The following is a 57,671-nucleotide window of genomic DNA, read 5'->3' on the forward strand; positions in this document are numbered from 1 at the left end:
GCATCGATCGCAATGCGCGCGGCCCGCAAGTGATCCTGTCACGCACGGCCCCTGAATTCATCATGAAACTGTTCGAACTCGAAGTCCCGGAGATCGAACAGGGCTTGCTGCAGATTAAGTCTGCCGCCCGTGACGCCGGTGTGCGCGCCAAGATTGCGGTCTTCACCAGCGACAAGCGGATCGATCCTATCGGCACCTGCGTCGGCATGCGCGGTTCACGTGTCCAGGCTGTGACCGGCGAACTCGGTGGCGAGCGCGTGGATATAGTGTTGTGGTCGGAAGATCCTGCGCAGTTCGTCATTGGTGCGCTGGCACCGGCGAATGTGTCCTCGATTGTGGTCGACGAAGAAAAGCACGCGATGGACGTGGTCGTCGATGAAGAGAATCTGGCCATAGCAATCGGTCGTGGCGGCCAGAACGTGCGTCTGGCAGCCGAACTGACCAACTGGCAGATCAACATCATGACGGCGGAAGAATCGGCCAGCAAGTCGGCCAATGAAACTGCCGCAGTGCGTGCGCTGTTCATGGAAAAACTCGATGTCGATCAGGAAGTCGCTGACATCCTGGTCGATGAAGGTTTCGCCAGCCTGGAAGAAATCGCTTACGTGCCGATCAGCGAAATGCTGGAAATCGAATCGTTCGACGAAGACACCGTCAATGAATTGCGCACCCGTGCCCGCGATGCGCTGGTCACCGAAGCCATCGCCTCCGAAGAAGGTCTCGAAGGCATGGATGACGGGCTTGCCACGATGGAAGGCATGGATCGGGTTACTGCAGGCAAGCTTGGCCTGGCCGGCATTAAAACCCTGTCCGCTTTTGCGGCGCTGGCGTACGACGAGTTTGGTGCGATTCTGGCTTTGCCGGCGGAACGTGCACGGCATTTGATTGACAATGAATTTAAAGATGTGACCGATGAAGAGATGAAGCTCATCGATGCCAAGTACGATGATCGTGTCAAGGCGCTGCAAGCCAAGGCATGGAACCTCGCGGAAACAAAATGATCCGAGAAGTTCTTATATCATCGACCGCGCCACATAGAAAAGAGGACTGAATGGCGAGTAACAACGTAGCCCAATTTGCGACCGAGCTGAAGATGCCGGCTGATTTGCTGTTGACTCAGCTGCGCGCTGCTGGCGTAGAAAAAAGCACGAGTGACGATGCATTGTCCAAGGATGACAAGGACAAGCTGCTGGATCATCTGCGGCGCGCGCATGGCGTGGCGACCGACAGCGAGAAAAAGAAAATCACGCTGACCCGCAAGGAAACCACCGAGATCAAGCAGGCTGACGCTACTGGCAAGTCACGCACGATCCAGGTCGAAGTTCGCAAGAAACGCACCTTTGTACAGCGCGATGAAACCCCGGTCGCGCCACCTGTCGTGGTTGCGCCCGCTGCGCCCGTCATCGACGAAGCAGAAGTTGCCCGTCGCGCTGAAGAAGTGCGTCGCCAGGCCGAGCTGATTGCGCGCCAGGAAGCCGACCTGCGCGAGAAGCAGGAACATCTCGCCAAACTCGAAGCCGACAAGATCGCCCATGCCAAGGCGGTCCACAAGGCCGAACTCGAAGCGCAAAAAGCCGCGCTGGTCGAAGCGCCGGTGCTCATTTCCAAGCCTGATGAAACCGAAGTCGACGAGAAGAAGCGCGCCGATGCCGAAGAAGGCAAGAAAAAAGCAGCGCAGGCAGCCAAGGATGTAGCCCGGGAAGCAACGGAAAAAGCCGCTGCCACCGAGCGCGCCCGCAAGGTCGTCGCCGACGAAGTCGCCCAGATCAAGGCCATGATGAACGCGCCGCGTCGCGCCATCAAGGCACCTGAGCCGGTTGCCCCTCCAGTCGTTGCCAAGGCGCCGGAAGGCACCCTGCACAAGCCGGCCGACAAAAAGCCTGGCGATAAAAAGGACGAGAAGAAGCCGGTCGTCGCGGTCGACAAGAAATCGATCAAGTCAGCCAACGTCTCATCGACCTGGCAGGACGACGCCAAGAAGCGCGGCGCAGGTATCAAAACCCGCGGCAACACCGGCGGTGCACGCGATGCATGGCGCGGTGGTCCGAAGGGCCGTCGTCCATCGCATGGCGGTGACGAGCGCGAGTCGAACTTCCAGGCCCCGACCGAAGCCGTCATCAAGGATGTGCTGGTGCCGGAAACCATTACTGTCGCCGAATTGGCGCACAAGATGGCAGTCAAGGCGTCCGAGGTCATCAAGCATTTGATGAAGCTGGGCCAGATGGTCACGATCAATCAGGTGCTGGATCAGGAAACCGCCATGATCCTGGTCGAGGAAATGGGCCATACCGCGCATGCGGCCAAGGCTGACGATCCGGAAGCGCTGCTTGAAAACGGCGCCGAGCATGTCGATGCTGAAATGCTGCCGCGTGCCCCGGTCGTGACCGTCATGGGTCACGTCGATCACGGCAAGACCTCGCTGCTGGATTACATCCGTCGCGCCAAAGTGGCGTCGGGTGAAGCCGGCGGAATCACCCAGCATATCGGTGCGTATCACGTCGAAACACCGCGTGGCATGATCACGTTCCTTGATACGCCAGGCCATGAAGCCTTTACCGCAATGCGTGCCCGTGGTGCGAAGGCAACCGACATCGTGATTCTGGTGGTTGCCGCCGACGATGGCGTGATGCCGCAGACCAAGGAAGCGATTGCGCATGCCAAGGCAGCCGGCGTGCCGCTGGTGGTGGCGATCAACAAGATCGACAAACCGGGTGGCAATCTGGATCGCGTCAAGCAGGAACTGGTCGCTGAGCAAGTGGTGCCGGAAGAATACGGCGGCGAATCGCCGTTCATCCCGGTGTCCGCCAAAACCGGCGAAGGTATCGATGCGTTGCTGGAAAACGTGCTGCTGCAGGCCGAAGTGCTGGAACTGATGGCGCCGGTGACTTCCCCGGCCCGTGGTCTGGTGATCGAAGCCCGACTCGACAAGGGACGCGGTCCGGTCGCGACCATCCTGGTGCAATCAGGTACCTTGCGCCGCGGCGACGTGGTGCTGGCTGGTTCGGCATACGGACGTGTGCGTGCCATGCTCGACGAGAATGGCAAGGCCATCAGTGAAGCCGGTCCATCGATTCCGGTCGAAATTCAGGGTCTGACGGAAGTGCCGGTCGCCGGTGAAGAAGTCATGGTCATGATCGACGAGCGCAAGGCCCGCGAGATTGGTTTGTTCCGTCAAGGTAAATTCCGCGACGTCAAACTGGCCAAGCAACAGGCTGCCAAGCTGGAGAACATGTTCGACCAGCTGGCCGATGGCGAAGTCAAGAACCTGCCAATGATCATCAAGACCGATGTGCAGGGTTCGCAAGAAGCGCTGGTGCATTCGATGCAGAAGCTGTCGACTTCCGAAGTGCGGGTGCAGGTGGTCCATGCGGGTGTCGGTGGCATTACCGAATCCGACGTCAATCTGGCCGTCGCCTCGAAAGCCGTCATCATCGGCTTCAACACCCGCGCCGATGCACAGGCACGCAAGCTGGCCGAAGCCAATGGCGTTGACATTCGTTACTACAACATCATTTACGATGCCGTGGACGAAATCAAGGCGGCGATGTCGGGCATGCTGGCGCCGGAAAAGCGCGAGCAGTCACTGGGTCTGGTCGAAATTCGCCAGGTCCTGCTGGTCAGCAAAGTCGGTGCGATTGCCGGTTGCTATGTGCTCGAAGGCCTGGTGCGTCGCGGCGCGTCGGCGCGACTGTTGCGCGACAACGTGATTCTGTGGACCGGCGAAATCGATTCGCTCAAGCGCTTCAAGGACGACGTCAAGGAAGTCAAGTTTGGCTTCGAATGCGGCCTGACCCTGAAGAACTTCAACGACATCAAGGAAGGTGACCAACTGGAAATCTTCGAAGTCACGGAAATCGCCCGTACCCTGTAATCACGCGCTGTCAGCACGTGCAAGTAACGCAGGCCTCGTTGGCTGCATGATGTCAAGACGCGAAGGCGTAACATCATGTGGTGATCGAGGCCTGATTCATTTTCAGAGCAGCATCTCGACGGGCAATTGAACCGGCCACCGGCCTGTTATCCCGGCGAATTTTCAGAGTTACCCATCATGGCAAAGCACAGCAAAACCATCCCAGTTCGCGGTATCCGCGTGGCCGACCAGATCCAGCGTGACCTGGCCGAGATTCTCGCCTACGAACTGAAAGATCCGCGCGTCGGCATGATCACCGTGACCGAAGTGCAATTGACGCCTGACTACGCGCACGCGAAAGTCTTCTTCACGATGCTCAGCGATGACAAGGAGGCGATTCAGAACACCGTCGCCGGGCTCAAGCAGGCGTCCGGATATATCCGCGGCCAGCTCGGTCGGCGCCTGACGGTGCATACCTTGCCTGAGCTGCATTTCGTGCACGACACCTCGACGTCGCGCGGCATCGAATTGTCGCGTCTGATCGACGAGGCCAATGCGACCCGTTCCAAAGACGACGGGCAGGCCTGATCGTCGCAATGGCCAGCTTTCCCCCGAAAAGAAGACGCGTGCCGGTGCACGGCGTGCTGTTGCTGGATAAATCCGCCGGCCATTCCAGCAACGACGTGCTGATCAAGGCCAAGCGCCTGCTCAACGCCGAAAAGGCCGGACATACCGGCACGCTCGATCCGTTTGCAACCGGTTTGCTGCCCTTGTGCTTTGGTGAAGCAACCAAGTTCGCGCAGGATTTGCTCGATGCCGACAAGACCTACGAAACGGTCGTCCATCTGGGCCAGCGCAGCGACACCGGCGACACCGAGGGTGAGATCGTCGAGACGCTGCCGGTCGACGTCTCACGCGAGCAGATCGAGCGCGTTCTGGCGCAATTTCGCGGTCCGATCAATCAGGTGCCGCCGATGTACTCGGCCCTGAAGCGCGACGGCAAGCCGCTGTATGAATACGCGCGCGCCGGCATTACGCTGGAGCGGGAAGCACGGCCGGTCATCATCCACCTGCTGGAGCTCCTTGATTTCCAGACGCCTTTCCTGACCCTGCGCGTGCGTTGCAGCAAAGGCACCTATATTCGCGTGCTGGGCGAAGAGATCGGTGCGGCGCTCGGCTGCGGCGGGCATTTGCAGGCGCTGCGCCGCACCCAGGTCGGCGCACTGTTGCTGCACAACGCAGTGACGCTGGAGCAATTGGCCGATAGCGCAGAAGACCAGCGTACTGCCTTGCTTGCGCCGGTCGATGCACTGCTGGCGAGTTTTCCGATCCTGTCCTTGCCGGATGAACTGGCGCGTCGTTTTCTGCACGGCCAGCGCATTTCGCTCGGCAAGGAAGAGATCGCGTTGCCGGCAACCGACGGACGCGTGCGCGTCTATCGCACCAGCGACAATGGTTTGCTGGGCACCGGTCAGATGCAGGAGTTCGGCGTGCTCGCCCCGGAACGCCTGATTTCAACCGCGCTGTAATGGCCCGCAGTCACACTCAGCGAAAAGTCACACGCCAGACTTAATTCGTGCACCGCAGCATGTTACAATGCGCGGTTTTCCGAATTAAGCACTGATTCAGTATTTACCTCCGCAAGAATTAAGCCCACAAAGATCATGTCAAATACAAAACGCGCCATCCGTAACATCGCCATCATCGCTCACGTTGACCATGGCAAAACCACTCTCGTTGACAAGTTGCTGCGTCAGTCGGGCACCTTCCGTGACAACCAGCAAGTCGATGCCCGCGTGATGGACTCGAATGATCTGGAAAAAGAACGCGGCATCACGATTCTCTCCAAAAACTGTGCCGTCGAATACGAAGGCACCCACATCAATATCGTTGACACCCCAGGCCATGCCGACTTCGGTGGTGAAGTCGAGCGCGTGCTGTCGATGGTCGACAGTGTGCTGCTGCTGGTCGATGCGCAGGAAGGCCCGATGCCACAGACCCGTTTCGTCACGCGCAAGGCGCTGGCACTCGGTTTGAAGCCAATCGTCGTGGTCAACAAGATCGATCGCCCGGGCGCCCGTCCGGAGTGGGCCATCAACGCCACCTTCGAACTGTTTGACAAACTCGGCGCGACCGAAGAACAACTGGATTTCCCGGTCGTGTTCGCCTCGGCGCTGAACGGCTATTCGAGTCTCGATTCGTCGGTTCGCGAAGGCGACATGAAGCCGCTGTTCGACGCAATTCTGCGCCACGTTCCAGCGCGCGAAGACGACCAGGACGGTCCGTTGCAATTGCAGATTTCGTCGCTCGACTATTCGTCGTATGTCGGCAAAATCGGTATCGGCCGCATCACCCGTGGTCGCGTGCGCGGCCTGCAGGACGTGATCATCATGAACGGCCCTGACTCCACCCCGATCAAGGCGCGTGTCAATCAGGTGCTGAATTTCAAGGGTCTCGATCGCGTGCTGGTCGATGAAGCCGTTGCCGGTGACATCGTCCTGATCAACGGTATCGAGGAACTCGGCATCGGCACCACTGTGTGCTCGCCAGAGCTGCCAGATGCGTTGCCAATGCTGATCGTTGACGAACCAACCCTGACCATGAACTTCATGGTCAACAATTCCCCATTGGCCGGTCGCGAAGGCAAGTTCGTTACCAGCCGTCAGTTGCGCGAGCGTCTTGATCGCGAACTGAAAGCCAACGTCGCGTTGCGCGTTGCGCCGACCGACGACGATACGATTTTCGAAGTCTCGGGTCGCGGTGAGTTGCATCTGACGATTCTGATTGAAAACATGCGTCGCGAAGGCTTCGAGCTGGCCGTATCGCGTCCGCGCGTGGTGTTCAAGATGGTCGATGGCGTGCGTCACGAGCCGTTCGAACTGCTGTCGGTTGACGTCGAAGAAGTCAACCAGGGCGGCGTGATGGAAGAACTGGGTCGTCGTCGTGGTGACCTGCAGAACATGGAATCCGACGGCAAGGGACGCGTGCGTCTTGAGTACCGCATTCCAGCCCGTGGCCTGATCGGTTTCCAGGGCGAGTTCATGACCCTGACCCGCGGCACCGGTTTGATGAGCCACATTTTTGACGAATACGCACCAGTCGACAACAGCAAGGGCGAGATGGCTGCCCGTCGCAACGGCGTGCTGATTTCGCAGGACGATGGCGCAGCAGTGGCCTACGCAATCTGGAAACTGCAGGATCGCGGCCGCATGTTCGTCGTGCATAACGATCCGGTCTACGAAGGCATGATCATCGGCATTCACTCACGTGACAACGATCTGGTGGTCAACCCGATCAAGGGCAAGCAGCTGACCAACGTGCGTTCGTCCGGTACCGATGAAGCGGTGCGCCTGGTGCCGCCGATTCAGATGTCGCTCGAATACGCAGTGGAATTCATTGCCGATGACGAGCTGGTCGAAATCACGCCAAAAAGCATCCGTCTGCGCAAGCGCTATCTGAAAGAGAATGAGCGCAAGAAGGCCACCCGCGACGCGTAATTGTCGATGGTGCGTCGGTGTGTCCTGCCGACGCTTTCAAAAGCCCGCTGCCGGTCGATTTGTTCGATCTCCAGCGGGCTTTTCATTTCAGGTGACGCCCATGTCTTTGCTAGCTTCCTCTTCGTTCTCGCACAACCGTGCCGTGCTGGTCATGATCTGCGCCGCGACGCTGTGGAGTATCGCCGGTGTGCTCACGCGTCATCTTGAGGTCGCCCGGGGCTTTGAAGTCACGTTCTGGCGCAGTCTCTTTGCCGCCGTGTTTGTCGTCGGCGCCTTGCTGTGGCAAAAGCGCGGGCGCGCCGTCGCCAATGTGCTGGCGCTTGGTCCGGTCGGGTTGCTGTCGGGGCTGATGTGGGCGGTGATGTTTTGCTGCTTCATGATTGCCCTGACCATGACAACCGTGGCCAACACGCTGGTGGTCATGAGCATTTCGCCATTGCTGACGGCGCTGCTGGCGTGGGCCTTGCTGCGACAGAAAATTGCGGCACGCACCTGGCTGGCGATTGCGGTTGCCTTTGTCGGGATGGTGTGGATGTTCGTACGCGGGATGGCGCATGTCAGTGCCGGGCAGTTGCTGGGCATGGGCATCGCACTGGGTGTGCCGCTGGCATCCTCGATCAATGTGATCGTGCTGAAGAAGGCGGGCGCGCGCGTCGATCTGATTCCGGCGGTGCTGGTGGGTGGCCTGGTATCGGCATTGCTGATGTTGCCGTTGAGCCTGCCGATGCAGGCGTCGGCCCATGACATCGGCATCCTTGCCATCCTGGGCTTCTTTCAGCTGGGCTTTCCGTGCATGCTGATGGTGGCCGCTTCGCGCTCGCTGGCCGCGCCGGAGATCGCATTGCTGGCCCTCATTGAAGTCCTGCTCGGTCCGATCTGGGCCTGGCTCGGCGCCGGTGAAGTCCCGGCCAACGAAACGCTGGCCGGCGGCGCGCTGGTGGTTGCCGCGCTCGTGTTCAACGAACTGGTTGCGCTGCGCCGTCCTGCCAATCAGGCCAGTGCGGTCTGAGGCGCTGGCACGGCTTGTTGTGCCTTGAGGAGCTCGGCCAGTGCGCCAAACAATTGGTCGATCTGCGCCTTCTCGATAATCAGCGGCGGTGACAGCGCAATGATGTCGCCGGTGGTGCGGATCAGGACGCCTTTTTCCCAGAACGCTTTCAGGAACACGTCAAACGCCCGCGCGCCCGGTTTGCCCGGAACGCCGTCGAGCTCGATGCCGCAGACCAGTCCCAGATTGCGGATGTCCTTGACGTAGGGCAGGCCGCGCAGACTGTGGGCCGCCTGCTCGAAGTAGGGCGCCATCGCGTTGGCCCGCTCGAACAGTTGCTCGTCCTTGTAGACCCCGATGGTGGCCACGGCGGCTGCCGCCGCCAACGGGTGGGCGCTGTAGGTGTAGCCGTGGAAGAATTCGATGCTGTTGTCGGGCGCCGCACTCATGAATGCATCATGAATATCCTGCCGCACAATGACTGCGCCCATTGGCACGGTGCCATTCGTCAAGCCCTTGGCGCAGACGATCATGTCCGGCACAACGCCAAAATAATCGCTGCCGAACGGCGCGCCAAGTCGTCCAAAACCGGTAATGACTTCATCAAAAATCAGCAGGATGCCGTACTTGTCGCAGATGGCGCGCAGCTTCTGCAGGTAGCCCTGCGGCGGTACGATGACGCCGGTCGAGCCCTGCACCGGTTCGACGATGAGGGCTGCCACGGTGGCCGGGTCGTGCAAGGCCAGCAGGCGCTGTTCAAATTCATCGGCAATGTCGCCGCCATGTTCCGGCAAGCCCTTTGAAAAGGCATTCTTGCTGATATTGAGCGGATGGCGCAGATGGTCCACCGCCGGCAGCGACGGGCCGAAATGTTTCCGATTGCCGGCAATGCCGCCGACGGCGATGCCGCCAAAGCCCACGCCGTGGTAACCGCGTTCGCGTCCGATCAGGCGATGCCGCATCCCGTCACCGCGCACGCGGTGATACGCCAGCGCAATCTTGAGCGCGGTGTCGACGCCCTCCGATCCATCATTGCAAAAAAACACCCGGTTCAATCCCTCCGGCGCAATCGATACCAGGGCACTGGCGGCTTCGAATGCCACTGGATGACCCATCTGGAACACCGGCGCAAAATCCATCTTGCCGGCCTGCGTGCGAATGGCCTCGACGATCTTTGGATTCGCGTGGCCGGCGTTGCAACACCAAAGACCGGCTGTGCCGTCCAGAATCTGTCGTCCGTCGTCGGTCGTGTAGTGCATCCCGGTGGCGGCCACCAGCATGCGCGGCGCGGCCTTGAATTGACGGTTTGCCGTAAATGGCATCCAGAAATGATCGGTATTGAGCATGGGCGGCAATGTAAGAGGGGAATGAAGCCATGCTAAACCGATTGACCGGTCAGCGCCATGATTTCGGACAGGCATTCCATCCAATGGACTTGCCAAAACGCGATAGCACGACAGGCAAGCCCAAACTGCCGCATAATCCCAACCTCGGAAAAAACATTGAAACAATAATGGAATCAAACGCTTATCGTGGCCGTCGGGTCAGCGTGGCCCCGATGATGGATTGGACAGACCGGCACTGCCGCGTCTTCCATCGTCAGATTTCGCGCCATACCTGGCTGTACACTGAAATGGTCACCACGGGCGCGCTGGTGCATGGCGACGTGGCGCGCCACCTCGATTTCAATGACGAGGAGCATCCAGTCGCGCTGCAGCTTGGTGGCAGCGATCCGGCCGACCTGGCCCACAGCGCCCGGCTTGGCGAGCAATGGGGATATGACGAGATCAACCTGAATTGCGGCTGTCCGTCCGAGCGCGTCCAGAAAGGCGCCTTTGGCGCCTGCCTGATGGCCGAGCCGACGCTGGTCGCGGATTGCGTCAAGGCGATGCGCGACGCGGTGTCGATCGACGTCACCGTCAAGCACCGCATCGGGATCGACAACAATGAATCCTATGGTTTCATGCGCGACTTCGTCGGCGCCGTGGCCGATGCCGGTTGCCGAACCTTTATCGTGCATGCCCGCAATGCGATCCTCAAGGGTCTCAGCCCGAAAGAAAACCGTGAGATTCCGCCGCTGCGCCATGACGCGGTGTACCAGCTCAAACGCGAATTTCCCGACCTTGAAATCATCCTGAATGGCGGCGTCAAAACCCAGTCCGAGATCGATTTGCACTTGCTGCATGTCGACGGCGTCATGCTCGGCCGCGAGGCCTATCACAACCCGTATTCGATGGCCGGGTTCGATGCGAAGTATTACGGTGATGCGCGGCAACCCCGGTCTCGCGCCGAGGTCATCGCGGCAATGCTGCCGTATATCCGCCAGCAGTTGCAGGGTGGTGCGGTCAAGGGCGGCCCGCGCCTGAACAGCATTACGCGCCACATGCTCGGCTTGATGACCGGCCTGCCAGGTGCGCGCAGTTTTCGGCAGACATTGTCGGACTCGAAGCGCCTCGCCAGCGGCGACCCGGCCTTGCTGCTGGCCGCGCTGGAGCGCATGGATCCAACCTTGATGGCGGCATGAGCCGGTACTAGACTGATTGTGACCGATGCCTGAACACGGTCGCGCGATGCGGCTGGGCGGTTTGCCATTGGAAATACAAGTCGCATCGCTTCTTGTGCAGGATCAAAGCTGGCAAACCGACCCGACGGTAACCTGATTGAATCGCTGGCTCCATTCGAAAAGGAATACACATGACGACGGCTTTGCTTACTCGCCCATACGCCTCGGTACTCGCACTGGCTTGCCTTTCCATTCTCATGCTGGGCGGTTGTGATCGCCGTCCGGTCACCGACCAGTCCGGCGCACCGTCTTCCGACGCGTCGAAAAGCAGCGGCGACTCCGCCAGTGCCCCAATGGCAAAAGCGCCCGAGACAGCACCAACCCCCGCAGCGGCGACCCCGGCTCCCGTTGCGTCCGCCGGGGCAGTGATTGACGACAGCATCATTACGACCAAAATCAAAACGGCGCTATTGACCGATCCTGTCGTCAAGGGCAGTGAGGTCAGCGTGGAGACCGACAAGGGCGTCGTCGTGCTCAGCGGCACCGCCGCCACCGCCGATCAGATTGAACAGGCAAAGAAAATTGCCGGTGCGGTCGACGGTGTGAAGTCGGTCGACAACAAGATTGCACTGAAAAAATAGCGCGTGATCTTGCCAATGCCAGCGCTGGACGCAGCGGTCGGGTGGACGGTGCCCTGAGCTGCGGAAGTGCGCGGCTTTTCGAGAGGCTTGACCATCATGGTGCACGCACTGATTGTCGATGACGACGTCAATACACGCGAGGCGCTTTTTCAAATCGTCAGCGCCGAGGGCTTCGTGACAAGTCTGGCTGGCAGCATTCGTGATGCGCAGATTCAGATCGGACGGCAACGTCCCGATCTTGTGCTGATCGATTTGAGACTGCCGGACGGCAATGGCATCGATCTGTTCAACGATATCAAGCTGCGCGACAGCACCGAGATTGTGCTCATCACGGGCTATGCCAGCGTCGAAACGGCAATCGATGCGTTGCGCCTGGGGGCGACCGACTATCTGACCAAGCCGATCAATTTTCGACGTCTCAAGGGGCTGCTGTCGCGGGTTCCGCGCGCGATGGATTTTTGTGACGATGGCGGCGCAGCGGTGAATCCGCTGGCCGACCGACACAGCCCCGGGCCCATGAGCGGCAATTCCTCTGCGATGCAACAGTTGCAAGACCAGATCGCACGGGTGGCGCGAACGGATGTACCGGTTCTTCTGCTCGGCGAAAGCGGCACCGGCAAGGAATTGGCTGCGCACGCCATTCACGACCAGAGCCGGCGTCGCAATCACCCGTGCATGCCGGTGAACTGCGGTGCGATCTCGCCGCAGCTGATCGAGAGTGAAATCTTCGGACATGAGAAGGGCAGTTTTACCGGAGCCGATCGCCAGCACAAAGGCTATTTCGAACGGGCCAGCGGTGGCACCCTGTTTCTCGACGAAATCACGGAAATGTCACCCGATCTGCAAGTCAAGTTGCTGCGGGTGCTGGAAAACGGCAGCTTCATGCGCATTGGCAGCACGCAGGAAATCGAGACCGATGTGCGTCTCGTTGCCGCGACCAATCGTGAGCCCGAAGAAGCCATCGCGGCAGGAAAATTGCGACTCGATCTGTACCACCGCCTGAACGTCTTTCCGTTGAGGCTGCCGCCATTGCGGGCGCGTGATGACGATGTGATCCTGCTGGCCCAGGAATTTCTCGGTGACTTGAATGACCTGCACGGCACCAACCGGATTTTTTCCCGGGACGCGCTTGCCGGCCTGAAGAAATACCATTGGCCCGGCAACGTACGCGAATTGCGCAACTGCGTGCAACGTGCGTTCATTTTGTCGGACGAGCGCATTGACACCGTGGCGCCGTCAGACAGCCTCGCCGCGAATCCACTCACCGGACCAACGCTGGCAGTATCGGTCGGCATGTCGTTGGCCGAAGTGGATCGGCAGTACATTTTTGCGACGCTGGCACTGTGTGGCGGCGTGAAGAAACATGCTGCCGAAATGCTCGGAATCAGTTTGAAGACGCTGTACAACCGGCTCGAAGGGTATGGTCATGAGGAGCGCATCGGAGCGGCGCCGCCGCCGAGTCGCCCCATCGTGTTGCGGCCCTGACGACGCGCGATACGCGCCTGCCACGACGCATCTACTGTGCGTCGCTATCGACCTTGTGCGGAGTCCGCAGGAACGAATCGAACTGCATGTCGATTTTCTGCAATGCCTTCTGCGCATTTTGCATCTGCTTGCGAAACTCTGGTCCGCGCCGCAAGGCCAGACCAACTGCAAGAATGTCGATCACCACCAGATGTGCCAGTCGCGCCGAAATCGGCGTGTAGGGGTCGGTATGAAAATGCAGATCGATCGGCACCAGCACGGTAGCCAGTTCTGCCAGTGGCGTGCCGCTCGGCGATAACGCAATCACGTCCGCGCCAACCTTGCGTGCCAGTTGCACGCTGCGTAGCAAGGCCACGCTGTTGCCGCGCTGCGAGATGGCAACCACCACGTCACCTTTCTTCAGCAGTGCGGCCGAGATGCTGTGAATGTGCGGATCGGAATACGCAACTGCCGGCACGCCGGAGCGGAAGAACTTATGCTGCGCATCGATGGCGACCACGCCGGACGATCCCTGGCCGTAAAACTCGATCTTCTGTGCGCGCGCCAGCAGGATCAATGCGCGTTCGATGGCGTCTGGATTGAGTGTGTTGCGCAGGTCCAGCAGCGCATTGATCGAGCGACTGCAGATCTTGGTGACAAGATCGGAGGCCAGATCGCTTTGCGTGAGGTTTTCGTCGGCGCCGGGCAGCGCTACGGCCATGGCCTGCGCCAGCTTGAGCTTGAATTCCTGCCAGCCATCAAAGCCGACGGCGCGGCAAAATCGCACCACGGTCGGCTCGGACACCAGCGCACTCTTGGCCAGGGCGGTGATGTTGCCGGAGATCGCCTGGGTCGGGTCGCGCAGCACGGCCAGTCCCACCTTGCGTTCCGATTTGGACAAGGAGTCAAGTTGGGTTCGAATCGAGTCAAGCAGCATACCAGCGACAATCCTTATCGGTTGCACGACATCCCGTGCGGTCATTTCGTCCGGAGCGGGTCGGCAGCTTACATCTCGGGCAGCGCTTCTTCGCGCCACTGCAAACCGTCGCGGCCGATCAGCGCGCTGGCGGCAGCCGGACCCCAGGTGCCGGCGGTGTACGGAATCGGTTCGTTCTCCTCCTGCTCCCATTGCTCCAGAATCGGCTCGACCCATTCCCATGCCGCCTCGAGTTCATCGCTGCGCATGAACAGCGTGAGCTGGCCGCGCAGGACGTCCAGCAGCAAGCGCTCGTAGGCATCCATGCGCGGGGTCTTGAAGGTCTCGCGGAAATCCAGTTCCAGATCCACCGGCTTCAGACGCATGCTGTCACCCGGCGTCTTGGCCATCAGATTCAGATGCAGGCCTTCATCCGGTTGCAGCCGGATGACCAGGCTGTTGGGCTGGAAGCTGCCGGTGGATTGCGCAAAGATCGAGTGCGGAATCGCCTTGAAGCGCACCACGATCTCGGCCAGCTGATCGGCCATGCGTTTCCCGGTGCGCAAATAAAACGGCACGCCGGCCCAGCGCCAGGTATCGATCTCGGCCCGCACCGCGACAAAGGTCTCGGTCTGCGAATCAGGATTGGCGCCGGGTTCCTTGCGGTAGCCGGGCACCGCCACGCCATTCACGTGGCCGGCGCGGTACTGGCCGCGCACCACGTTCTGTGACAGGGTGGCGGGCGTGAATTTTTTCAGCGAGCGCAACACCTTGAGTTTCTCATCCCGGACCGCGTCCGGCGTGATCAAGGTTGGCGGTTCCATCGCGACGATGCACAGCAACTGCAGCAGATGGTTTTGCAGCATGTCGCGCAGTGCGCCCGAGGTATCGTAGTAGCCGGTGCGACTGCCGACGCCGATTTCCTCGGCGATCGTGATCTGCACATCGGAAATCCATTCGCGGCGCCAGAGCGGCTCGAACAGCACATTGCCAAAGCGCAGCGCCAGCAGGTTCTGCACCGCTTCCTTGCCCAGGTAATGATCAATCCGGAAAATCTGCTCCTCCGAGAAGACGCTGCCAACGTCGGCGTTAATCTGCTTGGCGCTTTTCAGATCGCGTCCCAGCGGTTTCTCGAGCACCACGCGCGAGTTTGGCGTGGCCATGCCGCAGGCTGCCAGATTCAGGCAAATGGTGGCGAACAGTGTCGGCGGGGTGGCCAGATAAAACACCCGGGTCAGGCTGGCATCGTCACGCACCGCGGCGACCAGCGCGGCGTAACCGTCGGGACTGCTGGCATCCAGCGCGACATAGGTAATGCGCTGGCAAAAGCGCTGCCAGATCGTCGCATCCATCACCGCGGTGACATGCGGCTTGGCGTTGGCCTCGACGGCGTCGAGAAATTCGGCGGTGCTCCAGTCATGCCGTCCGACGCAGATGATGCGCGCGCCGGCGGGCAAATCCCGGGCACGGTCGCGTGCATACATCGCGGGCAGCAACTTGCGCATGGCCAGGTCGCCACCGCCGCCAAACAGAACGAGATCGAAATCGGTAAGTGCCATAGTGGAGAGTCGTCAGTGGATATGGTTACGGAAGGCGCGCTGCTTTGGCCAGCGCGATCAGGGCATTGGTGGAGCTGTCATGGGTGGCGGGCGTGCTGTCGCCCACCAGTTCGCGGTGAATGTGCGTGGCCAGCACCTTGCCCAATTCGACGCCCCATTGATCGAAACTGTTAACGTCCCAGATGACCCCTTGCACGAACACCTTGTGTTCATACAACGCGATCAGCGCGCCGAGCGCGGCCGGTGTCAGTCGCTCCATCAGGATGGTATTGCTCGGCCGATTGCCGGCGAACACCTTGTGCGGGACCAGGGCTTCCAGCGCATCACCCGCCAGGCCTTGCGCCTGCAAATCAGCGCGTACTTCATCGGCGGTCTTGCCGCGCATGAAGGCTTCGGATTGGGCGAAACAGTTGGCCAGCAACACGGCGTGATGGCCAGGCAGGCTGTGGTCGGCCTGCAGCGCGGCGATGAAGTCGATCGGAATCAGATGGGTGCCCTGATGCAGCAACTGGAAATACGCATGCTGGCCGTTGGTGCCGGTATCGCCCCAGATCACCGGACCCGTCTCGACACTGACCGCCTCACCGGCGGTGGTCACGCTCTTGCCGTTGCTCTCCATGTCGAGTTGCTGCAGGTAGCCGGCAAACAGGCTCAGATCCTGATGGTAGGGCGCAATCGAGACCGAGCTGCTGTCGAAGAAATTGCGGTACCAGACGCCGATCATCGCCAGCAGCACCGGCATGTTCTGTTCCAGCGGCGCGGTCTGGAAGTGCACGTCCATCTGATGCGCGCCATCCAGAAACTCGGTAAAGCCGTCAAAGCCGATGGCCACGGCGACCGACAAGCCGATCGCCGACCAGATCGAATAGCGTCCGCCGACCCAGTCCCAGAACGGGAACATGTTGTCCGGATCGATGCCGAACTCGCGCACCGCCGCGTCGTTGGTGGACACCGCAACGAAATGTTTGGCCAGCTCCGCCTCGCTGCCGGTCTGCAGGAACCAGCTGCGCGCCGAATGCGCATTCATCATCGTTTCGATCGTGGTGAAGGTCTTGGAGGCGACGATGAACAGCGTCGTGGCCGGGTCGAGCCGACCCAGCACGGCAGCCAGATCATGGCCGTCGACGTTCGAGACGAAATGGCTGGTCAGGCGCGGGTGCGCATGGGTGCGCAGTGCCTGGCAGACCATCTTCGGACCAAGGTAGGAGCCGCCGATGCCGATGTTGACGATATCGGTGATGGCGCGACCGTCGCGCCCGAGCCAGCTGCCGCTGCGCACGCGTTCGCAAAAGCCCTGCATCTGCGCCAGCACGGCATGGACATCGGCGCTGATGTCCTGCCCGTCGAGCTGCATATGGGCCGAGCGCGGCGCCCGCAATGCGGTATGCAGCACGGCGCGCTGCTCGGTGCGATTGATTTTTTCACCGGCGAACATCGCATTGCGGTGCGTCTCGACGTGGCGTTCACGCGCCAGTGCGAGCAGCAGGTCTAGCGTGGTCTGGTCCAGCCGGTTCTTGGAGAAATCCAGCAGCAGGCCGGCCGCGCGTGTGGAAAATTGCGCGAAACGGTCGGGCGCAGCGGCGAACAGGTCGCGCAGTCGGGCCTGTCCCATCGTGGCGTGATGCGCCTGGAGCAGACGGAAGGCCGGGCTGGCGGTCAAGAGATTGTCAGTCATGGTTGAGCAGGGTTGGCGGTGGATGATGCACTTTACACTACTTCGCGGGAAAGTAATTTCACTACAAAAAAGATTCATGCAGACCGCGCCTTGAATCCCGTTCATATTGCATTACAGTGCATTGGTGGAAACCATTTAGCCAATTTGAGAGCAATGCATCTGCGCAACATCAGAGAAAAAACGCGTTCAGTACTGATGTAGTAAAATTACGCTTTCGCCGACCTGCAAGGAATTCGACATGTCACTGCATCCCGTTCTCTCTTCTGTCACTGACCGTATCATCGAACGCAGCCGCCCTTGGCGCAGCGCCTATCTGGCGCGACTTGACTCGGCCTTGCACGACGGGGTCCAGCGCACGGCGCTGTCCTGTACCAATCTGGCGCATGGCTTCGCGGCGTTTCCGGTCAACGACAAACTGGCGCTGCGCCAGACCCGTTTGCCATCGGTGGCCATCATTTCATCGTATAACGACATGCTGTCGGCGCACCAGCCGTTCGAGCGCTTCCCGCAGTTGATCAAGGAGGCCGCGCGCGCTGCCGGCGGCGTGGCGCAGTTCGCCGGCGGCGTGCCGGCCATGTGCGACGGCGTCACGCAGGGCCAGCCAGGCATGGAGCTGTCGCTGTTCTCGCGCGATGCGATCGCGATGTCGACTGCGATTGCGCTGTCGCACAACATGTTCGACGCCGTGGTCTATCTCGGTGTGTGCGACAAGATCGTGCCGGGGCTGCTGATCGGTGCGCTGCATTTCGGCCATCTGCCGGCCGTATTCATCCCCGCCGGACCAATGACCAGCGGCATGTCCAACTCCGAAAAAGCGCGCGTCCGGCAGAAATATGCCAAGGGCGAGATCGGCCGCGCCGAATTGCTCGAAGCCGAGTCGCAGTCGTATCACGGCGCCGGCACATGCACCTTTTATGGCACTGCCAACAGCAATCAGATGCTGATGGAAGTCATGGGCCTGCACCTGCCGGGCGCCGCCTTCATCACCCCGAACACCCCGTTGCGCGATGCGCTGACCGCCGCTGCCGCAACGCGCGCCGTGCAAATCGCCACGCATACGCCGCAGTACACGCCGGTTGGCCGGCTGGTCGATGAGAAATCCATCGTCAACGCCATCATCGCCTTGCTCGCCACCGGCGGGTCGACCAATCACACGCTGCATCTGGTCGCCATTGCGAAGGCGGCTGGCATCGTCATCGACTGGAATGATTTCAATGCGCTGTCGGCAGTCATTCCGCTGCTGACCCGCATTTATCCGAATGGCGACGCCGACGTGAATCACTTCCATGCCGCCGGTGGCACCGGCTTCGTGATCCGCGAATTGCTCGACGCCGGATTGCTGCATGAGGACGTCACCACGATCATGGGCAACAGCCTGCGCGCCCATTGCCGCGAGCCGTTCCTGCGCGAAGGCGCGGTGGTGTGGCAGGACGCGCCTGCTGTCAGTGCCGACACTACGGTGGTGCGCAGCGCGGCGGAGCCGTTTTCGGCCGACGGCGGCTTGCGTCTGCTGGACGGCAATCTCGGTCGTGCAGTGATCAAGGTCTCGGCGGTCAAGCCGGAATACCGGTTTGTCGAAGCGCCGGCGATTGTGTTCGATTCGCAGGATGCCTTCATGAAGGCGTACAAGGCGGGCGAGCTCAATCGGAGTTTCGTCGCCGTGGTGCGCTTCCAGGGGCCGCGCGCCAACGGGATGCCGGAGCTGCATGCATTGACGCCGGCCCTGGCGAATCTGCAGGATGCCGGTTTCCATGTCGCGCTGGTGACCGATGGCCGCATGTCAGGCGCCTCCGGCAAGGTGCCGGCAGCCATCCATGTCTCGCCGGAGGTGCTGGCTGGCGGTCCGCTGGGACGCGTGCGCGATGGCGACATGATTCGTCTGGATGCCGAGAACGGTGTGTTGCAGGCACTGGTGCCGGATCTCGAATGGGCCGCACGCGAGCATGCAACCGCCGATTTGCGCAGCAACCAGGTTGGCATGGGGCGCGATATCTTTGCCATGTTCCGTGCCACCGTCAGTGCCGCTGAAGAGGGCGCCACCACCTTTGATCTGCCTCCCATTTTGCCAACCGTCGAGAAAGTCACTGTATGAACCTGATGCCCGATCTGCTCCATGTCATGCGCGCCTCGCCGGTCATTCCGGTCATTGCAATCGACGATCTTGACCACGCGGTTCCGCTGGCCAGGGCGCTGGTTGCCGGCGGTATCCGGGTGCTGGAAGTGACGCTGCGCACCGCGCACGGACTGGCTGCGATACGCGCCATGGCCGAACAGGTACCGGACGCGATCCTCGGCGTCGGCACCCTGACCAAACCGGAAGAATTTGCCGCCGCGCGCGACGCCGGTGCGGTGTTCGGCGTCTCGCCCGGCTTGACGCCGGCGCTGATCGCAGCGGCCCGTTCCAGCGGTCTGCCACTGTTGCCCGGCGTGATGACGCCATCAGAAGTGATGGCTGCGCGTGAAGCCGGTTTTCGACAACTCAAACTGTTTCCAGCGGTGCCCGCTGGTGGCGTCGGCATGCTCAACGCGATCGCCGGACCGCTCGCAGACGTGATGTTTTGTCCGACCGGCGGCATTTCACTGCAGACCGCGCCGGCATTCCTGGCCTGCAAGAATGTCGTCTGCGTCGGCGGCTCGTGGCTGACACCGAAGGATGCGATGGCTGCTGGCGACTGGGCGCGCATCACGGTGTTGGCGCAAGAAGCGAGTCGCTTGCGCTGACAACGGGGGCTGGCGCGCTGCTGCAGCGCCAGCAAGGAATGGCAATTGTATGTTCCAATCGCGGCGCGGCAATCATCCCGAACCCGACATGAAAGGTAATCCCATGAGCGTCACCACAAAATGGATTGATATTGACAGCGGCGCCGGCAAGTTTGGTGCTTACCTTGCGCTACCGCACACCGGCAAAGGCCCGGGCATCGTCCTGTTGCAGGAAATCTTTGGCGTCAACGCCCATATCCGCGCCGTGGCCGAGCAGTACGCGGCCGACGGCTATATGGTGCTGGCACCGGATCTGTTCTGGCGCAGCGGCGCGCGCATCGAACTGGACTACGACGAAGCCGGCTGGACCCGCGCCGTGCAGTTGATGAACGCCACCGATGTCGCCACTGCACAGTCCGATATCGCGCTGACAGGGGCTGCGCTGAAGGCCGAGCAGGGCTTCGCGGGCAAGCTTGCCACGATCGGATATTGCTTCGGCGGCATGCTCGCCTACAACGCGGCGGCCGATGGCCTGGTCGATGCGGCGATTGCCTACTACGGTGGTGGCATCCAGAACCAGTTGCAGCGCGCCGATCAAGTCAAGGTTCCGCTGCAATTGCATTTCGGCGGCAACGACAGCCATATCCCGATGGAGGCGGTAACGCGCATCGCCGAGCGCTTCGGTGACGAGCCACACGTTGAAATCCATGTCTATCCGGGCGCCGAGCACGGTTTCAACTGTTCGCATCGCACCAGCTACAACCAGCGCGCGGCGGCCGAAGCGCATGGCCATTCATTGATTTTTCTGAGCGAAAACCTGTAACCGGTCATTGGTGTCCCATGCCCTGACCGGGCGCAAAAAAAGGACGGCGGCAATGCATTGCCGCCGTTTTTCTTTTGCTGCATGGCCAGTCTTAATGCGTGACCCGGATGCGGCGATTCATGTGGCGACGCTCTTCCTGGACGCCTTCGGGACTGCCGACAAAGCGGTAAATCGCGGCCGCCAGCAATCCGCCCACCAGCGGCGCCAGCCAGAACAGCCACAACTGTGACACCGCCCAGCCGCCGACATAAAGCGCCACACCGGTGCTGCGCGCCGGATTGACCGAGGTGTTGGTGACCGGAATGCTGATCAGATGGATCAGGGTCAGCGCCAGGCCGATGGCAATCGGCGCAAAGCCCTGCGGCGCGCGTGGATCGGTTGCGCCCAGTACGACGATGACGAACATGGTCGTCATCACGAGCTCGCTCACCAGCGCCGACAGCAGGTTGTAATTCCCGGGCGAATGCTCGCCATAACCATTCGATGCAAAGCCGGCCGCGACATCGAAATTCGGGCTGCCGCTGGCGATGACGAACAGCACGCCACCGGCGACGATCGCACCCAGAACCTGCGCCACGATGTAGGGCACCAGCTCGCTGGCGGGGAAGCGCCTGGCGGCCCACAGGCCGACCGACACGGCCGGATTCAGGTGGCAGCCCGAGATACGGCCGAGCGCAAACGCCATCGTCAATACGGTCAGGCCGAAGGCCAGCGACACGCCGGCGAAGCCAATCCCGAGTTGCGGGAAAGCAGCCGCCAGCACGGCGCTGCCACACCCGCCCATGACCAGCCAGAAAGTGCCAATGAGTTCAGCGATGTATTTTTTCATGCTGTTTCCTTTTCGAAGGGATTGGACATGGCGCCTGCGCACGTCAAATCACAGCGTAGCGCGCCGTGTCACCACCGCATGCGGCTGTCTGCGCTTCTTCTGATCGGTGACAAGGCTGGCCGGATCAACAGGGCCTTTTCGCAATGAATTTGCACCGACTTAACGGGGTAGGCGCTCAGGAAGGAGGCCGCTCTGGCGTGTCCGGATGTTAGCGCCGCGAATGACGCAAAAATGCTTGCGCAACCTGCATGACCTGGGTGCGTTTGAACGAGAGTGAGGTGAGCCGGATATTGCCTTCAAAGCCATTGTAAAAAAGCCGCTGCCAGATTGCATATGGAAGAGCCAGGGTGCCGAAGTGGGCTTGCGCTGTACTGGCGTGCCGGAACTGAAGCACAAGTTTGGTCGTCGCGCCCGAGGCGGTCAGACGCACGCCATGCACATCCGTCCATGGGATGCGTTTTCCGCCACGAAAACTGTCGGTAATCCAGTACTGGTCCAGCACCAGGGCGGGGCCCTGCCACAGGAAGTCGCGCAGGCAGCGCACCGCAATCACTGCGTACAACAGTAGCCACGGCAGGTAAAGCAGCGGCGCCGCGTTGTGGCCGAAGATACTCCTGAAAACGCCATGCAGAGGGATCAGGCCAAGCACGAACAACGTAGCCATCAGCAGCACAAATATCGCATACGGTCGCGACTTGTAGAGCTCCAGTGGTGCGGGTGGATTGGCGTGGCCAAGGTGGCTTCGGGCCGGGTCCTGTGACACGGCAACGCTGTCGATCTGCAGCCGCGCCGGGCGCGTCGTTGCAGCGCCGGACGCTGTGACTTCTGGCCGGCTCCGGTTGGCTGGCGCAATGGGTTCTGCGCGTGCGGCCCGACTGGCGCGCGCCGGTTGCGGGCCGCTTGACGTTGTGTTGTCATCGTCATCCGTGTCGTCGTCCGGGTCGCGGCGGGCAACGCCCAGCCACGCCACCCAGATAAAAGCGACGCCCACGATCATCCAAAAAGTCACCACCAGCAGAAACCCCAGTGGCTTCGTCGCGAACGGGAAGGTTGCACTGCCCGCGCCGTCAATCGCTCCCGCAAAAATGCCTTGCAAAGCGATGTTCAGGCTGCCCAGGCCGAGCGCGAGACAAAACAGGTTCACCAGCAAATTGCCAAATGGATTCATCGTGTCGTGCTTTCAAATTCGGCAAATCGATGGAACTGCCACGGCCGTTGTTGGCGCGACCAGGTCGAGAGGGATGGACATGCCGATACTGCGGAGACCGCCGATCTGGTCAGTAATGCTGACCAGAAAACGTTGCCGGCGCAACATTTGTTTTTAGCCGGCCAGGCGCAAAGCACTTGGCAAAGTGGCAGGTTTCGTCATTGCGGTGCGACTGTTGCGTAGAATACGGCGCTTGGCAAACTGGATTCACGCTGCACGCGTGAGCGGCCAGGCAAATCGCAGCAACGTATCGGAAAGAGCCCCGGCATGCGCAAGAAAAATCAATTCTTTCCACGACAAGTGGTCGAGGCCGGTGGCAATCGCTGGGACTGGGCCTTGCTGCCGATCGTACTGGCCTTGCTGGTGCTGCTGGCGTATGGCGGTGCGCAGATGGCGCGTCCTTACCAGCTCGGCCAGGCCCTGCCGATGTCGCTCGGACCGGAGAATCTGCCGTACTACTTGCTGCGCACCACGCTGCGCATGTTTATCGCGCTGGGCGCGTCGGTGATTTTCAGCTGCGTGTTTGCGGCCCTGACCACCAAGTACCGCACCGCCGAAAAAGTACTGGTGCCGCTGCTCGACATCCTGCAATCGATCCCGATCCTCGGGTTTCTGTCGATTACCGTGACTGCCTTCATCGCCCTGTTCCCCGGCAACCTGCTCGGCGTCGAGTGCGCCGCGATCTTTGCGATCTTTACCTCGCAGGCATGGAACATGGCGTTCAGTGCCTACCAGGGTTTCCGCACCGTCCCGGCCGAGCTGGCCGAGGCCGCCAGCGTGTTCCAGTTGTCCGGTTGGCAGCGCTTCTGGCGACTCGAACTGCCGTTCGCCATGCCAGGCCTGTTGTGGAACATGATGATGTCGATGTCGGGCGGCTGGTTCTTCGTGGTGGCCGCCGAAGCCATCTCGGTCTCGAACCAGAACATCAAGCTGCCGGGAATCGGCTCCTACATCGCGCTGGCCATCGAGCAGCGCGACCTGAACGCGATCGGCTGGGCCATCGGCGCCATGCTCATCGGTGTCATGCTGTACGACCAGTTGTTTTTCCGGCCGCTGCTGGCGTGGGCCGACAAATTCCGTTTCGAGGATTCAGCCAGCGAGACTGCGCAGGATTCCTGGTTGCTGACATGGTTGCGCCGCACCGAACGCACGCAGGGCATTGCGCGCCTGTTTGTGCGCTTGCTGGAACGCTCGTTCTCGATGTTCCGCCTGCGCTACGACGGCACCTCGATTCGGGCGCGCTCCGAGCCCAGCTCGACCACCCCGCAGCGCATCTGGGATGCGGTGATTGCCGCGGTTGGTTTCTATGCCCTGTGGACGCTGGTCAGCTTCGTGCACGCCGGGGTTGGCTGGAACGAAGTCGGCCGCGTCGTGGTGCTGGGTTTCTATACGCTCTCGCGCGTGCTGATCCTGCTGTTTTTTGCGGCGCTGGTGTGGATTCCCATCGGCGTGAAGATCGGCATGAACCCGCGCCTTGCCGAACGGGTCCAGGCGATCGTGCAGTTTCTGGCCGCGTTTCCGGCCAATCTGATGTTTCCGGTGGCGGTGGTCGGCATCGTGCATTTCAAGCTCAATCCGGATATCTGGCTGTCGCCGTTGATGATCCTGGGCACCCAGTGGTATCTGCTGTTCAATGTCATTGCCGGAGCCTCGACGATTCCGACCGAACTGCGTTACGCGGCCCAGAATCTCGGCCTGACCGGCTGGCTCAAATGGCGGCGCTATCTGTTGCCGGCGATCTTTCCGAGCTTCGTCACCGGCGCCATCACTGCCACCGGTGGTTCGTGGAACGCCAGCATCGTGGCCGAGTACGTGACCTGGGGCGACACCACCCTGCAGGCGCAGGGCATCGGCAGCTATATTGCCGAAATGACCGCCAAGGGCGATTTTCCGCGCATCGCGCTGGGCATCGCCGTCATGTGCGTCTTCGTGATGGCGCTGAACCATTTTGTGTGGCGACGGCTGTACCGCATGGCCGAAAATCGGCTGCATTTCTAGCGCCCGCGCAACGCCGCAGCGACACCCTCAACCTGACTGAAAACGAGACCCGCCATGAGCACACCCATCATCGAACTCAACGCGATCGGTAAATCATTTCGCTCCGCCGATGGCTCCGCGCGGACCGTGCTGGAGGGCGTCGATTTCACGCTGCATGAAGGCGAGATCGTCGCACTGCTGGGCCAATCTGGCTCCGGCAAGTCGACCATGCTGCGCATCATGGCCGGACTGATTTCTGCCGATGCGGGGCAGGCCCTGTATCGCGGCATGCCGTTGTATGGCGCCGCGCGCGGCATCAGCATGGTGTTTCAATCGTTCGCGCTGTTTCCGTGGCTGACCGTGCAAAAGAACGTCGAACTCGGCCTGGAGGCGCAGGGCGTGGCTGAAGACGAGCGGGTGCGGCGCGCCGAAGCCGTCATCGAATTGATCGGGCTGTCCGGCTTCGAGGGCGCGTTGCCGCGCGAATTGTCCGGCGGTATGCGCCAGCGTGTCGGCATCGCCCGCGCGCTGGTCATGCAACCCGAAGTGCTGCTGATGGATGAAGCATTTTCGGCCCTCGATGTGCTGACCGGCGAACGCTTGCGCGAAGACATCCTTGACCTGTGGGAGTCCGGCCAGATTCCGACCAAGGCGATCCTGGTGGTGTCGCACAATATCGAAGAAGCCGTGATGATGGCCGACCGCGTGCTGATTTTTGCCAGCGACCCGGGCCGGGTGCGCGCCGAGCTGCCGATTTCGCTGGCGCGCCCGCGTGCGGTCGAAAGCAATGAAGTGCGCCTGCTGATCGATGAAGTGTATGGCCTGATGACCGCCGGTACCGGCCGCGCCGGACGGACCACCGAAAAAGAAGCCAAGCTGCAGCTGGGCGACCGCTTGCCCGAAGCGGACATCGCCCGCATCGAAGGCATCCTCGAACTGTTGGTGGAGGCGCCGTACTATGGCCGCGCCGACTTGCCGAAGCTGGCCGAAGAAACCGAACTCACCGATACCGAATTGCTGGATGTCTCGATCGCGCTGGCGCTGCTAGGGTTTGCGCAGCTGGCGCATGGCGATATCGCCCTTACGCCGCTGGGCGAACATTATGTCGGCGCCAGCAATCCGGAGCGGCAGGCCATATTCGGCCGGCAGCTGCTTCAGCACGTGCCGCTGATTGCCTACATTCGCCATGGCCTGGAGCAGGATCGCTCGGGCGATTTGCCGGAAGACCTGTTCCTCAAGCTGCTGCGCTTCACGCTCGACAAGGAAGAGGCCGAACGGGCCCTGCGCGTGGCCATCGAATGGGGCCGCTATGGCGATTTGTTCGAGTACAACTTCAATACCGGCGTAATCCAGCTGCCCAAGGAAGAAGCCAGCGGCGTCGAGTGACGCCGCACCCGCTGGCTACAACTGGAACGCCAGCCACAGCAGCAAGCCGCGCGCCAGATCGCGCACCAGGCCGGGTACCGCGGGCTGGTGCCGCGCCGCGTTGTGGCGGTGCCGTGCGATAAAACCGGCGAAGCGGTCGACATCTGCCGGCGCGTGGAAGGCGATCATCATTTCGTAATTCAGGAACAGGCTGCGGGCGTCCAGATTGAGCGAGCCGGCCAGCGCCAGGTTGTCGTCAATCACCACCGCCTTGGCGTGCAGCATGTAGGGGGTCAGCCAGATCGCCGCGCCCGCGTCCGCCAGGTCACGCAAGGCGCGGTTGCGGGCGATATCGGCGAGGTGATGATTCGACCTGGCCGGCAACACCAGATCGACCCGCACGCCGCGTCGCGCGGCCAGTGTCAGCGCCTTCAACAGCATGTCGCTCGGCACGAAATACGGCGTCACCGCCATGATCCGGTGGCGCGCCTTGAAACAGGCCGTCACCAGTAAATCATGCACGGTATCGTCGACCTGATCGGGGCCGGAGGCAATCACTTGCGCGAGCAACTGCCCCGGGGCGGCTGGAGTCACGGGCGTGCTGACCGGTTGCGGCGGAGCGGCGCCGGTGGCAAAGGCCCAGTCATGTGCAAACAGGGCGTGCGCCTGCGCCACCACCGGGCCCCGCAGGTCGAAGGTCAAATCCTGCCACGGTGCTGTTTCGCCGTCGCCGGCAAAATATTCGGTCGCGAAGTTACGGCCGCCGCTCCACAGCCGTGCGCCATCGACGATCAGCATCTTGCGATGATTGCGCAAATTGGCCCCGCCCCGCGAAAACAGCCGCAGGATCGGACTGAAGGAAGCCACCTCGCCGCCGGCTTGCCGCAACGCGCGCAGATGAATTCCGCCGGCCATCTTGTGACCCGCGTCATCGAGCAACAAACGCACCCGCACGCCGTTGCGGGCGCGTTCGGCTAGCCGTTCGATGAGCGTGGCGCCCATCGCATCGGCGCCGACGATAAAGGTGCACAGATCGATCTCGTGCCGCGCGCCGGCGATCAGTTCCCACAGCACCGCCAGCGCTTCATTGCCATCACGGTGAATGCGCAGATCGTGGTAGGGCTGCGCTGCCGGCTGGGCCATCGCTGCCAGCAAAGCCGCGTTCCAGTCGTCCGGCGCATCGTGCTTCGCCGCATGCGTGACGGCATCGAACTGATGGCCGATCTGCCGCCGTTTGCGCGAGCCAAACAGCAAATACAGCGGCAAGCCGATATAGGGCAGCAGCGCAATCGTCAGCACCCAGGAAATGGCGGCCGGCGGACTGCGACGCTGGCGCAGCGAATGCGTCGTCAGCACGTACACCAGCAGCCCCACCACCACCACGATGGCGTGCAGCGACAGCAATTGCGTGGCCGGAACGGTGCTCCAGACCAGCTGCGGCTTTGAAATTTCCATGTTCATGCCAGATAGGGAGGAAAGGAATTGTACGCATGCAATGCCCGTCCGAGGTCAAACTTTCGTGCTCCCCGCGAGTGCCATTTTCGCTGCCCGGAAATGGCACGATTGCCTGATTTTTTGACCGCACACAATAATTTTTCGGCACATCGGACTATCGTAAAAGGTACGTCGACGATTCAATCTCGCGGAGCACCGCCAGCATCATCTGCCGGAGTGACCAACATGAATAACAACGTGCTGCTGCAATCCTGGTGGATGCTTGCGTTGCGCGGTGTCATCGCGCTCGCGTTCGGCTTCGCGGCACTTGCCTGGCCCGCCGTCACGCTGCTGTGGCTGGTTGCGGTGTTTGCGGTGTACGCGCTGGTGGCCGGTGTGATCGCCGTTGCGACGGCCTTGAATGGCCGGGGCAAGGACGAGCGCTGGTGGCTGATTCTGCTGATGGGCCTGGTCAGCATCGGCGCCGGCCTGATCGCGCTGGCCTATCCCGAAGCGACGATCGTTGCGCTGCTCCTGCTCATTGGCGTCAATGCGCTGGTCACTGGCATGCTCGATGTGATCCTTGCGGTGCAGTTGCGCAAGCGCATCGGTGGCGAATGGCTGCTGTTTGCCAGCGGCATCCTGTCGGCGCTGTTCGGAATCCTGGTCGTCCTTTTTCCCATCGACGCCGGCGCGCTGACGCTGGTCTGGATGGTCAGCCTGTACGCCATCCTGATCGGGATGATTTGTCTGGTGCAGGCGGTCCGCATGCGCAACTGGGCGCATCACGACCGGCCCGTCATCAGCATGCCGGCTGGCCGCGCGTGAATGTGTGCAACGGAGGGTAATCATGGCAGTACTGAAACTTGAGAAGAACGAGTGGAGTGCGTATTTCGACCGCATATCAAAAACGCTGGCGGGAGAGGAGGCGGAAATCGAGATTGCCTCGCTCGCCCTGGGCGATCAGATCGAGGCCGGCTGGGCGCCATTGCTGGGCATCGTTTTCGATCACAAGAATGATCTGATCGAGATCCTGATGCCGGATCTCGATCACATGATCCTGCATCCGCGCGAGGTGTACGTCGATTATGGCGTGGCCGGCCTGACCAGCCTACAGGTGATTGATGGCGACGACGTGCGGCAGATTGTCAAGCTGCGCGGTCCGCTGGCGCTGCCGGACGCGTCGCACGCCTGAGTCCGTGACTGCGCCGGTGCGGCGTTGCGGTTGACGCTGCTTTCCGGGGAATCGGGACGGTGCATCGCGGCGCCGCTGCACAACCTGGCGCACCGCGATCTGCCGGGCAGGCAAACTGGAACATTGACCCGGAGTGCTGCGATGAAAAAGATTCTGGTGGTTTTTTACTCACGCACCGGCATCACGCGGAAAATTGCCGAGGCAATTGCACGCTATGGTGATTGCGATCTTGAAGCCATTTCTGACGGCCTTGACCGCACCGGTACGCTTGGTTACTGGCGCTGCGGCTACGAGGCCCTGACCAAAAAATGTCCGGATATTGTCACCCTCATTCACGATCCGGCCAATTATGCGGTGGTCGTCGTGGGTACCCCGGTGTGGGCAAGCCACATGGCGTCGCCGATCCGCAGTTTCATTGCCGGGCACGGCGGCGAGTTCAAATCGGTGGCGGCCTTTTGCACAATGGGCGGATCGGGCGGCGAGGCCGCGCTCAACGAAATCGGCGCGCTGTGCGGCAAGAGCCTCGCCGCAAGAATGGTGCTGACAGATCGGCAAATCAGCGATGGGCAGTATCGCGAACAGCTGGAAAAATTTGCCGCCACACTTGAGCGAAAAGTACTGCTGCCCACCGGCTGAACCATCGGAACCAGCCCGTTGCGCTGATTCTTGAACGCTCCTCTGCCTGATTGGGTCTGCGTGCCGACATCCACGGTACTGCCACTGATCTGGCCTGGGGCGCAATGGAACGGTTATGCTTGGCCTTCCATAACCGGATTGCCGACCACCCGCGCACAGCAGCACAACGCGTGAGGGCATCCGGAGCCAACAGTGAGCCTCCATGTCAAGCAAGAAAAGTCCGGTAGCGCCTGTTGCGACGCCGCCGCAGGCAGGCGCTGCTTCCCGTCTTCCCCCGTTGTCGGCCTCACGCTCCGGCAGCGCCGACGGCGCCGTCGCAACAAGGCAGGCGCGCGAGCACAAGGATGCGCTGGTGCGCGGTGTCGCTTCCATCGCCGAGATGCGCGCAGCGATACGGCGCGTAGCGCGCGACCTGCCGGCAATAACGGCCGTGCCGCGCGTGGCGAAGCTCGATGTCGCGGGATTTCGCAAACGTGCCGGCGACGGGTTGCCATTCATCGTCACCGGGGTCGTCAAGCGCTGGCCGATTTCTGCGCTCGACATGGAAACACTGCGCAATCAGCACGGCCACTTGCCGGTGCGTGCGCGGGTGGGCGACTATATCAACACTGCGTTCGCACCCGATCGGGCCATGCTGGACATGACAATGCTGGCGTATCTGGATCTGGTCGTCGCCGGCACGCCGGCGCTGCCGCCGTATCTGGGCAATCTGGAATTGCGCGCCTTGAACCGGCTGTGCTTCTGGCCCGCGTACTTCGACAAAATGGGACCGCCGCGCTTCTGGCTGGGTCCGGCAGGGACGGTGACGCCGTTGCATTGCGACTATGACGACAACTTGTTTGCGCAGATCTGGGGCACCAAACGCATCTTCCTGTCGCCGCCGCATCACGACGAATTCCTGTACCCGCGCGAGGCCAATGCGGTGCTGTTCGGCTCGCCGTTCAATCCGGAGGCGCCGGATTTCCAGGCATTCCCGCTGGCGCGCCAGGCCACCATGATCGAATGCATTGTCGAACCTGGCGAGCTGCTGTACGTCCCGGCCGGCTGGTATCACCAGGTGCGCGCGCTGACATTTTCCCTTTCGTCGAACCGCTGGGCGAGGGCGCAGCCGCTGGCATTAAACGGCGGCCTGACCATCGGTCAGGCGGCTTGCGACGCAACCGTCCCGTCGTTTTCCTGAAAATCCGGGCGGCGTGGGTCGTTCAGCTCAGCAGCGTGAACGGACCACCGAGTGCGAGGGCGCGCTGGTATGCCGGCCTGGCGTGGATGCGCGCGAGGAAGTCCTGCAACCTTGGGTAGTTGGCCATGTCGCCGCCGCGTGCCGCTGCGGCTTCCAGCGGGAAGCTCATCTGCACATCGGCGGCCGTGAACGTTTGCCCGGCAAACCAGGGCCGCTGGCGCAGTTCGCCTTCCAGGAACTTCAGTTGCGCATCGATCTGCGGCTGCAGATAGCCGCCGATGACCTTGTCGGAGATGGCCCTGGCAATCGGCTTGATGAAAAACGGCATGGGTGCCTTGGCCACCTTGCCGAAGATCAGTTTCATCACCAGTGGCGGCATGGCAGATCCCTCGGCAAAGTGCAGGAAGTAGCGATAGTTCAGCAACTCCGGACTGTCGGCAGCGAGGTTGACGGGCCGGAGTCGGCCTTCGCCGTAGCGGTCCACCAGATACTCGATGATGGCGCCGCTCTCAGCGACCGTGAGCGTGCCGTCGGTGATGACCGGCGACTTGCCCAGCGGGTGCACTTTGGCCAGCGCAGGCGGCGCCAGCGAGGTCGCGGCATCGCGCTGGTAGTGCTTGATCTCGTAGGGCAGGCCGAGTTCTTCGAGCAGCCAGAGCACACGCTGCGAGCGTGAATTATTGAGGTGGTGGACAGTAATCATGGAGCGATGTTACACGCTGCGCCATGGACTGCCGACATCCGCGCGCCCACGCGTGTCAGGGCTGGCTCGCCAGGCTGGGCCTTTCGATGGCCTGGCCGCTGGCCACGGCGGCCAGTGTCTGGCGTATGCCCTGCGCATACGGCGTGCTGTGAAGCGGGCCGATCAGTTGTTGCAGCGCCGCGTCGTCCATGATCAGCGGATCGCTGATCAGATAGTGCATCTCGACCATTTCACGCATGAACGGATTGAACCAGCCGATCACCCGCAACAGGGTCTTGCCGACCACGCGCAGCTTGAGCTTGCGGCCGGTCTGGCGCTCCATCTCGGATACCAGTTCGCGCTGCGTCGTCACACCGCTGCCGGCGAAGTGCCAGATTTTCCCGAATGCCGCGGGAGTGTCGATCAGCCGGGCGACGATCGGGCCGACATCCGGCACGAAGACGAACTGATGCGGCACATCGAGCGGACCGATCATGTCGGCAGCGCCGCCTTGCACGGCAGCGTTCGCCGCGCCGTGCAGCAGGCTGGCTTCCACCCCGGGGCCATAGAAATCGGGCAGGCGCAGCACCGTCGCGCGGATGCGGCCGTCGGCGTGCGCCTGCATCAGCAGGTCCTCCTGCTCCTTGCGCATGCGCCCCTTGAACGTATGCGGCGCACGCGGATGGTCTTCGCGCACCGGTCGCGATTGGGCCCGGCCGTATGGGTAGACGGTGCCGATCAGCAGGATGTTCTTGACCCCCGCGGCGATGGCGCCGGCCAGCGTTTTACGCATGATCTCGGGATGCAGTCCGAACTGCGTGTAGTTGACGCCGACCAGATAGATCAGCGTCTCGATACCGGCTGCAGCGGCTTCGACCGAGGCCGGCGAATCGGGATTCCATGTGACGATTTCCGCCAACGGATCGGTGCCAAACGCCTGGCGCAGACTTGCTTCGCTGCGCCCGACCACGCGATAGGAATGGCCGCTGGCACTGATGGCGGCGGCAACGCTGCGGCCGATGGCGCCGGCGGCGCCGAACAACGCGATTCTTGACATGACGATTCTCCTTGGGATGCCGGTGGGCGTTTGCTTGCAAAGAAGCCAGTATGCGGAATGAGCAGATAAATGAAAATTGCGTAAAATCGTCTCGTCGCTATAAATAAATGCATACCATGGCTGAACGTGAACCGAGTTGGGAGTGGTACCGGACCTTCCTGAAAGTACTGCAGACAGGCTCGCTGTCGGCGGCGGGTCGGACAATGGGCCTGACGCAGCCGACGGTCGGCCGCCACATCGACAATCTGGAGACGGCGCTGGGGATGAAGCTGTTTATCCGTTCCTTCGACGGCTTTGCACCCACCGATGCCGCCCTGGAACTGCAGCCCTATGCCGCCAGCGTCGCTGCCACCACGGCGGCATTGCGCCGGGTAGCCAGCAGTCACGGCAGCGGCGTGCGCGGCTCGGTACGGCTGACCGCCAGCGAGATCATCAGCATCGAAGTGCTGCCGCCGATCCTTGCCGCCCTGCGCGACGCGCACCCGGCGCTGACCATCGAGCTGGTGGTATCCAACAAGGCGGACGATCTGCTGCATCGCGAAGCAGACATTGCCGTGCGGATGTTCCGGCCGCTGCAGGAAGCGCTGGTGGCCAAGCGCGTCGGTGGCATCGAAGTCGGATTGCACGCGCACCAGCGTTATCTGGCAGCGCACGGCACGCCGACATCGGTCGACGGACTGGCACCGCATGCGCTTATCGGCTTTGATTACGAGAACGCGTACGTGCGCCAACTGCAGGCGCAATATCCGTGGTTCACGCGCGCCGCGCTGGCGTTGCGTGCCGACAGTGACATGGCACAAGTGGCGTTCATCCGCGCCGGTTTCGGCATCGGCGTTTGCCAGGCTGCGCTGGCGGCGAAGGACAAGGCGCTGGTGCGGCTGCTTCCCGAGGCGTTCTCGATCATGATGGACACATGGGTTGCGATGCATGAAGACCTGCGCCAAAGCGCCCGCTGCGCCGTCACTTTCGCGGCGCTGGTCGCCGGGTTGACCGCCTACATCGAGGGTTAGCAAACAGTCTCCGCACAAAAAAATTTCGGAAAATTAACGCGTCACCGCTGGCAGCAAGCGCTGCAAAGCGCATAATTCTGGCTTCCCACTTCTCCTGAAAAAATAATGACGACTACAGCGTGGCAGTTCACCCAGGAAGTCCATCCGAGCCCTGCGACCAGCGCAGAGGTTGTCAACCTGCTGGCCAATCCGGGCTTCGGTCGTGTCTTTACCGACCACATGGTCACGGTGCGCTGGAATGAGGCGCAAGGCTGGCACGATGCGAAGGTCGAATCACGCAAGCCTTTCCTGCTCGATCCGGCCTGTGCTGCGCTGCATTACGCGCAACAGATTTTCGAAGGCATGAAGGCATATCGCTCCGCCAGCGGCGAATTGCTGATGTTCCGCCCGACCGCCAATGCGCGCCGCTTCCAGCAATCGGCCAAGCGCATGGCCATGGCGCCGGTCCCGGAGGACCTGTTCGTGGCATCGGTCGAAGCGCTCGTCAAGATCGACAGTCACTGGGTTCCGGAAGGCGAGGGCAGCCTGTACCTGCGGCCGTTCATGTTCGCTTCGGAAGCCTTTCTGGGCGTGCGGCCGTCGCTGGAATACGTATTTTGCGTGATCGCTTCACCGGTTGGCCCGTACTTCAAGAATGGTGATTCGGCCGTTACGGTCTGGGTCTCGGATGAATACACCCGCGCCGCGCCGGGCGGCACCGGTGCTGCCAAATGCGGCGGCAATTATGCGGCGAGCCTGCTGGCCCAGGCGCAGGCCACGGCCAACGGTTGCGACCAGGTGGTGTTTCTCGATGCGGTCGAAAAACGCTGGGTCGAAGAACTTGGCGGCATGAACATCTTTTTCTGCATGGCCGACGGCACGCTCGTCACACCCCCACTGAGTGGCACCATCCTGCCCGGCATCACGCGCGAATCGGTAATCCTGCTGGCCCGTCGCGAAGGCATGACCGTCGAGGAACGTCCGTACAGTTTCGAGCAATGGTGCGCTGACGTCGCCAGCGGCCAGTTGCGCGAAGTGTTCGCCTGCGGCACCGCGGCAGTCATTGCCGGGATCGGCCGCATCCGGCACACCGGCGGCGAGCTGGTCATTGGCGATGGCACGGTCGGCCCGGTGACCACACGCATCCGCGACCTGCTGACCGGGATCCAGCGCGGGCGGCTTGCAGATACCGAGTCCTGGGTGCATCACCTCTCGTAATCGGCGTGGCGTGCAGCGCTGCGGGCAGGCAACGCCAACCCGCAACTTCGCTGCCGCAGGACATCTCTCCCGGATAACGTTGCCGCTTTCGGCAACGAACTTTTCATCCGGCGCCACGCCAATCGTTGATCCCCGGCAGTCGGCAACCGTTAGGCAGACACGAAATTCAACTAAGCTTGAAGAACGGCCCCGGTTGGCTGTTTTGTCGGCGCCTGTGCCGCGGCATTGGAAAAATGATGAGGATCTCGGCAAAACTCCGTCTTATGCTGTCGGTCATTCTGGTTGTTTGCAGCGGTGCCGTCAGCGCAAAGGAATCCCGCTTCGGCTCGGATGCGGAACTGTGGTCGCAGCGTTCGCGGATCGAAAAGGTGGCGTATCTGTACGGCATCTGCCAGGGCTTGAACGCCGTGCCGGAGGCGAAGGCCGTCGAGCTGCCGTGCAAGCCACTGGCGCCGGCCGGGAAAGAAGCCGGACCCGTCATCTGGAAATTCTGCGGTGCACTGGTTTCGTCCGATATCGCGGCGGTCCAGATCTTCGACCATTTTTACCAGGACAAGAACCATTCCGACATTCCGCCGTGGATGGTGGTGGTCAGCTACGACGACAAGATGTGCGGCGACAGCCAGGTAAAAAAAGTCCTCAACCGGGTGCAGGAAAAACGCAAATGCCTGCGCCAGTTGCTCAACCTGACCGATACCCCGGGACAGACCGAGGCAGCGCGCCAGGCGGCCTGCGCCAAGCTCGAATGAGGCGCGATCATGCCGTTCCCTGTGCGCGCGATCGGCAGCATAACAACGGGGATCGGCACGCGTTGCCGGCCGAAATGGAATGCGGAAGTCGGATTGATGCATTACGATGGTGCAAAACTGGCATCGCTGGCTGCCCGCCAATTTCCGTTGTTTATTCTGACTGAGAAGGTTGTCCCTCATGAACACACCTCAACACCCGGCCCTTGCTACCGTTAAAGAGCGCGTTTCCGCCGAAGAATGGCAAACCCGCGTGGATCTCGCCGCCTGTTACCGCCTCGTGGCCGACTTTGGCTGGAGCGATCTGGTCTTCACGCACATCACGGCGCGCGTGCCTGGCACCGACGACCAATTCTTGATCAATCCCTACGGCATGATGTTCGACGAAATCACCGCATCGTCGCTGGTGAAAATCGATACCCAGGGCAACAAGCTCGACGATTCGCCGTTCCCGGTCAATCCGGCCGGTTTCACGATTCACTCGGCGATTCACGCGGTGCGGCATGATGCGCAATGCGTGCTGCATGTCCACAGCATCAACGGCGTGGCCGTCTCGGCGCAGAAAAACGGGCTGCTGCCGCTGTCGCAGCAATCCATTTTTGTCCTGTCGAGCCTCGCGTATCACGACTACGAAGGCGTCGCGCTGAACGCCGAGGAAAAGCCGCGCCTGGTGGCCGATTTCGGTGAAAAAACTTACCTGATGTTGCGCAACCACGGCCTGCTGACGGTCGGGAAAACCATTGCCGATGCCTTCGTCAACATGTACTTTTTCGAAGCGGCATGCATGATCCAGATCCGGGCCCAGTCGGGCGGCAGTGAATTGATCACGATCCCGCCGCACATCATTGCCGGCGCCCAGGCACAAGCCAAAGAGGCCACCAAGTCACTCGGCGGCATGCTCGCCTGGCCCGGCCTGTTGCGCCGGCTGGACCGGATCGATTCCTCGTTTCGGGATTGATGCCGGGGCGGCTGGCCGGATGGTGCGGCCTGCCGTTTGCAATTCCGGCGCGGCTTGGTCATGATGCAGCTTTCCACTTGCCTGCCCAAAGGAGTCACGATGCCAACCGTCAAGAATCAAATCGCGATTGATGCCCTCAACACCATCATGGAACTCGAACTGGCAGGGGTGGTGAAATACACCCATTACTCGCTGATGGTGTATGGCTTCAATCGCATTCCCATCGTGTCGTGGCTCAAGGCGAATGCTCAGGAAAGCCTTGATCATGCGCACAAGGCGGGCGAGCTGGTCACCTTGCTCGGCGGGCATCCGTCGCTGAAAATCGGTGCGTTGCTCGAAACCGAGAACCACGACATCGGCGCGATTCTGGTGGAAAGCCTGACGCATGAAAAGGAAGCGCTGGATGCGTATTACGCGCTGCTGAAAATCGCCGAGGGAACATCCGTGCTGCTGGAAGAATATGCGCGCGAAATGATCGTGCTGGAAGAACTGCATCAGGACGAAGTCAACAAGATGCTGCGCCGACCCGGCGCGATCGAGTCCTTCAAGGAATAAGCGGCGCCAGGCCGGAACCGGTCAGGACGGCAAGGCGCCGCGGTCGGACCAACGGCTGCGGCCCGGCATGCCGATTCGGCGCCGTTGCGCGCGTTGCATCAGCGCCCCCAACAGGATGGCAACCGTGGCCGAGCCGACCAGCGCCGGCGAGGTCAGCATGGCGCTCAGGCCATCGACCGTCTCGACACTGACCTGCTGCACGAAGGTCACCAGATCGGCCACGTCGCTGGCCCGGATACCCTGCATGTCGTCGAGGTGAAATGCGTTCAACTGTTGTCCGCTGCGAATCCACAGGCGGGCAAAAATGCCGTCGGCCACGGCCACCAGCGACAGGATTCCCAGTGGTCGCAGCAGCAGCCCGAGCATGCGGCTTTTTTCCTGCGGCGGAATGGTTTCGTAGACGGCCGCGACCAGCTGCGCAATCTCCGTATTGTCACGACTCGCCGATGAGGGGGTTTCCGGCGTCGCTGGCGATTCAATCAAATCCATGATGGGGCTCCTCGCAAGTTACTCGGTTCGGGGGACGTTGCTGCGGGCGGTTGATCCGCGCGCTCACAGTCGTTTGCGGCTGCGCGCAGCGGGCGCGGCCTGCTCCACCGTGCCGACGCTACCTGATTGCATCAGATCGACCTCATCACTGACGACATGGGCGGCCTCGTTGAGCAAGACATCCTTTTCGGTCTTGTGTTTCGAGCGGGCGGCGAGTTCCGATGCGAGGTCGCGTTCACCCGGTTCGAGGCCGTCATCGGGTTCGGCATGCGCTTTTGCGGCGCCGCCCGGCGTTGTCGGCAAGCCCGGTTTGCCACCCGCTTTTGGTTCCAGCGCCGCGCTCAACAGCGTGCGTTCCTGACGGCGATCGGCTTCGTTCAAGGACACCAGATTCTTTTTTCTCTGGAACGTGGCCTGATCCTGTTCGGCCTTGATCAGATTGAGTTCCGTGTCGCTCTGCACGCGGCGCTGGCTGCGCTTTGCCAGCGTCGGGATGACGGCCTTGAGCGCGCCGTTGGCGACGTAGCTGGCCGGCGTGACGCGCATCCATGGCACGGCATTGTCGAATTTGTCTTCACCCCAATCGGCGTCATTGCTGGCCGAGAAAAAATCGATGTCCGGCGTGACGCCGCGCAGCTGCGTGGTGCCACCGTTGATGCGGAAAAACTGGGCGATCGTCATTTTCAGTTCGCCGAACTGCGGCACCGGCTGCTTGACCAGTTCATCCAGGCTGATGGTGGTTTGCACGGTGCCCTTGCCGAAGCTGCGCTCGCCGATGACGACACCACGACCATAGTCCTGGATGGCGGCGGCAAAGACTTCCGAGGCAGAGGCGGAATTGCGGTTGATCAGAACGGCCACCGGACCGCTCCATGCGACGTTGGTGCTGGTGTCGCTGTCGACCACCACGTTTCCTTTGGCATCACGCTGCTGCAGAACCGGCCCCTTGCCGGTGAACAGCGCAGTCAGCGCGACCGCTTCGGCCAGCGAGCCGCCGCCGTTGTTGCGCAGGTCGATCAGGACACCGTCGGCCTTGTCGGTCTTGAATTCGGCGAGCAGCCGGGCGACATCGCCGCTGGCACTGCGGAAGTGCGGGTCCTTGCGCTGTTCACCTTCAAAATCACGATAGAACGTGGGCAACGTAATCACGCCGATGCGACGCGTTACACCGGCGTCCTGCACCGTCAACAGGGTTTTTTTTGCCGCCTCATCTTCAAGATCGACTTTCTTGCGTACCAGCGAGATGGTCTTGTGTGCCCCATCCGTCGCCGTCCCGGCCGGCAGGATGTCGAGGACCACGGTCGAACCGGCCGCGCCGCGCACCAGCGTCACGGTTTCGTCCAGCCGCAGCCCCTGGGTGTTGGTCATCGGCGCACCCTTGCCCTGGCCGACGCCGACGATGCGGTCACCGACATTGACCTTGCCGGATGCTGCCGCCGGACCGCCTGCGATCAGTTCGATCACCGTATTGAAACCGTCTTTCTCGGCCATGGTCGCGCCGATGCCCACCAGCGACAGGCGCATCGAAATGTCGAAGTCCTGCGCCGTGCCCGGCGCCATGTAGTTGGTGTGCGGATCGATGGCCATGGTGTACGCGTTCATGAAGGTTTCGAAGGCGTCGTTGCTCTTGATGCGACCGACTTCGCGCAGATCGTTTTCATAGCGCTTGTCGAGCTTGACGGCAATCCGCGCAGCCGGCTCGCCAGCGAGCTTCAGACGCAGCCACTCATTCTTGACGCGCTTGCGCCAGAGCTCATTGGCTTCGGCATCGGTCTTTGGCCATGGCGCTTTTTCGCGGTTGATTTGATAGCTCTCGCGCACGGTGAAGTCAAAGCCGGGCTTGATCAACGCACGCACCGTCGCGACGCGCTCGCTGGCGCGCTGCGCATACACGTTGAACATCGCGAACGGGATGGTCAGATCATTGCTCATGATCGCGGCGCCGAGTTTTTCGCGGTCTTTCGACATCTCATCGACGTCGCCCTGCAACAGGAACAGCCGCTCCGGGTCCAGCGTTTTCAGATAGCGGTCGAAAATTTTTCCGGACATGGCGGCGTCCAGTGGCTGCCCGGTGTAATGGAAGTGTTCCAGCAGCTCGGCGGAAAGATGTGCGGCCTGCGCATGTTGCGGCAGGGGCAGCAGCGGCGCCGGTGCGGATTCGGCAGAACAGAACAGTGCCTGCGTTGCGAGCGTGATCACCAATGTGATGCGCATCAGGTGCTGGTTCATGGGTATTTCCTTTGCGGCAGATACGAGTGCTGTCTTGTACCGTGAATGGGTTCTGGAACGGATCATGGACATGTTTGCGCACGGTGCCTTGGCATCGCGGCAATCACGATCATGTTGAGGCGGGCATGCTTCGCCCATGTGTCGCAGTGTTGAGGTTCTTGTAACATGCCCGGCGCCACGCGTCTGTTCGACCCCGAACGGTCAGTGCGGCGGAGCGACCGTTGTGATCGGCGATTGCCCTATTGCTCCAGCACGTACTGGCCGGGCGCCGGGCCGAGCACAGGATAACCCGTTGACGGCGCACCCGCCGACGGCGGGTGCGCGAAGCCGCTCGAATGCTGTTCCAGCCATTGCACCCAGGCCGGCCACCACGAACCCGCGACGGCGGTGGTCGACAGGTACCAGCGATCCGGATCGACATAGCGCTCGCCGGCTGGCCAGTGCGTCTGGCGGAACTGCCGATGCGGGTGGCCGGGTTCATTGACGATGCCGGCGTTGTGCCCGCCACTGGTCAGCACGAAGGTCACATCGGTTTCGGCCACCAGATTGAACTTGTAGACCGAGCGCCACGGCGCGACATGATCGGTCTCGGTGGCAACGGCAAACACCGGCATGTGCAGGTCGGACAGGGCGATCGGCTTGCCGTTGACGCGATAGCGCCCTTCGAACAAGTCATTGTTGAGGAACAGGTGGCGCAGATATTCGCCGTGCATGCGAAACGGCATGCGGGTGGCGTCGGCGTTCCAGGCCATCAGGTCGGTCATCGGTGCGCGCCGTCCCAGCAGGTAGTCGTTGACCATGCGCGACCAGACCAGGTCGCTGGAGCGCAGCAGCTGGAAGGCGCCAGCCATCTGGCGGCTGTCCAGATAACCCTGCCGCCACATCAAATCTTCCAGATAATCGAGCTGGCTTTCGTCGATGAACAGCGTGAGTTCGCCGGCCTCGGTGAAGTCGGTCTGCGCCGCCAGCAGCGTCAGCGAATTGAGCAACGTCCCATCCTTGCCGGCCAGCGCAGCCGCCGCGATGGTCAGCAGGGTGCCGCCGAGGCAGTAGCCGACCGCATTGATCTTCTGGTCGGGCACGATGGCGCGCACCGCATCGAGGGCGTCGAAGATGCCCAGTTTCAGATAGTCGTCCATGCCGAGGTCGCGGTCGGCTGCGGTCGGGTTGTGCCAGGAGATCATGAACACCGTGTGTCCCTGATCAACCAGATAGCTGACCAGCGAGTTGGTGCTGGAAAGGTCAAGGATGTAGTACTTCATGATCCACGCCGGGACGATGAGTATCGGTTCGGCATGCACCTGTTTGGTCGTGGGCGTGTATTGAATCAATTCGATGAGCCGATTGCGCAGGACGACGGTGCCCTTGGTCGTGGCCACCTCGTGGCCGGGCCGGAAATGCTCTGCCCCGGCCGGGCGCTTGCCGCCACGCTCCCGATCCCAGTCTTCGATCAGATTCATGGCGCCACGCAGCAGGTTCTGTCCGCCGTCCCGCGCGGTCGCCGCCAGCACCTCGGGATTGGTCGCGATGTGGTTCACGGGCGAGATCAGATCGAGCAGTTGCCGCGCCACGAAGGCCACCACCTGCTCGTGATGCGACGAGACGCCGCCAATGCCGGTGGTCGCGTTATGCCACCATTGCTGTTGCAGCAGGAAGTTCTGATAGATCAGGTTGAACGGCCACTGCTGCCAGGCCGCGCTGCTGAAACGGCGGTCATGTGGCAGCGGTTCGATGCAGGGCGGGCAGGCCACCCCGGCGCTGGCCGGCGCCGCATGGTTAAGCAGACGGACTTGTTTGCGCACGGCTTTTTCAGCCAGCCGCTGCCATTTCCCGGGGGATTCCGCCAGATGCAGCGCCCAGTCGGCCCAGGCCAGCGCGAGACTGACCGGGGAAATGCCTAGCGTGACGCGGCCCATGATCGAATGCAGCATCCGGTCGAGGTCGGTTGGCGGCTCGATGTCGCGCTGGCCGGGAACCATCGCCGGCGGCATCGGGTGGGTGTCGGGTTGCGACTCGGTGATCGACGGTGACTCAGGCATGGCGCGCATCGGCAGGTTCTCCATGGTTTATTGATCAACGGCGACCGGCGCATCGTGCCGGTCGGATGTGCGCGGCGCGCTGCCGGACCACAGCCGGCCGCCATATTTCACCAGCTCGAACCATCCAACTGCGGCAAGGCTGGCGAGAAACGGCAAGGCCATCATGCGGTCATGGACCGGAGCAAAATGGAAGAGGCGCTGCAGCGGCGGGATCGACAGCACGGCGAGCAGTGCCGCGCTGGTGCCGGCCAGCATCCACCATTGGGCCGGATTGGGTTTACGCAGTAGCGAAAAGATGCTGTGTGACAGCGAGCGGTTGGCGATGATCAGGCCCAGATTGCCAATCACGACACAAGTGAATGCGAGCGCGCGCGCCTGCTGCTCCTGCATGCCTGCATGCAAGGCAAAGAAAAATACCGCGGCGACGGCCGCCAGCAAACCGCTGCCTTGCAACACCGCCAGCAGCACATTGCGGGTGCCGAACAGGCGTTCATCGATGGCGCGCGGTGGTCGCAACATGATGTCGCTGTCGGCCTCTTCGGTTTCAAAGACGATGGCGCAGGCCGGATTGATGATCATCTCCAGGAACACGATATGCACCGGCGTAAACGCAAGCGGCGTGCCCAGCAGCAGAGGCAGCAGCGTCATGCCGGCAATCGGCAGATGCACCGCCACCACGTAGGTCATGGCCTTGCGCAGGTTGTCGTAGATACGACGGCCGAGCCGGATCGCATGCACGATCGACGAAAAATCATCGTTCAACAGCACCAGCGACGACGCCTCGCGCGCCACATCGGTGCCGCGCTCACCCATGCTGATACCGATATGCGCAGCCTTCAACGCCGGTGCGTCATTAACGCCGTCGCCGGTCATGGCGACGATCTCGCCATTGGCCTTGAGGGCGTTCACCAGGCGCAGCTTTTGTTCGGGCAATATGCGCGCAAAAATGGTGGCGTCACGTACGCTGGCGCGCAGTTCGGTGTCGTTAGTGGCCGCCAGTTGCGCGCCGGTGATGACTTGCTCGTCGGGCAGCCCCGCCAGCGCGGCGATGGCGCGCGCGGTGGCAGGATAATCGCCTGTGATCATCACCACCCGAATGCCTGCCTGCCGGCACTCCCTGACTGCTTGCGCGATGGCAGGGCGGATCGGATCGGCCAGTCCGACCAGCCCCAGCCAGGTGAAGTCAAACCCGTCGGGCGTCGCAGGCCAGCTTGCCGCGACGCAGCTGGCGCTGGCCACGCCGAGCACGCGCATGCCCTGGGCGGCGAGCTGTTCGACTTGCTGCAAGACGGCGGCGCTCCGGGACGGATCGAGTCGGCACAGGCGTGCGACCGACTCGGGCGCGCCTTTGGTGGCGACCACATCATGCTCTTGTCCGGCGACATGCCACACGTGCGTCATTGCCATGACCGCCTGCGTCAACGGATACTCATGCACCAACGACCAGTCGCGGCGGGCATCGCGGTCCCCCGGATCAAGCTCGGCCAGACAGCGCAGGAACGCCTTGTCCATCGGATCGAAGGGCGTCGTTTCGCTGGCGAGGACGGCGCTCCTGAGCACTTGCAGTGCCGCAGGCGCAAGCGCGGCGCCAGGTTCGGCGCCAATCATTACCGTCTCTTGGCCGATGACAATGGCACTGACCGACATGCGGTTTTGGGTCAGGGTACCGGTCTTGTCGACGCACAGCACCGTGGCCGATCCGAGCGCCTCGATCACGGGTGTATGCCGCGTCAACACATGATTTTTTGAAATGCGCCATGCGCCCAACGCCATGAACACGGTCAGGATGACCGTGAACTCCTCAGGCAGTAACGACATCGCCAGCGTAATTCCTGCCAGCAAACCATTGAGCCAATCGTGGCGCGTCCATCCGTACAGCAACACAATCAGCATGGCGACGGCGATACCAAAGATGGCGAAGCGTTTTACCAGTGTGCCGATTTCCTGCTGCAACCGACTGCGCTCCTGCGGCTGATTCTGCAGCGTGCGCCCGATCTGACCGATCGCGGTGGAGCTGCCGGTGGCGATCACGCGGGCCAGCCCGCCGCCCTGCACGATCAGCGTGCCCGACCAGATGCGGCCTGCAGCCTCGTTCGAAAAGATGGTCGCAACCTCCGGCGTCGGATCGGTGCGCTGCTTGGTCACTGCAACCGACTCGCCCGTGAGCAGGGATTCATCCAGCAGCAAGTCATGGCACTCCAGCAGCACGCCGTCGGCGGCCACCCGGTCGCCTTCTTCCAGGACCAGCAGATCGCCGTTGACCACCTCGCGGCCCGGAATCCGGACTTGCTCGCCATTGCGAATGACGAGTGCGCGCGGGCTGGAAAGGTCGCGCAGCGTTTCCAGCACCCGTTCGGTGCGGCGTTCCTGAACAATCGTGATGGCCATCGTGATGAACACGAAACCGAGCAGCATGAACGCATCGTTGCGGTCACCGAGCAGTAGATAAATCGCCCCTGCGCCCATGAGCAACAGAAACATCGGTTCGCGCAGCACCTCGGCCAGGATGCGCAGGGCGGTGCGTTGCTTGTTGGCGGGAAGTTCGTTGAATCCTTCCTGTTGCAGCAGCCGGGCCGCCTGCTGGTCGGACAGGCCCGCGTTCGCATTGGTTGACGCAGGCGTCGTGAAATTCATTGCGAATATGCCGAGTGCGACGAAGCGGACTGCATGGTCAATCTCCCCTGGAATGGTTGCGCCCATTGTTGAACTGACAGGTTTTCAGGGACTTGATGCAAATCAAAAACAGTCGGGTTGCTTACCGCGGTCGCTGGTGACCAGCCGCGAATCGGCATCGAAAATCACGCAACCTGAAAATGATGTCATCGAGATCACGGAAAAACCGTAAGATGATTGCGGTCATGCACGTGGTCGCATGCGTCGACCGGTTCATCCCGCGAAATTTTGCCGTGACGTTTGTCCCGGCTCAGACCGTGGAAAGTCCCGGAAGCAGGCGACAGTGGAATGCGTGGGTGCCATTCTCAAAAAAAAAAGCGATCCTCAATGTAGTTCAACCAGGAGATACAACATGAAGAAATCGATCCTGCTGGCACTGTTCCTCGCAGTCGCAGCGCCTGTTTTCGCCGCCAGCAACGGTGCGCCCAACGAAGCCAACTGCGCGGCGCAGGCAGAAACCCGTTCCGGAAGCGAACGCACCGACTTCATCGAGAAATGTCTGAATTCAGGCAAGCTGAGCGCGAAACAGCAAAAGAAAGCCGATTGCCGCGCTGAGGGCAAAGACTTGAAGGGTGCCGAGAAAAAGAGTGCCTACAAGGCTTGCCTGGCCAAATAAACGCGCGACGCCAACACGTCCGTAGCGGCCAACCAGTCGACGCCATGCAGCGTGCGCTGGTTGGGCCGTAATTCACGCACATTGCGGATGACGGGCGCACCCGCCTCTTTCCTCGCAGCACCCTCTGTTCTCCCGCTGTTCCCCTCCTGACCTGATTGGCTTGTGGCGACTGTCCCCGGTTGCCGCGCTTGCTTGTTGTCGCCTCTTGTCGACCAAATGGCAATGCCGTGCGCTGACTTTTCGTGGCGAAAAACCGTGGTGTTAAATACAATTAATTATGTTTTTTTGGCAATTTTTCACAAGAAACCAGTTAGCATCTGGCTTGCAACTTATTTCGATGAAGCACTTGAAGAACGTTGAGAAAACCGGCGTTGCGCACCCGCCGGAAATTGCTCTTTGTTGATTTTTTGCGATTACGTCACGACCAAGGACCATCATGCACCGCCACGCCTCCATCAATCGCCTTTATCGTCTTGTCTGGAGTGAGCGCCTGCGGATCTGGGTCGCGGTGGCGGAAAATGCGCGCGGACGCGGCAAGTCCAGCGGTGGCCGACGACGTATCACGGCGCTGATGGCGCTCGGATCGGGCTTGCTGCTCGGGCCGGCGGCGGCGGCCGGACCGCCGACCGGGATCGTCACCGACGGACGCACCCAGACCTCGGTGACCAGCGCCGGCAATGTGGTCAGCATCAATACGGCGACGGTGTCCGGCGCCAATGCGTTCAATTCGTTCAGCACCTTTAATGTGCAGAGCGGCGTGACGGCGAATCTGTATCTGCCGGGCGGCACCAGCAACCTGATCAACATCGTGCGCGACGCGCGCAGCGATATTTCCGGCGCGCTCAATGCCATCAAGGATGGCTGTATCGGCGGCAACGTCTGGTTTGCCAATCCGTACGGCATGCTGGTCGGTGCGACCGGCGTGGTCAACGTCGGCTCGCTGACGGTCACCACCCCGACCACCGCGTTCGTCAGCAATTTCTTCCGCGCGCCAGGCATCCCTGACGACGGCTCGGTGGCGCAACTGCTCAACGGCACCGCGCCGCGCAACGCGGCCGGCGTGATCACCGTCAACGGCCGCATCAACGCGATCGATGGCGTGGCCCTGAGTGCCGGCGCGGTCAATGTCAATGGCGCGATCTACAGTGGCGCGCGCTTCCTCGGCAACGCGCCGGACTTCAGCGACGTGGTCAATACCAATGGCATGAAGACCGCCGCCAGCGTGGTCGTCCGCGCCGGACGGATCGAGATCGTCGCCGATGGCGATGCCACCGTCAGCGGTGCACTGAATGCCGCCGGCAACGCCGGTGTCAACGGCGGCGATGTCAGCATTCGCGCCGGCGGCAGCATCGACCTGGTCGCAGGTGCTGCGGTCGATGTCAGCGGCGCCGGCGAGAATTCGTCGGGCGGGACCGTGAACATGTTTGGCAACAACGCCGTGTTCCGTTCCGGCGCGCTGATTGACGCCAGCGCCGGCAAATCGGGCAGTGGCGGCGCGATCGAATTCAGCGCCAAACGCGCCGTCGAGCTCGCCGGCGGCAGCTTCAAGGCCGGCGCCAACGTCGGCCGCGCCGGCAGCATCCTGATCGACCCGACCGATATCGTGATCAGCGCCAACATGGCATTGAATGACGGCAGCCCGATCACGCTGGTTGCCGACAACAGCATCACGCTCAACAGCGGCGTGGTGGTGTCGTCGCGCCAGATTGGCAGCGCCACCGACCATCTGAGCGCAAGCTCCGTCGGCAATTCCGGCAATATCTCGATGACCGCGCCGCAGCTCACGTTCAACACCAACAGCATGGTGCTGGCGCAGGTCGAAGCGGGCAGTGCGTTCCAGGGCGGCGATGTCAGGTTCAACGCCAGCCGCACCGATGGCGGCACGGCCCAGATCGATCTGCTCAATGCTACCGTCATGGGCCGCAATGTCACGCTGGCGGCCACGGCCGCGCTGACCGACGCCTCGCTGCTGGTGTCGAGCGGGGTCAACCAGGCCAGCGCCGCGGCCAACATCAATGTCGGCGCTGGCAGCAAGGTGATTGCGTCCGGCGATCTGGCCGTCAACGCCAGCGCGAGCGTCAACACCTCCACCAACAGCGTGCCGGTGCCCTTGTCGATCCAGCGCGTGTCATCGCAGGCTGCCGTCAATGTCAGCGGCGCCAGCCAGTTGTCGGCCGGTGGCGATGCCACGCTGTCGGCCAGCTCGGTAATCACTACCGACGCCCGTCCCACCTCGGCGCTGGCGAACATGGCCGGTGATGCCTCGGTCGCGGTATCGGATGTCCTTAGCAATGCCACAGTGCTGGTGACCGACACCGCCGTGGTCGACGTCACCGGCAAGCTCAGTCTGCTGGCCACCAATGCCGTCACCAGCCACGCCATCGCCGATGCCTCGGCCAGCGGCAGCACGGCCGCCGGTGCGGCGGTTGCGGTCAGCAAGCTGCGCACCACCACCAGCGTGACCGTCAACGGCGCTGCGGCGTTGACGACGGGTGCGCTGGATCTGCAGGCAAGCTCGAACAATAGCGTGATCGTGAGCGCCAAGGCGGCCGCCAACGGCGCGCAGGAAGACAGCAGCAAATCCAGCAAGAGCAGCCAGGTGCTGGACGATTACAAATCCGATACCCAGACCGCCGACAGCGGTTCGTCCGGCGTGACCGTGGCCGGCGCCGTGGTCGTCAGCGATCTGAAGAGCACCACCTCCGCCAGCCTGGCGTCGAGCCACAAGGCCGTGGTCACCGGCGCCGTCACCGTCGGCAGCAACGCCAGCAACAACGTCACGGCCAGCGCCGATGGCAGCAGCGCCAATGGCGGCACCGGCGTGGCCGCAGCAGTCGGCGTCAATCTGGGCACCGTCAGTAATCTGGCCAGCGTGGCGCAGGCGCTTGACGCCCGCAGCCTTGCCATCAGCGCCGGCATGACGCCGAGTGCCGCCACCAGCAGCTTCAGCACGGCGGTGTTGTCCGGCGCGGGCGCGAGCAATGTCGGCATTGCAGGTGCAATGGCATTCAATGCCATCGACAGCGCTACGGCGGCCTCGTTGCTGCCGGGCGCAGTCGTCACGTTGAGCGGCGCCGCCGCCGACCTGGCGCTGACGGCCGAGAACAATACGGCATCCAGCGCCTCGGCCAAGCCGGCCGGTCCGACCACCGGCGACAAGGTGGGTATCGGCGCAGCGGTGGCAGTCAATCTGGTCGCCACGCGCACCGACGCCCAAATTGGCGATGGCGCCACCGTGAGCGGTGCGCGCGATGTCGCGCTCAATGCACATGGCAGCCATGACTCCGTCACCGAAGCCGAAGCCGGCACCTCGGGCGGCGTGGCGATCACGCCGTCGGTCGCGGTGGCGCTGATCAACAACAGCACCAGTGCGCGCGTCGGCAGTGGTAGTGCACTGACGCTGGGCGGCAATTTGCTGGTCGCAGCACAACAGGACTCGAGCAACACCACCAGCGCCAAGGGCAGTGCCGTCGCTGGCAAGGCCGCCATCGGCGCCGCCGTGGGCGTGGCGCTGATCGATGATGTGGTGCAGGCCACCACGGCGCGCGAGATCAACGCCAATGGCGGCGTCGGCCACGGCGCGGTGACCTTCAGCGCCAGTGGTGCGTCGGCCAGCAGCGTGACGGCCTCGGCCAGCGCGGCCGGTGGCAACACCGATGCCGACGCCGGCAGCAACGATGCCGCCGGCAAACCGAAGGAAGATGCCAGCGTCGACAGCAAGGTCGACAAGCAGCTCGACTTCGGCAAGAAAAAACAAGGCGACGCGCAGGTCGGCGACAGCAAGCAGCAAAGCGCCAGCGGCACTGCCGTGACCGATAAAAAGGGCGGGCAGGGCTCGGCCAGCACCAGCGAGGGCAAGTTGTCGGTGGCCGCCGCCGTGGGCGTGAATCTGCAGCACTCGACCGTGCAGGCGTTTGTTCCCGACGACGGCAAGGTCAGCGCCAGCGGCGTGCTGACCCTGAACGCCAGCAACAACACCGACGGACTGGTCGCCACCGACGGCATTGCCGGTGGCACGGCCAAGGCCGGTATCGGCGCGGCCGTCTCGGTCAATCTGGTCAAGTCAGTCAACGAAGCAAGCATCGGCCAGCGCGCCATCGTCAGCGCCAACGGCGTCAGCCTGCAGGCCGGCATGACCGACCGCAACGGCGACGGGACCGATCTGGTGCATACCCTGTCGGCTGCCGCCATCTCGGGCGGTGGCGGCAGCGCGATCGGCCTGGCCGGTTCGCTGGCGCTGAACCTGATCGACACCTCCAGCCAGGCGCTGGTCAAGAGCGGCGCGCAGGTCAATGCCGGCAGCGGCGCGTTCAGTCTGGACGCGACAGGCAATACCAACACCACCGCCGACGCCGCACCGGCTGACGGTGGCGGTTCCGGCGGCAAGGTCGGCATCGGCGCTTCGGCTGCCGTCAACGTGGTCTCGAACCGCGTCGTGGCCGAGTTGCAGGATGACGCAACGCTGGCCGGCAGCGGCAATGTCATGCTGGTCGCGAGCGGCAATCATGTCGTCCTCACCAAGGCGGAAGCCGGCGCGAAAGGCGGCGTTGCGATCACGCCGGCGCTGGCGCTGTCGATGATCAACAACAGCAGCACCGCCAGAATGGGCACCAATGCCTTCGGCGCGCCAGCACTGACCGGTGTCGGCAGCGTGACCCTGTCGGCGAACCAGATTACCAGCACCACCACCACCGCCAAAGGCAGCGCCGCCGGTGAAAAAGCCGCCATCGGCGCGGCGGTCGCGGTCGCGCTGGTGAATGACGACATCACGGCGACCACCGAGCGCGATATCGTCAACGCGCAGGGCAATGTGACGATCGCAGCGGTGGGTGCCTCGGCCAACACCACCTCGGCCAGCGCCAGTTCGGCCGGCGGCAAATCGGATGACGAAGCCGGTGGCACTGATGCCAACGGCAAGAAAACCGAAGACGCCACGGTCGACGACAAGGTCGGCAATCAGGTCAGCTTCGGCAAGACGCAGCAAAGCAAGAACAATGTGGGCGACAGCAGCCAGCAGGGCAAGACCTCCAGCGCTGCCAACAACAAGCCGTCGGCAGCATCCAGCGAAGGCAAGGTATCGGTGGCAGCAGCGGTGGCCGTGAATATCGTCGACGTACACGTTTCGGCCACGGTCGCGCCCAACCGCACCATCAGCACCAGCGGCGCCTTCGCGCTGAACGCCAGCGGCAACACCGACGGCACCGCAACATCGGATGGCGCCGCCGTTGGCAAGGCCGCCAAGGTCGGCATCGGCGCGGCCGCGTCGGTCAACAAGGTCGACACCGTCACCTCCGCCAGCATCGGCAACAACGCCACCGTCAACGCCAATGGCGTAAGCGTCACGGCCGGCATGACCAACAGCGGCGGCGACCGTATCCACACGATCGACGCCGAAGCGCAATCCGGCGCCGGCGGCAGCAAGGTCGGCATTGCCGCCTCGCTGGCGCTGAACCTGGCCACCAACAGCAGCCTCGCCACGATTGGCACGGGCGCCAACGTCGATGCCGGCGGCGGTGACGTGCTCGTCCGTACCGACGACCGCGCGGCGTACACCGCCAAAGCCACCCCGGTGACCAATGGCGGCGCTGCCGGCGGTGACGTCGGCGTCGGTGTGTCGGTCGCGCTGAATGTCATCAACGCCACCTCGGCAGCATCGGTGGCGAGCAATGCGACGCTGACCAATGCGCGCGATGTCACCGTGTCGGCCAACACTATCGGCGGTAGCGATGCCGAAGCGACGGCCGGCGGCAGCGGCGGCAAACTGGCGTTCGACGCCGCCGCAGCAGTCACCACCCTGAATCAAACCACCACGGCATCGATCGCTGCCGGCAGTGATCTCGCCGCCAGCCGCAATCTGTCGGTGTCGGCCACCAGCAGCGGCGAACACAAGGCGCTCTCCAAAGGCGCTGCGACCTCGAATTCGATCGCCGTCGGCGCATCGGTCGGCGTCATCACCAGCACCAGCACCACACGGGCCAGCGTCGACCGCAATCTGTCGGCCGACGGCACGCTGACGATTTCGGCCGATGCGACGCGGGCCTATACCGCCGACGCCAGCGCCAGCGCGGGCGGCTCGCAATCGCAGGACAGCGTCGATCAGAACAAGACGCAGTCCGATAGCGCGGCCAGCACCAAGACCCTGAAGAACAACCAGAACAGCAGCTCCAACCAGGGCACCAAGGGCGGTGGCAAGGTCGCGCTGGCGGCAGCCGTGGGCGTGACGTCGTTGACCGACGTGGTCAATGCGACGGTGAGCGGTGGCCACACGCTGGCCTCGAACGGCGCCATGGCAATCACGGCCCATAGCGACAGCAATTTCAGCGCGCGCGGCGCAGGCGACGCGGTCAACCCGAATGCCAAGGTGGGTGTGGCAGTCGGCGTCGGCATTGCCTTGTCCAACAATGAAACCAGTGCCTCAGTGGGCGACAACAGCACCATCACGATCCAGTCCGGCGACCTGACGGTGCAAGCCGAGTCGCTGCAGAACCGCGACGCCGCCTTCGTCAACAAGCTCGCCGCCGAAGCCATCGCCGGCGCCGGCGGCAGCAAGGTTGGCGTGGCCGGCGCCTTTGCCGTGGTGGTGTCGAACGCCAGCACGCTGGCAACGCTGGGCGCCAATACGCAGGTCACCAAGGCCAATGACATCCACCTGAATGCGTTCAACACCAGCATGCTGGGCGCCAAGGCGATTGCCGGCGCGATCGGCGGCAACGTCGGCGTTGGCGCGAGCGTTGCGACCATCATCTCGCAGAACCAGTATCGCGCCACCGTCGGCAGCGGCAGTGTCATCACCGCGCGCAGCCTGACACTGGATGCGGAAAACCGTCGTGTGACGCCGGGCGCATTTGCGTTGACGCTTAACTCCATCGACGATGTCTCCACCATTCCTGACCAGTTGACGCACGGCGCCTTGCTGGGCGGCGGCAACTACTACACCGAGGCCATTTCCGGCGCGGTCGGCGACGCGGTCGCCGCCTCCGGCGCGGTTGCCCTGAGCAAGTTCGATGACGTCACCGAAACCGGTCTGGGTCATGACGCCACCGTCAATGTCACCGGTGCGGTCGCGCTGACCAGTCTGAACGACACCAGTTCGACCTCGCTGGCGCTGGCCGCCTCGGTCGGCGGCAAGGTCGGCATCGGCCTGTCGAGCGCCGACGTGATCAGCACCAACGACACCAGCAGCCACATCGACGCGGGCGTGCTGATCAATCAATCGGGCAGCATTGCGCTGTCGGCGACCAATCGGCAGAAGGCTGATTTGTTTGGCTTCAGCGGCGGTATCGGCGGTTCGGTCGGCGTCAGTGGCGTGGCCAATGTGCTGACCGAGCAGAACAAGGCGCAGGCGACCGTGGCGGCATCGACCGCGACGCGCCTGACCAGCGCCGGAGCGCTTGACCTGAGCGCAGCCAACAGCCTGACCTCGCGCAATATTGCGGCTGGTGTCGGTGTCGGCGGCTCGGTCGGCGTCGGTGTTGCCGCCGCCGTCAACACCATCGAAAACCAGACCCGCGCGCAGCTCGGCGATGACGTCGTCGCCAACATTGGCGGCGTCACCGGCCTGACCGCCAGAGCAACCGAAGACATGACCACCTACGCCATCGGCGCCGCCGGCGCCGGTTCGGTCGCCGTCGGTGGCGCAGCGCTGGTGAACGTGCTCAACAGCACCACCGAAGCCGCCATTGGCAATCGCGTCAGCCTCAACCACAACAATCAGCAAACCTCGGCCCAGGGCATCGCCTTGCTGGCCAGCGACAGCACGGGGTTGCTGGATGTCGTGGTCGGCGCTGGCGGCGGTGGGTCGGTGGGTGGTGGCGCGGCCGCTGATGTCGGCGTGATCAGCAAAAACACCCATGCCACGATTGGCAACAATGCCAGCGTGGAAGCGGCCGGCAATGTGCTGGTGCAAGCGGAATCGGATGAGCGCGTGCGCGTCACCGGCATCGGTTTCGGCGTGGGCGGTTCGGCCGGTCTGGCCGGCTCGGTCGCCGCGTATTCGATCACCGCCAACACCACCGCGCTGCTCGGCAACAGCACCAGCTTGGTGACCAACAGCAGCGCGCTGGTGGCGGCCGACGACCAGACCAGCATCGACCTGATCACCGGCAGCGCTGCCGGCGGCGGTTCGGCTGCATTGGGTGCGGCGGCCGGTGTCGTGATCCTCAACAAGACCACCTACGGCGCGATCGGGCAGAACGCCACGGTGCGGGCGTTGGGCAACAACGGTGGCCTGAGTGCCGCCACCGGCGCGTACCTGATTTCGTATGGCAGCGCGATTTCCGGCGAGGGCGAGGTGCACAAATCCGGCCTCGCGCCGAAGGATGCGTCGGGCAACACGGTCGGCGGTCGCGACGCCTTCAATGCACTGGTGCAGCAACGCAATGCCGTGCGCCAGCTGCAAACCGTGCAGGGCCTGGCGGTCACCGCCACCAACAGCGACAGCATCAAGTCCTACGCCGTGACCGGCGCGGCCGCCGGTGCGGTTGCGATCACGCTGGGCGCCAACGTCTCGGTGGTCACGACCGACACCCAGGCGACCATCGGCGACGGTGCGCAAATCAATCAGAGCGGTGTCGGCAATAGCGGGCAGTCGGTGCATCTGGCTGCCGGCGAGGAGCAATTCCATCTGGGTCTGGCCGGTGCTGCATCCGGCGCAGGCGCAGCCGCGATCGGTGCGGGCGCGGACGTCTTCCTGTCCACCAATAACACGCTCGCTGCCGTCGGTAGCGGTGCGAACGTCAAGGCCGTACGCGATGTCAATGTGCTGGCGCAGGCGCATGAGCAGATGCTCGACATGGGCATCGGCCTGTCCGTCGCCGGCTCGGTCGCGGTGGCCGGTTCGGTCGCGGTGGTTTCGCTGACCGACACCACCCGCGCCGTCGTCGCCGCTGGCAGCAACCACATCGATGCCGGTGGCAATGTCAAGGTCGCCGCCGCCGACGATACCGAAGTCAATCTGGTGGCCGGGGCCGCGGCCGCAGGCATCGGCGTGGCCGGTGTCGGCGCTGCGGTTGGCGTCAACGCCATCAACAAAACCACCGCCGCCAGCATCGGTGACGGGGTCACGGTGAATGCGCTCGGCGCCGCCGGCGCGACTGCCATGACCGCCTACAGCGGCGCGGACGACAGCACCACCGCTGCACGTGGCGGCCTGCTGGTGCAGGCTACTTCCAGCGAAGACCTGCTCGGCGTGGTTGCCAGCGGCGCGGCCGGCCTGTACGCCGGTGTCTCCGGCGCGATCGCCGTCGATACCGTCAAGTCCGCCACCAGCGCGACCATCGGCAACAACGCCCGCATCAACACCACCAATACCGGCGCGAATGGGCTGCAGGATGTCAACGTCACCGCGCGCAACAACTTCAAGTCGGAAATCTATACCGGCTCGGTAGCGCTCGGCGCGGGTGCGCTGGCCGGTGCGGTGGACGTCAGCAATGTCAACAACAGTGCGAGCGCTGCCATCGGCAGTGGCGCGGAAGTGCATGCCGCCCATGATGTGCTGGTCAATGCGCTCGGTACGGAGAGCTTCAAGACCGTCGTCGTCAGCGGCGCTGGCGGCCTGCTCGGACTGGCCGGCGGCGTGGCCGTGTATGGCGTCGGCGACAAGCTTGGCAGCGATGCACAGGGCCAGCTCTCGACCAGCAAGGGCAACGTCAATGACGAGGCCGACAGCCAGTCGCGCAACAGCAGCGTGGGCGACATGCTGGCCGGTTCCGACAATGCGAACGCGCGCGCCATTGGCGCCAGCGCGCAGGGCACGCGCACCAACGTGGTAGTCAGCAGTTCGCAAACCGTCGTGCCGCCGTCGGGCAATACTGCCAGCGTCGGTGATGGCGCCAAGCTCCTGGCCGGCAACGACATCGGCATCAATGCCCGTGGCAAGCTTGATTTTGATGCCAGCACCGGCGCAGTCGCGGTGGGCGCGCTGGGTCTGGGCGCCGGCGTCGGCATCGGCACCATGACGCTCAACAACCGCGCGCTGGTCGGCAACAATGCCGAACTCAGCGCCGGCCTGACCACCACAACCGGCGACGTGCGCGTAGCCGCATCACTGGCCGAACATGCCCATGTGCTGGCGTTTGCCGGTACCGGCGGACTGGTGGCCTTGAACGCCGCCTATGCCTCGCTGACTGATGGCAGCACCACGCGCGCCGCGATCGGCACCGGAGTGCGCATTCATCACGCCGATGCCGTGTTCGTGCAGGCGCTGGATCAGCGCGCAGTGAATACCGAAGCGCGCGGCGCCAGCATCGGCGCATATGTCGGCGGCGCTTCGATTTCCAACAGTGTCATCGGTGGCAGCACCGAGGCAGCCGTCGGCAGCGGCGCTGCGATTGGCAGCAGCGGCAGCGAGGTCGTGCGGGCGCTGTCAGTGACGGCGGGTTCGGATGTCGATGCCGACAGCAGCAGCGTCGCTGCAGCGGTTGGCCTGGGCCTGGCAGCCAGCGGTGCGGTCGCCACCTCGAACGCCACGCCGGTGACCAAGGCGCATGTCGATGGCGGCGTGATCCGGCTGAGCGAAGACGCCCTGATCGGCGCGACCGGCCATACCCGCGCCATCGCCGATGCCGAAGGCGTCAACCTGAGCCTGTCCGCGGCAGCGGGTGCCTCGGTGGCCACGGCCACTGCCAATTCCGAAGTCGATGCCAGCCTGGATGGCGGCGCCTCACTGTCGGGTCGCAACCTGACCGTCGCGGCAGCCCAGCAGAACACCCACCGCTCGCCGTACGATATCGCCTCGACGGCGGTCGGCGCGTCCGGTGCATTCTTTGCCGGCATTACCGCCACCAGCGCCACCACCAGCAACCACAGCGCAGTCAGTGGGAGCGTCGCCGACAACAGCACCCTGGTGCTGAGCGGCGCCGCCCTCGTCAGCGCCACCAACAACACCAGCCAGAACGCCTCGGCATCCGGACTGGCGGTCGGCATCGTCGCTGCCGGCGCAAATATTGCCAAGACCACGTCAAGCAGCACCACCCTGGCCACGCTGGGCGACAACGTCAGTCTTGATGGCCCGAGCGTCGGCGTCCTGCCAGCCTCGTTGACCGTCACGGCAAGCGGCACCGACCTGACCATGGCCGATGCCACCTCCGGCAGCGGCGGCCTGATCGCCGGCGCGGCCGCGAGTGCCACCACCAGCAGCAGCAGCGACACCGAAGCGCGCACCGGCAGCGGCAACAGCGCCGTCGGCGGACGCCAGCTCACGGCCACCAGCTATGCGCTCAATGCCATCCACACGACCACCTTCAATGCCCGCGTCGATTCCCTGAATGCCTCGCTGGTTGGCGCCAGCGGTGCGATTGCCAACAACACGGTCAACAGCAAAGTGCTGGCAGCACTGGGCGCGTCCGGCGTGGTCAATGCCAGCAAGGTCGACATCCTGGCCAGCAACACGACGCTGAAAGGCTGGTTGTTGGGCGCGACCAATGGCGACACGGCCGACTGGAACATCAACTCCGGTTCGGGCGGCCTGCTCAATGGCGCGGCCGGCTCCAGCATCAGCCACATCGTGCACGACACCGTCGCCAGCGTGGGCGATACCGCCCGCGTGCACATCCTGGCGCCGGCACTGAATGCCGGTCATTTCAACATGGATGCGGTCAACACGATTTCGGCGCATGACAAGGCCAGGCTCGATTCCGGCGGCGCGATTGCGGTAGCGTTTGCGCAGTCCGAATTGCTGGTCGACGCGGCCGATGCGACGGTCTCGTTCGGCGCCAATTCGATGGTCAACAGCGACTCCGGCGACATCAACGCCGGCGCACGTTCCAACATTGCGGTGGATGCACGCGCGTCGGTGAATGTCTACGGACTGGCCGGCGTGCCGGGCGGTTCGGCCTATACGTTCTATACCGGCACCAACACCGCGCTGGTCAAGAGCGGAGCCTTGCTGCGTTCCGACGATGGTTCGGTCCTGCTCAGCGCCGGCCAGGGTTCGCAGGGCGAACTCAGCAGCATCGACACCAACGCCGCCGTCAATCTCTGGAACAAGACAGCGGTGCCGATCAATACGCCGCCGGATGCACAATCGCGCATCACCAACAATGCCAACGTCACGCTGGAAGCCGGCAGCCGGGTCGAGGCCGCGCAGGATATCGCGCTGTATGCCGACAAGGGCAGCGTCACCACCAAGGCCAAGGGCATCGGCAAGGATCTGTATCGCGAGGCGCTGGCGGCGGCTGCCAGCGGCGTCAGTCATTTGTTTGGCGGCGGCGACGTGTCGTTCGACATCACCGGCGGCACCAGCCAGGTCGGCGGTCGCGCCGTGGTCAAGGTCGACGGCACGGCACTCACCGGGGTCAACCGGATCGCTTCGCTGACGCTCGACATCGAATTCATCGACGCGCAGGGCAACAAGGTCACCACGCCGGTGTCGGTGCCGGTCTACCAGACCAATTCGCTCGTCCAGTTTGTCGACAGCGCCGGCAACGTGGTGGCCGACAATTCGCCCAACCGGGTCGTGATCGGCAGCCGCGTCTTGTGGCGCATGGTGACCACTGCCAGCAAGGGCGTGACGTTTACGATCGATCCTGCGGTCAGCCTGGTGGCCAACATCCAGTCGCGCATCGACCGCTTGCGCGGCCTGATGTCGCAGTACGCCACCGATCCGATCGCGGTCGGCGCGTACCAGTCCGAAATCAATTTCCTCAGCTTCAAGCTGGTCGAACTGGGACTGGCTTCGGTGGAGAAGGATGCCCAGGGCAACCCGGTGTATGTGAATGGTCAGCCGAAGATCAATCCGGGCCAGTATGGCAATCCGAGTCAGAAGAAAACTGTCGAAGCGCAGATTACGCAGGACAAACAGCAACTGTCGGCCAGCAGCGGCGCGGTCAACTCTGCCAGCGGCACGATCAACAGCACCGCCGGACTGGTGCTGACCTCGCAGAGCACCATCCTCAGCAATGCCAGCACGGTCGGCAGCGCCTGGAGCGCGCTCAACAGCACCAACACGTCGGTCGATACCAGCCTGAAGGCACTGCCGCGCTT

At 62.7% G+C, this 57,671-nt stretch carries 39 protein-coding genes (2 of these 39 only partly in view); 26 read left to right on the forward strand and 13 right to left on the reverse strand.

The genetic code is table 11. The features are described from left to right. The 6 genes from nusA to RCH09_RS02045 form a co-directional block, all read left to right on the forward strand. On the forward strand, window positions 1–1,001 hold the 3' portion of the coding sequence (gene nusA / locus RCH09_RS02020) for a transcription termination factor NusA (protein WP_326939361.1). 559 nt of this gene lie to the left of the window's left edge; only the last 1,001 of its 1,560 coding nucleotides appear in the window; its start codon lies beyond the left edge, outside the window; its stop codon occupies window positions 999–1,001. 50 nt (window positions 1,002–1,051) lie between these two features. After that, entirely contained in the window at window positions 1,052–3,871 is a 2,820-nt protein-coding gene (gene infB / locus RCH09_RS02025) for a translation initiation factor IF-2 (protein WP_326939362.1), read from the forward strand. Between the two features lie 177 nt (window positions 3,872–4,048). Beyond that, the gene (gene rbfA / locus RCH09_RS02030; protein WP_326939363.1) at window positions 4,049–4,438 is read left to right on the forward strand and encodes a 30S ribosome-binding factor RbfA; all 390 of its coding nucleotides are present in this window, start codon (window positions 4,049–4,051) and stop codon (window positions 4,436–4,438) included. A gap of 8 nt (window positions 4,439–4,446) precedes the next feature. Beyond that, window positions 4,447–5,379: a tRNA pseudouridine(55) synthase TruB gene (gene truB / locus RCH09_RS02035; RefSeq protein ID WP_326939364.1), complete on the forward strand. Its 933-nt coding sequence runs from the start codon at window positions 4,447–4,449 to the stop codon at window positions 5,377–5,379. 135 nt (window positions 5,380–5,514) lie between these two features. Then, complete coding sequence (gene typA, locus RCH09_RS02040; protein WP_326939365.1) at window positions 5,515–7,347, forward strand: translational GTPase TypA; 1,833 nt, start codon at window positions 5,515–5,517, stop codon at window positions 7,345–7,347. A gap of 100 nt (window positions 7,348–7,447) precedes the next feature. Next, complete coding sequence (locus RCH09_RS02045; RefSeq protein WP_326939366.1) at window positions 7,448–8,356, forward strand: DMT family transporter; 909 nt, start codon at window positions 7,448–7,450, stop codon at window positions 8,354–8,356. Here the strand turns inward: RCH09_RS02045 and RCH09_RS02050 are convergent. After that, entirely contained in the window at window positions 8,338–9,681 is a 1,344-nt protein-coding gene (locus RCH09_RS02050; RefSeq protein ID WP_326939367.1) for an aspartate aminotransferase family protein, read from the reverse strand. The genes RCH09_RS02045 and RCH09_RS02050 overlap by 19 nt on opposite strands. Before the next feature lie 167 nt (window positions 9,682–9,848). Here RCH09_RS02050 and dusA point away from each other — a divergent pair, with 167 nt between their 5' ends. The 3 genes from dusA to RCH09_RS02065 all read left to right on the forward strand — a co-directional run bounded on the left by dusA (window position 9,849) and on the right by RCH09_RS02065 (window position 12,964). Next, complete coding sequence (dusA, locus tag RCH09_RS02055) at window positions 9,849–10,859, forward strand: tRNA dihydrouridine(20/20a) synthase DusA (RefSeq protein WP_326939368.1); 1,011 nt, start codon at window positions 9,849–9,851, stop codon at window positions 10,857–10,859. 170 nt (window positions 10,860–11,029) lie between these two features. Continuing rightward, entirely contained in the window at window positions 11,030–11,479 is a 450-nt protein-coding gene (locus RCH09_RS02060; RefSeq protein ID WP_326939369.1) for a BON domain-containing protein, read from the forward strand. A 96-nt stretch (window positions 11,480–11,575) separates the two neighbouring features. Continuing rightward, window positions 11,576–12,964: a sigma-54-dependent transcriptional regulator gene (locus RCH09_RS02065; protein WP_326939370.1), complete on the forward strand. Its 1,389-nt coding sequence runs from the start codon at window positions 11,576–11,578 to the stop codon at window positions 12,962–12,964. Between the two features lie 31 nt (window positions 12,965–12,995). Here RCH09_RS02065 and RCH09_RS02070 read toward each other — a convergent pair whose 3' ends face one another. The 3 genes from RCH09_RS02070 to pgi all read right to left on the reverse strand — a co-directional run bounded on the left by RCH09_RS02070 (window position 12,996) and on the right by pgi (window position 17,093). After that, window positions 12,996–13,880 (reverse strand): SIS domain-containing protein, encoded by an 885-nt coding sequence (locus RCH09_RS02070; RefSeq protein WP_326939371.1) that lies wholly within the window; start codon window positions 13,878–13,880, stop codon window positions 12,996–12,998. A 68-nt stretch (window positions 13,881–13,948) separates the two neighbouring features. Continuing rightward, window positions 13,949–15,418, reverse strand: a complete 1,470-nt coding sequence (gene zwf, locus RCH09_RS02075; RefSeq protein ID WP_326939372.1) for a glucose-6-phosphate dehydrogenase — start codon at window positions 15,416–15,418, stop codon at window positions 13,949–13,951. A gap of 25 nt (window positions 15,419–15,443) precedes the next feature. Continuing rightward, window positions 15,444–17,093, reverse strand: coding sequence for a glucose-6-phosphate isomerase (pgi, locus tag RCH09_RS02080; protein WP_326939373.1), 1,650 nt, complete (start codon window positions 17,091–17,093; stop codon window positions 15,444–15,446). Window positions 17,094–17,331: 238 nt separating this feature from the next. Between pgi and edd the strand changes: the two genes are divergently transcribed. The 3 genes from edd (at window position 17,332) to RCH09_RS02095 (ending at window position 20,616) form a co-directional block, all read left to right on the forward strand. After that, window positions 17,332–19,185 carry a phosphogluconate dehydratase gene (gene edd, locus RCH09_RS02085; protein ID WP_326939374.1) on the forward strand — a complete coding sequence of 618 codons (1,854 nt, stop codon included), beginning with the start codon at window positions 17,332–17,334 and terminating at the stop codon, window positions 19,183–19,185. A gap of 5 nt (window positions 19,186–19,190) precedes the next feature. Beyond that, window positions 19,191–19,814, forward strand: a complete 624-nt coding sequence (locus tag RCH09_RS02090; protein ID WP_326939375.1) for a bifunctional 4-hydroxy-2-oxoglutarate aldolase/2-dehydro-3-deoxy-phosphogluconate aldolase — start codon at window positions 19,191–19,193, stop codon at window positions 19,812–19,814. A 103-nt stretch (window positions 19,815–19,917) separates the two neighbouring features. Beyond that, entirely contained in the window at window positions 19,918–20,616 is a 699-nt protein-coding gene (locus tag RCH09_RS02095) for a dienelactone hydrolase family protein (protein WP_326939376.1), read from the forward strand. A 91-nt stretch (window positions 20,617–20,707) separates the two neighbouring features. Here the strand turns inward: RCH09_RS02095 and aqpZ are convergent, their stop codons facing one another. Together aqpZ and RCH09_RS02105 are read right to left on the reverse strand one after the other, a co-directional pair. Further along, window positions 20,708–21,487 carry an aquaporin Z gene (gene aqpZ / locus RCH09_RS02100; RefSeq protein ID WP_326939377.1) on the reverse strand — a complete coding sequence of 260 codons (780 nt, stop codon included), beginning with the start codon at window positions 21,485–21,487 and terminating at the stop codon, window positions 20,708–20,710. A gap of 166 nt (window positions 21,488–21,653) precedes the next feature. Continuing rightward, complete coding sequence (locus RCH09_RS02105; protein ID WP_326939378.1) at window positions 21,654–22,613, reverse strand: hypothetical protein; 960 nt, start codon at window positions 22,611–22,613, stop codon at window positions 21,654–21,656. Between the two features lie 306 nt (window positions 22,614–22,919). Here RCH09_RS02105 and RCH09_RS02110 point away from each other — a divergent pair, with 306 nt between their 5' ends. Together RCH09_RS02110 and RCH09_RS02115 are read left to right on the forward strand one after the other, a co-directional pair. After that, the gene (locus RCH09_RS02110) at window positions 22,920–24,650 is read left to right on the forward strand and encodes an ABC transporter permease (protein ID WP_326939379.1); all 1,731 of its coding nucleotides are present in this window, start codon (window positions 22,920–22,922) and stop codon (window positions 24,648–24,650) included. A gap of 54 nt (window positions 24,651–24,704) precedes the next feature. Then, window positions 24,705–26,015 carry an ABC transporter ATP-binding protein gene (locus RCH09_RS02115; protein WP_326939380.1) on the forward strand — a complete coding sequence of 437 codons (1,311 nt, stop codon included), beginning with the start codon at window positions 24,705–24,707 and terminating at the stop codon, window positions 26,013–26,015. 15 nt (window positions 26,016–26,030) lie between these two features. Here RCH09_RS02115 and RCH09_RS02120 read toward each other — a convergent pair whose 3' ends face one another. Beyond that, window positions 26,031–27,449: a phospholipase D-like domain-containing protein gene (locus RCH09_RS02120; RefSeq protein WP_326939381.1), complete on the reverse strand. Its 1,419-nt coding sequence runs from the start codon at window positions 27,447–27,449 to the stop codon at window positions 26,031–26,033. A 225-nt stretch (window positions 27,450–27,674) separates the two neighbouring features. Here RCH09_RS02120 and RCH09_RS02125 point away from each other — a divergent pair, with 225 nt between their 5' ends. From RCH09_RS02125 to RCH09_RS02140, 4 genes are all read left to right on the forward strand, one after another. Then, window positions 27,675–28,256, forward strand: a complete 582-nt coding sequence (locus RCH09_RS02125) for an HdeD family acid-resistance protein (RefSeq protein WP_326939382.1) — start codon at window positions 27,675–27,677, stop codon at window positions 28,254–28,256. Between the two features lie 22 nt (window positions 28,257–28,278). Beyond that, the gene (locus tag RCH09_RS02130; RefSeq protein WP_326939383.1) at window positions 28,279–28,623 is read left to right on the forward strand and encodes a DUF5335 domain-containing protein; all 345 of its coding nucleotides are present in this window, start codon (window positions 28,279–28,281) and stop codon (window positions 28,621–28,623) included. Between the two features lie 141 nt (window positions 28,624–28,764). After that, window positions 28,765–29,259 (forward strand): flavodoxin family protein, encoded by a 495-nt coding sequence (locus RCH09_RS02135; RefSeq protein ID WP_326939384.1) that lies wholly within the window; start codon window positions 28,765–28,767, stop codon window positions 29,257–29,259. Between the two features lie 202 nt (window positions 29,260–29,461). Beyond that, window positions 29,462–30,439: a cupin-like domain-containing protein gene (locus RCH09_RS02140; protein ID WP_326939385.1), complete on the forward strand. Its 978-nt coding sequence runs from the start codon at window positions 29,462–29,464 to the stop codon at window positions 30,437–30,439. 22 nt (window positions 30,440–30,461) lie between these two features. On the opposite strand, the gene RCH09_RS02145 is transcribed toward RCH09_RS02140, so the two are convergent. Continuing rightward, on the reverse strand, window positions 30,462–31,142 hold the full coding sequence (locus RCH09_RS02145; protein ID WP_326939386.1) for a glutathione S-transferase family protein: 681 nt from the start codon (window positions 31,140–31,142) through the stop codon (window positions 30,462–30,464). Window positions 31,143–31,197: 55 nt separating this feature from the next. After that, window positions 31,198–32,178 (reverse strand): NmrA family NAD(P)-binding protein, encoded by a 981-nt coding sequence (locus tag RCH09_RS02150; protein WP_326939387.1) that lies wholly within the window; start codon window positions 32,176–32,178, stop codon window positions 31,198–31,200. Window positions 32,179–32,294: 116 nt separating this feature from the next. On the opposite strand from RCH09_RS02150, the gene RCH09_RS02155 reads away from it, so the two are divergent. From RCH09_RS02155 to RCH09_RS02175, 5 genes are all read left to right on the forward strand, one after another. Beyond that, a complete protein-coding gene (locus RCH09_RS02155; RefSeq protein WP_326939388.1) occupies window positions 32,295–33,188 on the forward strand; it encodes a LysR family transcriptional regulator in 894 nt (297 codons plus the stop codon). Window positions 33,189–33,293: 105 nt separating this feature from the next. Then, window positions 33,294–34,385, forward strand: coding sequence for a branched-chain amino acid aminotransferase (locus RCH09_RS02160; RefSeq protein WP_326939389.1), 1,092 nt, complete (start codon window positions 33,294–33,296; stop codon window positions 34,383–34,385). Window positions 34,386–34,621: 236 nt separating this feature from the next. Further along, window positions 34,622–35,134, forward strand: a complete 513-nt coding sequence (locus RCH09_RS02165; RefSeq protein ID WP_326939390.1) for a hypothetical protein — start codon at window positions 34,622–34,624, stop codon at window positions 35,132–35,134. Between the two features lie 178 nt (window positions 35,135–35,312). Next, complete coding sequence (locus RCH09_RS02170) at window positions 35,313–36,089, forward strand: class II aldolase/adducin family protein (RefSeq protein ID WP_326939391.1); 777 nt, start codon at window positions 35,313–35,315, stop codon at window positions 36,087–36,089. A gap of 99 nt (window positions 36,090–36,188) precedes the next feature. Further along, a complete protein-coding gene (locus tag RCH09_RS02175) occupies window positions 36,189–36,644 on the forward strand; it encodes a ferritin-like domain-containing protein (protein ID WP_326939392.1) in 456 nt (151 codons plus the stop codon). Window positions 36,645–36,665: 21 nt separating this feature from the next. Here the strand turns inward: RCH09_RS02175 and RCH09_RS02180 are convergent, their stop codons facing one another. The 4 genes from RCH09_RS02180 to RCH09_RS02195 form a co-directional block, all read right to left on the reverse strand. Beyond that, complete coding sequence (locus RCH09_RS02180; RefSeq protein WP_326939393.1) at window positions 36,666–37,133, reverse strand: hypothetical protein; 468 nt, start codon at window positions 37,131–37,133, stop codon at window positions 36,666–36,668. Between the two features lie 63 nt (window positions 37,134–37,196). Next, window positions 37,197–39,362, reverse strand: coding sequence for a carboxy terminal-processing peptidase (locus RCH09_RS02185; protein WP_326939394.1), 2,166 nt, complete (start codon window positions 39,360–39,362; stop codon window positions 37,197–37,199). A 239-nt stretch (window positions 39,363–39,601) separates the two neighbouring features. Continuing rightward, the gene (locus RCH09_RS02190; protein WP_326939601.1) at window positions 39,602–41,353 is read right to left on the reverse strand and encodes a PHA/PHB synthase family protein; all 1,752 of its coding nucleotides are present in this window, start codon (window positions 41,351–41,353) and stop codon (window positions 39,602–39,604) included. 75 nt (window positions 41,354–41,428) lie between these two features. Then, window positions 41,429–44,035, reverse strand: a complete 2,607-nt coding sequence (locus RCH09_RS02195; protein ID WP_326939395.1) for a cation-translocating P-type ATPase — start codon at window positions 44,033–44,035, stop codon at window positions 41,429–41,431. Here RCH09_RS02195 and RCH09_RS02200 point away from each other — a divergent pair. The 3 genes from RCH09_RS02200 to RCH09_RS02210 all read left to right on the forward strand — a co-directional run. Beyond that, window positions 44,025–44,246, forward strand: a complete 222-nt coding sequence (locus tag RCH09_RS02200) for a hypothetical protein (protein WP_326939396.1) — start codon at window positions 44,025–44,027, stop codon at window positions 44,244–44,246. The two genes, RCH09_RS02195 and RCH09_RS02200, sit on opposite strands and share 11 nt — an antisense overlap. 180 nt (window positions 44,247–44,426) lie before the next feature. Continuing rightward, window positions 44,427–44,690 carry a hypothetical protein gene (locus tag RCH09_RS02205; RefSeq protein ID WP_326939397.1) on the forward strand — a complete coding sequence of 88 codons (264 nt, stop codon included), beginning with the start codon at window positions 44,427–44,429 and terminating at the stop codon, window positions 44,688–44,690. Window positions 44,691–45,126: 436 nt separating this feature from the next. Next, a protein-coding gene (locus tag RCH09_RS02210) for a leukotoxin LktA family filamentous adhesin (RefSeq protein WP_326939399.1) crosses the window boundary here: on the forward strand, window positions 45,127–57,671 show its 5' portion. The gene runs 6,310 nt beyond the window's last position; 12,545 of the gene's 18,855 nt are visible here — the first part of the coding sequence; its start codon is at window positions 45,127–45,129; its stop codon lies off the right edge, out of view.

Origin of the sequence: Actimicrobium sp. GrIS 1.19 (genome assembly GCF_035984655.1) — a bacterium.
GTDB lineage: Bacteria > Pseudomonadota > Gammaproteobacteria > Burkholderiales > Burkholderiaceae_D > Actimicrobium.

Bases quoted from the DNA above. Each gene is read 5' to 3' on its own strand.
- RCH09_RS02170 (WP_326939391.1), top strand. From the start codon at position 35,313: ATGAACACACCTCAACACCCGGCCCTTGCTACCGTTAAAGAGCGCGTT.
- infB (WP_326939362.1), top strand. From the start codon at position 1,052: ATGGCGAGTAACAACGTAGCCCAATTTGCGACCGAGCTGAAGATGCCG.
- pgi (WP_326939373.1), bottom strand. From the start codon at position 17,093: ATGACTGACAATCTCTTGACCGCCAGCCCGGCCTTCCGTCTGCTCCAG.
- RCH09_RS02165 (WP_326939390.1), top strand. From the start codon at position 34,622: ATGAGGATCTCGGCAAAACTCCGTCTTATGCTGTCGGTCATTCTGGTT.
- RCH09_RS02130 (WP_326939383.1), top strand. From the start codon at position 28,279: ATGGCAGTACTGAAACTTGAGAAGAACGAGTGGAGTGCGTATTTCGAC.
- dusA (WP_326939368.1), top strand. From the start codon at position 9,849: ATGGAATCAAACGCTTATCGTGGCCGTCGGGTCAGCGTGGCCCCGATG.
- RCH09_RS02140 (WP_326939385.1), top strand. From the start codon at position 29,462: ATGTCAAGCAAGAAAAGTCCGGTAGCGCCTGTTGCGACGCCGCCGCAG.
- RCH09_RS02155 (WP_326939388.1), top strand. From the start codon at position 32,295: ATGGCTGAACGTGAACCGAGTTGGGAGTGGTACCGGACCTTCCTGAAA.
- RCH09_RS02115 (WP_326939380.1), top strand. From the start codon at position 24,705: ATGAGCACACCCATCATCGAACTCAACGCGATCGGTAAATCATTTCGC.
- RCH09_RS02150 (WP_326939387.1), bottom strand. From the start codon at position 32,178: ATGTCAAGAATCGCGTTGTTCGGCGCCGCCGGCGCCATCGGCCGCAGC.
- RCH09_RS02050 (WP_326939367.1), bottom strand. From the start codon at position 9,681: ATGCTCAATACCGATCATTTCTGGATGCCATTTACGGCAAACCGTCAA.
- RCH09_RS02175 (WP_326939392.1), top strand. From the start codon at position 36,189: ATGCCAACCGTCAAGAATCAAATCGCGATTGATGCCCTCAACACCATC.
- RCH09_RS02070 (WP_326939371.1), bottom strand. From the start codon at position 13,880: ATGCTGCTTGACTCGATTCGAACCCAACTTGACTCCTTGTCCAAATCG.
- rbfA (WP_326939363.1), top strand. From the start codon at position 4,049: ATGGCAAAGCACAGCAAAACCATCCCAGTTCGCGGTATCCGCGTGGCC.
- typA (WP_326939365.1), top strand. From the start codon at position 5,515: ATGTCAAATACAAAACGCGCCATCCGTAACATCGCCATCATCGCTCAC.
- RCH09_RS02190 (WP_326939601.1), bottom strand. From the start codon at position 41,353: ATGCCGCCGGCGATGGTTCCCGGCCAGCGCGACATCGAGCCGCCAACC.
- RCH09_RS02185 (WP_326939394.1), bottom strand. From the start codon at position 39,362: ATGAACCAGCACCTGATGCGCATCACATTGGTGATCACGCTCGCAACG.
- RCH09_RS02205 (WP_326939397.1), top strand. From the start codon at position 44,427: ATGAAGAAATCGATCCTGCTGGCACTGTTCCTCGCAGTCGCAGCGCCT.
- RCH09_RS02120 (WP_326939381.1), bottom strand. From the start codon at position 27,449: ATGGAAATTTCAAAGCCGCAGCTGGTCTGGAGCACCGTTCCGGCCACG.
- RCH09_RS02125 (WP_326939382.1), top strand. From the start codon at position 27,675: ATGAATAACAACGTGCTGCTGCAATCCTGGTGGATGCTTGCGTTGCGC.
- RCH09_RS02135 (WP_326939384.1), top strand. From the start codon at position 28,765: ATGAAAAAGATTCTGGTGGTTTTTTACTCACGCACCGGCATCACGCGG.
- RCH09_RS02095 (WP_326939376.1), top strand. From the start codon at position 19,918: ATGAGCGTCACCACAAAATGGATTGATATTGACAGCGGCGCCGGCAAG.
- edd (WP_326939374.1), top strand. From the start codon at position 17,332: ATGTCACTGCATCCCGTTCTCTCTTCTGTCACTGACCGTATCATCGAA.
- RCH09_RS02110 (WP_326939379.1), top strand. From the start codon at position 22,920: ATGCGCAAGAAAAATCAATTCTTTCCACGACAAGTGGTCGAGGCCGGT.
- RCH09_RS02105 (WP_326939378.1), bottom strand. From the start codon at position 22,613: ATGAATCCATTTGGCAATTTGCTGGTGAACCTGTTTTGTCTCGCGCTC.
- RCH09_RS02090 (WP_326939375.1), top strand. From the start codon at position 19,191: ATGCCCGATCTGCTCCATGTCATGCGCGCCTCGCCGGTCATTCCGGTC.
- RCH09_RS02180 (WP_326939393.1), bottom strand. From the start codon at position 37,133: ATGGATTTGATTGAATCGCCAGCGACGCCGGAAACCCCCTCATCGGCG.
- RCH09_RS02160 (WP_326939389.1), top strand. From the start codon at position 33,294: ATGACGACTACAGCGTGGCAGTTCACCCAGGAAGTCCATCCGAGCCCT.
- RCH09_RS02195 (WP_326939395.1), bottom strand. From the start codon at position 44,035: ATGAATTTCACGACGCCTGCGTCAACCAATGCGAACGCGGGCCTGTCC.
- zwf (WP_326939372.1), bottom strand. From the start codon at position 15,418: ATGGCACTTACCGATTTCGATCTCGTTCTGTTTGGCGGCGGTGGCGAC.
- RCH09_RS02060 (WP_326939369.1), top strand. From the start codon at position 11,030: ATGACGACGGCTTTGCTTACTCGCCCATACGCCTCGGTACTCGCACTG.
- truB (WP_326939364.1), top strand. From the start codon at position 4,447: ATGGCCAGCTTTCCCCCGAAAAGAAGACGCGTGCCGGTGCACGGCGTG.
- RCH09_RS02145 (WP_326939386.1), bottom strand. From the start codon at position 31,142: ATGATTACTGTCCACCACCTCAATAATTCACGCTCGCAGCGTGTGCTC.
- RCH09_RS02045 (WP_326939366.1), top strand. From the start codon at position 7,448: ATGTCTTTGCTAGCTTCCTCTTCGTTCTCGCACAACCGTGCCGTGCTG.
- RCH09_RS02065 (WP_326939370.1), top strand. From the start codon at position 11,576: ATGGTGCACGCACTGATTGTCGATGACGACGTCAATACACGCGAGGCG.